The following is a 56,202-nucleotide window of genomic DNA, read 5'->3' as shown; positions in this document are numbered from 1 at the left end:
ACATTGCCGCACCTTACCTGAGGTAGAGGTGTTGCACTCAGTTTTTGCGGCCGCCATGCGAAAAATTGTGGCTCACCATCAACAACAACCGAAAAATCTTCTGGTTGCTCATTATGAAATTCGGGGAAAACAACAATTAAATAACCAAACTCCGGATGCTTATGAGTGACTTGCGCCTATGCGATACTCTGCGAGAGTTAAAACCTGAAAAATGTCACCTAGCTTTACCTTTTTAGCCCTTTAAAAAAAATCCTTCATGTGCAGATTTTTTCAGCAGCTCGGCGCCGCAAATCAAACTCCCCCCATACTTAATTCGGTTTTTACAGACTATATAAAAAAGTAATGCTAAATTTTCTCATACACCACCTTCAACTCTAAAATATGTTTCAATCTTGAGCATTTCGCCTTTTGCACCTTATTGCATTCAAGGCAATACGTTAAACTGTGTTAATTCAAGTCCGACCATTGTAAAAGATGGTTTTCTATTGATGCAATTAAGAAGCTTGAAAAGCTATCCCAAGTTTTAGTGATCGAACTCTGACCTTCAAAAAACTGAAATACTGGCGGATCGTCAGAGACCGGTAGAAAATAATTAATTTCATATCCTTGATGCATGCAGAACACCTTAGCATCCGTAGGCAGCAAATCAGAGAGCCCTAACTCATCAAGCAACTCACCCGCCTCAAACTTTAGACTAAGTAATCTCGGATAAAATATATCAACACCACAAAAAATCTTACCAGCCGAACGCCCCGCAATCGTCAAAAACTCACGATATGCCAAAGGAACTTTACAACCAAAATATTGTTCGATTGATGCAATCTCCACTTCGGAGCAACCAACAAGAGTAGAATTTAAAATTACTCCCCGCAGCACTAACTCATGAAAAATATCCCGAACGCTTTTCATCTTGGCTTTCCTGTTTCTACTTTAACAATCACACCGGGGAACCTTTGTTGAAACTGACTTATAACCCCGCTGCATGAAACGCAAACTGGGAGCTCTGAGTAAATATTCACGACCCCTTGTGACGAGGGGGTTAGCTTATCTGCCAAACTCGACAATATTTTATACTCTGAGTCCATTGTCCGTGGATTGTTACCAGTTTGTATTGTGTCGAAGACCTGTGTTTTAGGGACATCAACCGTTCCTGGGCGCTTCGCTAGGCCGCTTACCCCTACAAGCTCAGCGCTTTGTCCATCAATTGAATACTCAGCAACAGCAATATTCCTACCGCTACCAATATTTAGCTCCGAGCGAACTTGCAGTGCCCGTTCAGATAATCTTGCTAATTCATTGGCGGCGGCAGCCTCTTGTGCACCACCCTTTAGAACAGCGCCAGCTCCGCCAAAAATCCCAAGCGCGGTCCCACCTACCGCAGCATCCCCACCCGCCATCTCCGCGGCGATGATACCCGCTTCACTGCACAACGCGGGAGCAAGCCCACACCCCATAGCCAGTTCCGGGATAATCAGAGCAAGACCAGGGGCACCAGAAGCATACGCCAAACCCTCGACAAAATCGTGACCGGGCCCCCTGTACCCATCCCCCCGTGCTAGAGACCGTTGAGCATCGCTCCTTTCCTCGGGTGTCGCCCCCTGCTGAACCAAATAGGCATCCCAACTGGCTGATGCCGCCCCAAAGCTGTCACTGAGCGGGAAAGATACTTCGTTGTTCTCAACGGCGTTCTTCGCTGTGCTGCCCGCTACGATGGCGCTGCTCGAGTCACCACCAATCAGGCCACCCACCAAGCCACCGGCCAGTGTCGACAATGCCGAGATTTTCTGTTTTTCAACTTCACTCAGCTCGCTGGCCTTCTTGCCCGGATAAAGTTGAGTTGCGAGCAACTCCCCGATACTGGCGCCGGCGGCTCCAGCCAAAGCCGAACCGTCCTGGGACTTGGCCAGCACAGCACCAAGAACCGCGTGGGCCATGATTCTGGCTTCGAGGTTATCACCGGTGCTCTCCTTGATGACTCCGGCCAGGTAGGGAGCCGACGCCCCCGCCAAGGCTTGAGCAATATTGCCACCCGCCAGCCCCTGAATAGCAGCCGTAACAGCCTGCGCGGCGCGTTGATAATTGCCCCCCGTGCCGTAATCACGCATGACCACGTTCGTAATCTGGTTGTCAATTTGCGCCTTTGTAGGCTCGGTGTTGCCCTTCTCGGCCAATTGCTGGCGAGCTATTTCGATCTTTTGAGGGTCCTTCAGCGCCTTGGCTGTTTCGATCGCGCCCTGGGTACGAATAATGTCTACTGCCTGGTTACCGATCTCACCAATCACTTGAGCCTGGCGCAAACGCTTTTGCTCTTTCTCTTTATCGAATATGGGGCTCAGGGCATTGTTCGCGTGCTCTACATCATGGCTTAGCGTAGCGACGTCCTGCTGTTGCTTATCCTTGTCACGGATGTTGATCTCCCCTGCCGAGACCGCCGAGTAGGTCGTGCTGCTGTCATGGCCGCTGTGGTTCGCCCCCGCCAGCAGCATGCTGCCCATGTTGCCCATGAACATCGATCCGGTATCACCCCCGGTCCCCCCACTGACGCCTTGGTGCTGGCTGCTGAAGTCAGCCTTGTTACCTATATCGGCCCAGCCCAGTGTTCCAGTGCTCAGCTTGTTTTGATCGGCACTGGCAGTGCTGGCGATTACCGCACCATTGAGTTGCGTGTGATCCCCAACGGTGACCTGATAGCCATCCTTGCCGGCAAACAGCCCGGTTTGCTCTTGAACGCTGTCGAATTTCGACTTGATTTTGTCCTGGCTGATGCTGAGCGATGCACTACCGGTCATGCTGAGAAACGTAAAGCTGGCACCGCCGCTGACGTTGGTCTGCTTGGAATCAAAACGATCGGAGTCTTGCAGGCTGGTCAGGGTGAGGTTGCGGCCAATATCGGCAACTACCTTTTGTGCCGTAGCCTGCGCACCTTCCAGTGTGGTGTCCCGGCCACTTTTGAGGTTCAGTTGGTTCCCGGCATTGACAGTGGTTTCTGCCCAGGCAGTCCCATTGCCTTTTTCCTTGCCGACACCACTGTTTGCGCTCGCAAAGATACTTAGCCCTGCACCGCCGGAGCTGGCACCCAGACTGACACCCACCGCTCCGCCACCACTCTTGTTAGAGCCTTCCTGTTTCTGTGTATTGCTTCCCGCACTCAGTTGAATGTCCCGGGCGGCAGTCATGGACACATCATGACTGGCCTGCAGCTTGCTGCCGACGACCAAAATATCTCCAGCGGTGGAGCCCGGCTGCCCATTCCCCGTCGCAATGATGGTCAGGTCTTTACCAGCCGTCAGGCTACTTCCCTGACTGAAGCTCTGCTCCTGAAGCTGCTTGGAGCTGGACTTCTGCGTCCCCAGTGAAAGGGAAATGCCCACAAAGCTGCCGGTTTGTGCACCGGAGTCCAGTGCCTGAGCGCCCTGCCAGGCCTGATACCCGGACAAGCCCGCCTTAATGCCCTGCAATGCCGCCAGGCGGGAGTCGTCTTCCTGCTTGGCGGCCTGGACGGTTTGTACTGCGGTATTGACCGCCCCACCCACGACACCGGACAACGCTAGCGTCAAACCACTTTTGCTACTCGTCTGAGCGGATTGAGTTGAGTGGGTGTTGGCAGCATCCGTGATGTAAACGTTTTGTCCCGCGAGGTTGATATCCTTGTCGGCGACCACGTCGCTGGCCTTGACACTCAGGTCCTCGCCCGCCGTGATATTGACGCTACCCAACACGCTGCCAACGGTACTGGCCTTTTCTGTGTGGGTTTCAGTGTTTTGCGAATAGGTATTCTTAGAGGAGCCTAAGGTCACGCCTATTCCACCAGAACTCATCAAGCCGGACTTGTTAGTCGACTGACTATGCTGGGCACTAAAGCTTTCGGTGCCACTTTCAATGCGGATGTCGTTGCGGGCCCGCAAATCGGTTTGTTCTGTTGAAACCACATTGCTGGCGGAAACAACAAGATCATGCCCCGCCTGGACCAGCGTCGTGTCTGCGCTCAGTGTTGCGCCTGTCAGCGTCGTGGCGCTGGAAGAATCACTGCTTTTCTTGCTGGTGCTGGAAAGCCCGAAACCACCGGACTTCGACTTGGCCGAAGCGTCGAACTGGCTGTTTTGCGCAGCGCTCAAGTTGACATCGTTGCCAGCCTGAACAACCAGGGCCCCCTTTTCGCTGTTAACGGATGAGCCCGTGATATTCACGTCATTAACAGCGGCAATCGTGGTCTTGCCCTGCGCTTCGATAACCGAAGAAACCACCTGCTCACTGCCGCTTTCCGTCATCGTTGATGACTTCTTGCCCCAAGCGCCTTTCTTGGTCTTGGAGTAGTAGGAGTAGTCACTGTTTGCCGCTGTTTCCAGCGTCAGATCATGACCGGCGTAAATGTAAGCCTCATTGTTCGATTTCACCCGGCTGGCGATCACGTCCAGGTCGTTACCTGCCACCAAAGCCACGTTGCCACCCGCCGAAACGCTGGTCGCAACCTGCTGAGTATGGTCCTCCTGGCGCGTCACCTTCCGCGTCTGGTCATAGACGTGCTGTTCATTCGCCGCCGAGGCCAGCGTCAGATCGCCGGTAGCCGTCATGGCCACGTCACGCTTGGCGTCGATCTGGCTGGCGATGGCGCTCAGATCTCGCCCGGCACTGAGCGATACATCGCGCCCAGTCGTGAGCGTCGAACCGAGTTGGGTGACTTGCTCGGTGTCGTGGCGCTTGCCGATGCTGACGGCATCGCGCTGTTCGGCGGCAATCAGGTTGAGGTCACGACCCGCGACAATCTGGGTATCACGACCGCCCTGCAGTACGCCGCCCTGGCTGGTGAAGTCACGGCCGGCACGTACGCTCAGGTCATTGGCCGCCTCGATACGGGCCGCGCTGTCGGCGACATCGCGATGGAGGGTGACATCACCGTTGCCACTGTCGATCCGGGTGACGCTGCGCTCGTTGATCACATCGCCGGTAGTGGCGGTGAGGCTGACATCGCGACCGGTGATGACACCGCCGGCCTTGTTGACGATGTTGTGTCCTGCCAGCAGATCCAGGCGGTTGTCAGCCTGAATCAGCCCCCTGTTGACCAAGTCGTTGCCAGCGCTGGCCGACAGGTTGTTGCTGGCACGCAGCGTACCGGCGTTTTCCAGGTCGTGACCGGCGATCAGTTGGACGTCGGAGCCCTGGACCAGGGCGCCATCAGCCGTCAGGCGGTTGTTGGCATTGGCCAGGTACAGCACGGGGACCAGCACCTGCTCGCCGTTGACCTCGGTGTTTTCCAGCCAGACGATGTCATGGGTCAGCGCCGCAACCTGTTCGGAAGTCAGGCTGACGCCGACGGCCAGGTTGAGCTGCTGCTTGCTCTTGATGGCGTTGTCCATCAAGTACTTGTAGAGCGCTTCGTCAGACGTCTGCCCGTCGATAAAGCGTTGCCCGGTCCGCGCCGTCACCGCCTGCTGGATCAGTTTCTGTTCGTAGAATCCATCGCCCAGGCGCTTGGCGCTCGCGTCCGGGTCATAACCCAGGTTCGAGAGCAGGTAGTCCGACCCCATGAACTGCTTGAGGTCAGTCAGTACCGGGTTGGTTTCGATCAGGTACTTCTGTGGGCTGGATTTACCCGAGGTGTCGGGCAAGCCCAGCACCCGATGGACCGCCTGGCCGCCCGCCGAGAACGGGACACTGCCCGCATCCCCGGGCGCGGCAACATTGATCACACTGCCACTGACGTTGCTGGCGGTGGTGGGCCGGGCATTCGCTTCAAGTTGCAAATCGCCTGCGCTGCCGTGAGTCGTATCAGCGGCTTGCAGGATGCGCGCCTGCGCACCACCGGCGCTTTGCTGGCGCTGAGCAGGGTTGACCGCCGTGGCGCCCATGGCCTGGGGGCCCATTGCCTGTACCGAGGCACCACCCTGCCCGCTAAGGCGGAACAGACCATTCTGGCCGGACGGCAGACTGAAGCCCGGCAAGGTCACCGGATTGACCTGCTGCTGCGCCAGGTTCGGCGGCAGTTGGTTGTTGAGCAGCACCACCGAAGGCAACACCTTCGCGGTAGCCGTTTCCTGCGAGCGCTGTTGCGTGACCTCGGGATGGGTGTATTCGACGACCGAGCTGTTGATCAGGTTTTTCGTCGCATTGATCGCAACACTGCCACCGGCCTGGATCACGGCGGCGGCCAGCCCGGTCCCCCCGGACGCTGCCGTGGTCGTGTCACCGATCAGACCACCGCCCCATGCCGAGGTGTAGTTGGTGAAGGCCTCGACCGAGATCGGTGTCGGCGTCGATTGGGCGTTGTAGGGCACGACATAATTGCTGATAAACGCGTAGTCGGAGCCCTTCTTGACCCAACCTGAGTACCACGTCCGGGTCCGGGTGGTAATACCGGCCACGGCGCCTTCGTTCGTCAGGTTATCGGCGCCGATATTGATGTTCCCGGCGGCGGTGATAGCGCTGTAACGGTTGACGACATCCCCGCCGTCGATCGTCAGGTTGCGTCCGGACTGCAGGCTGGCTTGCCGGGAGTCCTCATCGATGGCGCTCTGGAAGACTTCGGTCGCGATGTAGTTGGTCTGGCGATGTTTAGAGCCGGTGTAGTAGTTGTTAACGCTAATGCTGCCGGAGACAAAACTGCTCTTGTAGGTCAGTTTGTCCTTGCGGTTGAGTAGGCTCTGCGCCCGCAAGGTCATGTCACCCTGGGACTCGAGGCTGCCGGAGATGTTTTCCAGCAGGTTGGCGCGCGTGCCGTCGGCGTAGCCAGACACCATCAACGCACCCAGGCTGTAGATATCGCCCTGGTTGTTGGTCAGGGTATCGACCTGCAAGCCCATGTCACCGCCACTGAACAACAGTGAGCCGTTGTCATTGAGCAGGTTGTGAGTCTTGATCGACAGGTTCTGGGAACTGGCCAGGGTGCCGTTGTTGGTCAAGCTGCCAGCCACGACGCCAAGGTCAGCATTGGAAGTCAGGCGTCCCGCATTGCTCAGCAGGCCCTCCACATTGATCGTGGTATCACCGCCTCCCGCAATACTGCCCGCACTGCCCAGGCTGACCGAGGCCGCATTCAGTCCCAAGGTGCCCTGGCTGCTGTAGCGGCCATTACCGCCGTAGCTACCCGTCAGGTTCAAACTGGCCGTGCCATCACTGGCGATCAGGCCATCGTTGTTCCAGTTGCCACCGTTGCCGGTCAAGTGGGTGACGGCCAGCAACTGGCCGCCAGCCATCTGGTTCAGGGTGCCAACGTTGACGGTCAGTCGGCCGGCCTCGATCACACTGCTGTTGGTCCAGCTGTCCGCCGTCAGGGTCAGGCCGCCGCGGGTCGTTACGCTGCCACCGGCGTTGAGCAGCTTGTCGGTAGCGATATCGAAGGTGCCGTTACCCACATGCAGCAGGCTGCCACCCTGGTTCTGGAAGCCGCCGACATTCAGGGTCAGGTCGCTGTTGGCGGTTTCCAGCTTGCCGTTGCGGTTGTCGAACAACCCATCGATCTGGAAGTCGGTCTTGCCGCTGCTGCCCAGGGCGCGCAATTGGCCGGTCTGGTTGTCCAGGCTGGCAGCGCGCACGCTCAGGGTGCTGTCACTTTCGATGACGCCGAGGCGGTTGTTCAGGGCGCCGTTGAGGCTCAGGTCAATGCGCTGGCCGGCGATCTGGCCATCGTTGTCGCCGCTGTTGTCGAAGTTGTTGCCGGTGACCTGCACCAGGCCCTTGGCATAGACACCACCGTTGCGGTTGTCGAAGTCAGCGGTGGTGATCAGCGCGTCGCCGGTTTGCGCCGCGATACGGCCGCCGTAGTTGTCGATCCCGCCCAACGCGCTAAGGCTCAGGCCCTGGCCTTGGATGATGCCGCCCTGACGGTTGTTGTTCAGGTCGTAGCCATTTTTCAGGACGCCGACGATCCGGGTTTCCAGCGCACCCTTGAAGCTGCTCAGGATACCGCCGCGGTTGTCGAGGCTGGCCGCACGGGCGGTGAGGTTGCCGTTCTGGGCCAGCAGTTTGCCGCTCTGGTTGTCGAGGTCGCCGGTCACCGTCAGGTTCAGTGTGCCCTGCCCTTGCAGCACACCCTTGCTGTTGGCAAGACTGCCAGCGTTGACGCTGAGGTCGCCGTTCTGGCTGTAGATCAGGCCGTCGGTGTTGTTCTGCACAGCGCCGCTACTGATGATCTGCAGGTCGCCATTGGCGGCTACGGTGCCGCCATTGCTGTTGTCGAGGCGACCCGTCAACAGGCTGAGCAGGCCCTGGCTGACCAGTTGGCCGCCCTGGTTGCTGATCTGGCTGCTGCGGCTGATCACCAGCGGCCCGGCGCTGGCCAGCTTGCCGTTGCGGTTGCTCAAGGCGCCGAGCAGGTCGAGGGTGACCCCGCCGTTGCCGATCAGGGTGCCGTTGCTGTTATCCAGATCGGTGCCCGTGACGCGGATGGCCTGTTCGGCGCTGATGCTGCCAGCGTTGTTCAGGGCCATGGCTTGCAGGGTCAGGGCCGTGCCGCTGTCGATGGAGCCAGACTGGGTGTTGTCTAGCAGACCGGCGACGGTCAGCTTCTGATCGGCGCCGCTGGAGAGGATGCCGCCACGGTTGTCGAGGCTGTCGGCATTGACCGTCAGGGCCTGTTGACTGACCACTGCCCCCTTGTTGCCATTGAGCAGTGCGCCACTCAGGTTCACATCCAGGTTGCCGCTGCGGCTGGACACAGTACCGCTGTTGCGGTTGTCCAGGCTCGTCCCCTTGACGCTCAGGCCCTGCCAGCCGGAGATCAGGCCGTTCTGGTTGGTGAGGGTGTTGCCGGTCACGCCCAACTGGTTGTTGCTGATCAGCTTGCCGTTGCTGTTATCCAGGTTGCGAGCGGTGACGTCGAAGCTCTGGTTGCTGGAGACTTCGCCGTTCTGGTTGTTCAAGTCACGCAGGCGGCTTAAGGTCAGCGGGCCCTTGGCATTGAGCAGGCCGTTGCGGTTGTCGAAGTCGCCACCGGCGAGGTCAAGACGAATGGCCTGGCCGCTGAGCAGGCGGCCGCCGTTCTGGGTCAGGCTGGAAACGGATAGGTCGATATCGCCCTGGGCCGAAACCTCACCGCCATTGCTGGAGTCCAGGCTCATCGCCCGGATGTCCAACGCCGCCGCAGCAATCAGGCCCTTAAGGTTGGTCAGGGCCTGGTTGACCCGCAGGGTCACGGCCTGGTTGCTCAGCAGCTTGCCATTGCTGTTGTCCAGGCTGTCAGCGGCCAAGGTGAAGGCCTGGGTGCTGGAGATTTCGCCGCCCTGGTTGTTCACGCCCTTGAGGTTGTTGAGCACCAGCAGCGGCGCATTGATCAGGCCGTTCTGGTTGTTCAGTTGGCCCTGGTTCATGTCCAGTGTCAGAGCGCCGTTGCTGAACAGCGTGCCGCCTTGCTGGTCGAGTCCGGTGACGCTGGCGGTCAGGGTCTTGTCGCTGCCGATACGGCCACCCTGGTTGGTGACCTGCCCCGCCGTCAGTGTCAGGCGGTCGGCACTGGTCAGGCTGCCCGTGCTGTTGTCGAAGGCGCCGGTGGTCACGCCCACCGAGCCCTTGCCACTGATGACGCCCTGGGCACTGTTATCGAGGCTGGCGCTGTTGACGGTGATGCCACTGTCACTGACCAGACGTCCGCCCTGGTTGATCAGCGCGCCAATGGCCTTGGCCTTCAAGGCACCGGCGCTGGACAGGCTGCCGGCCGTGTTGGTCAGTTTGGCGGCGCTGACGTCCAGTTGCCCTTCGCTGCTGACCAGGCCTTGGCTGTTGTCCACGTCACCGGTCAGCGTCAGGCGGCTGTCCTGACCACTGATCAACTGGCCGTTGCGGTTATCGAGTGTCTGGCCATCGAGCGTCAGGCCGGTCTTGCCTTTGAGCAGGCCTTGGTTGCTGTTGAGAAGCTGGGCGCTGTTCAGGGCCAAAGTGGTATCAGCCAAAACCTTGCCGCCATCGCGGTTATCCAGGCGACTGGCGGTCATGCTGATGTCGGCGTTGGCGGAGAGCTCGCCAGCCCGGTTGTCGATCTGATCGACGTTGAGTTTCAGCGCTTTTGTAGCCCCCACCAGACCGTTCTGGCGGTTGTCCAGGGAGCTGCCGGTCAGGCTCAGGTCTGCGGTGGCGATCAACTGGCCGTTCAGGTTGGTAATGGCACCCGTGACAGCAAGGTCAGCCGGCCCGCGACTGCTGATCTGCCCCTGGCTGTTATCCAGGCTGGCGCTGCGGCTGTCGAGGGACGCCGCGGAGATCAGGCCCTTGACGTTGTTGAGCGCCTGCTCGATGCGCAAGGTCAGCCCCTGGTTGCCCAGCAGTTTGCCATTGCTGTTGTCCAGGCTCTGGGCGGCCAGTATGAAGGCCTGGGCGCTGGAGATTTCACCGCCCTGGTTGTTTACGTCCTTGAGGTTCTTGAGTACCAGCACCGGGCCGTTGATCAGGCCTGCCTGGTTGTTCATCTGGCCGTGGTTCAGGTCCAGACTCAGACGGGTCTTGCTGAAGAGTTCGCCGTTCTGCTGGTCGAGGCCGGTGACGCTGGCGATCAGGTCCTTGCCGCTGGCGATACGCCCGGAGGCGTTGTTGACCTGGGCGGCAGTCAGGTCCAAACCGTCATCGCTGACCAGGCGCCCCTCTTGGCTGTTGTCGAAAGCCCCGGTGGTCACGCGGACAGCGCCCTGGCCGCTGATACGACCTTTCTGGCTGTTGTCGAGGCGCGAGCTGGTAAGGGTCAGGCCGTGATCGGTGAGGATCGCACCGCCCCGGTTGAACACGGCACCGAGGCTGTCGATAGACAGGTCGCCGGCGCTGCCGATCTTGCCGTTGGTGTTGTCCAGACTGGCAGCCTTGAGGCTCAAGGCACCTTCACTGCTGAGCAGGCCGGTGTTGTTGAGCAGGGCGCCATCCAGGCGGATATCCAGCCCTTTGAGCGACGAGAAGGTGCCGCCGGTGTTGTCCAGGGCGGTGCCGCTCAGGCTGGCACTGCCTTTAGCAAAGAGCCGCCCCTGGGTCTGGTTGATCAACTGCGCCACGGTCAGCGCCAGGTCGGTTTCCGCCAGCAGCTTGCCGCCTTCACTGTTATCCAGGCGCTGGGCATCCAGCTTGACCTTGGCGCTGGTGCTGGAGATTTCGCCAGCACGGTTGTCGATCTGCCCAACGTCGAGGGTCAGGCCTTGAATGCTGGCGACGGTCCCGCCATTGCGGTTGTCGAGGCTCTTGCCGGTCAGCACCAGCGCGCCTTGAGCGACCAGCGCCCCGCCCTGCTGATCCAGCGCGTCGATAGTGGCCGTCACATTACCCTGGCTGGCGATACGCCCCTGGGCGTTGGTCACTTCCCGGGCCTTGAGCGTGACCGGTCCTGTGGCGCTGAGCAGGCCACCGCGGTTGTCCAACCGAGTACCTTCGTAAGCGACAGCCGCCTTGCCGAGCAGGTTGCCCTTGTCGCGGTTGTCCAGTTGCTCGACCAGTAGCCTGGCATCCTGGTCGGCCTGGATCAGGCCGCCACGGTTATCGACCGAGGCACTGCGCAGGGTCAACTGGCCCTTGCCAGCCAGGCTGCCACCGCGGTTATCCAGGCTGGCGGCCTTGAGATCAATGCCACCGGTGGCGCGCAGTTTGCCCTGTTCGCGGTTGTCGATGGCATCACGGACCGCGACGCTAAGACCACCACCTGCCGCCAGCACAGTACCGGCCGCACGGTTGTCGAGGCTGGCGGCGGTGAGGGTCAGCGCACCGCCGGAGCCCAGAGTACCGCCCTGGTTGTTCAGGGAGCCGCCGAGGTTGATGTTCAACCCCAAATCACCGGTGATCTGTCCCTGCACGTTGTCGAGGCTGGCGGCTGCCAACGTCGTGGTCGCGGCACTGGAGATCGAACCGCCACGGTTGTTCAAAGCCTGTGCGGCCGTGATCTTCAGGTCACGGCTGGCGATGACGCTCTTGCCGACGTTGGCGACATTCTGCCCCGTGATCTCGACGTCGCCTTGGGTATTGCGGCTGTTATCGGCGTTGACCCCGGCCTCGATGATGCCGTTGTTGGTCAGTTGGCCGCCGCTATTGAGCGTGATGCGGTCCTTGGCCACCAGGTTGTTCTGGTTGGTCAGGTCGCCCTGGGTGTTTACATTCAGCGCAGTACCGGCATAGACCGGCCCCTTGGCTTCCAGGCTCTGCGCCTTGACGTTGACCGCACCGGTCGCGGCCGCATCGACCATGCTCAGATGGCCGTTGGCATCGAGCTGGATATCGCCACCACTGGCAACCATCTTGCCGTCGAGTTTTACCCCGACACCGGCCTCAGTACCGACCAGCTTGATCGCACCGGCGTACATGCCGCCCAGCGCCGAGGAGTCGATCGCCAATTGCGGCGCGCTGGCCGGGTCGGCTGCACGCGCGGTGGCCTTGAGGGTATTGGCATCGACGTCGTTGGCACCGGCGATGATCGCCAGGTTCTTCGCCTGGATCTCGGCATTGAGCTTGGCCGAACGGGTGATGATCTCGAACCGATCGATGTTGTTGGCATTCAGGCCAGCGCCTTCAATGGACACGGTGCCCTGATCGACCTGGTAGCGGCTCACCTGGCCGTTCTCCACAACCGGCTTACCGGTGGTCAGCGTCGCCTGCGGCGTGTTGATGAAACCGCAGCCATTACAGGTAATGCCGTAGGGGTTGGCAACGATCACATGGGCCGACTGCCCCGCCACTTCGGTGTAGCCACGCAACTGGCTGGGGCTGCCACCATTGACCTCGTTGAGGATGGTGGACGCGGCACGCCCATTGAAGTTGCTGTTGCCGACAATGATCCCGCCCAGTTGCGTCGACTGGGTACGGTTCGTAGCGTTGTTGAGGATGACGCCCTGGCTGCCGACGTTGTAGTCCTGGAACTGGTTATGCGACAGGCCGCTGCCATTGGGCGCAGCGATATTGACGATGGGCACACCGTTGCCCGCCTGACCGAGCGTTGTCCCTGGAGCACTGACGACGATACCGTCCGCCTGGGCCCACATAGGCTGCCAGAACATGACGTTCGCCAGCAGGAAGACGAGCCCGCGCTTGGGCAGCCCCAGGAAGTGGTCACGGTTTGTCAGACCAGCAGAAGGCTGGCGCGCAAGGAAGGCGAACTGGCGAACGTCCATATCAGGAAATCTCGAGTCGTCTAAAACAAATAATTAAAGGAAGAAGTCCAAACGGAAGTAGATCGGCGCTTCACGCTCGGTGATCGGTGCAGGGCGCTCCAGGGAATGGGCAACGATCACCGTCGCCGCCACGTGCTGGCCACGGGCGAACAGCTCCAATGAGTCGCTGCTCATGCGCCCATGCTGCTCGGCGTTGTAGCGACCATGACGAATCACGCCCTGGTCATAACCGATGCTGGTCCCATATTCGGCGAACGCCGGGCGCATCCAGTCCCATGTCACTGGCCGGCTCCAACGCAGATCGTTGCGCCAGTAACCGCCACTGTCGCCAGACAGGCTCTGATCCTTGTAACCGCGGATCGACGACTGCCCACCCAGGCTCATGCGCTGTGGGCTGAACAGCACGTTTTCGCTGCGTTGACCGGTCATCAGGCTACTGAAGCTCAAGAGCTCGCCCCACAGCTTGAACGGTTGCAGGTAGCTGAGCGTGGCGGTGTATTTGCGATAGCGGGCGTCCGGCTGGCCCGGCTTGGGGTCATGATTGCCCTGGGCATCGAAGGCACCGATACCGTCCTGCATGCCGAGGTCGACGTTGACGAACGCACTGCCGATCCGTCGACCATGGTTGATGCCGAACTGCGCCTCACTGATGCGGTTACTGCTAAGCGCCAACTTGCTGTCTTCGATGAAGTTGTTGGTGCGCAGGTACGACACACCGGTGTTGAGCGAGGTCTTGCTCATCGCATCGCGATAGACCACACGTTCCAGTTTCAACTGGTGGTTCTGGCTGTCGCCACTCTGCTTGAAGGCAAAGCCACTGGCCTTGGCCTGCGAACGGTTTTCGCTTTCGTTGTAGGTGTAGCTGAGGTTCCACCAGCCGAACGGAAGGTTGTAATACAGCATTGCGTTGCGCGAGTTCTTCGTCGTGTCGCTGACCACATCATGACCCGCTCGCAAGGAAAGCTGGTCAGCCAACCCCAGTGGGTTGTCCCAGTCGAGATTAGTGCCGACCTGCTGCAAACCGGTACTGCGCTGACCATCATTGTGATAGGCCAGCCCGACCCGCCAGGGCTTCTGCGGATTGTTCTTGACCAGCACCTCACTGCCACCCACTGCCCTGCCCGGCGCCAGCTCCATCTGAGCCTGGTTCGACGGCAACCGATTGAGCTGATCGACCATCTGCTCGATCTCCCGCAGGTTGAGCAGGTCGCCCGGCTTGCCAGGAAAGCTCATCGCCAACTCACGATCGGAAATACCGCTGCCGTCGGCGCCCTTCAGGCCTTCGAGCCTGCCCTCGGCCACCAGCACCTTCAGGTTGCCGCTCGACAGGTCCTGTTGTGGCAGGTAGGCACGGCTGGTGACCAGGCCCTTCTCTATATAGAAGTCCGTGATGACCTTGAGCAGCTCGTTGAGCTGCGGCACTCCCAGGCACTGACCGAGATAGGGCTTGAGCAGGCGCTCGCGCTCGCCGCTCGAAAGCGAGTTAGCGCCCTGCAGGTCGATGGTCTTGATCGTAAAGCAGCGCGTATCAACCGGTGCCTGGGGCGCCACCGGCGTGGCGGCATTGCCGGGCAACTCCTTGAGTTCTTCGAGACGACGGCGCTGTTCTTCGAGAAGGCGATCCTGGCGATCGCGGATCAGGTCGGTGATACCGGGGGTATTATCGAGGGGAGCGGCTTGGGCGGTATTCAGCGCAGAAATACACAGCAAAGCAAGGCACATCCTCGTCCCGAAGAGGAGTGGAGACATGTTCGATCCCTCGAAAAACTACTGGCAAAATAGTGGCGCGATGATAAATAGACGTATCTATGGCGTCAACAAATGTTGCAATTTGTTTCTGCGTCGATACAAAAGCGCGCACAGGCATTCCTGGACCGGTTGCGCAGGAGGCGTCTTTTAGTAAGCGGAGATCGACAGCGACGGGCCGAACGACGGGCCATTCTTATGTGTCACGGCAAGTAGGACGTCGGCTGGCTTTAGGAGAACTGCAGAAGTGTGCACGCGGCATACTTATTCAAACGTCTTAAACTTTGGTCAAGGTTCTAGGTAGCCACTTCTTATCTTGTCAATAAAATGGAGCGCAAGAAAAAGCCCTGACTAATCAGGGCTTTAATGTATAGCTTTACAACTTCACCGTTCCACTTTAGAACGGAATATCGTCATCAAAGCTATCAAAGTCAGCCGCCGGCTGTGGCGCAGGCTGCTGTGGCGCTGGGCGCGACTGTTGCTGTGGTGCCGGGCGCGATTGCTGTTGTGGACGTGGCGCCGAGTTGGACATGCCGCCGCCCTGTTGGTCGCCCTGTGGACGGCCGCCCAGCAGTTGCATGGTGCCTTGCATGTCTACCACGATTTCGGTGGTGTAGCGCTTGATGCCGTCTTTTTCCCACTCGCGGGTTTGCAGTTTGCCTTCGATGTAAACCTGCGAACCTTTGCGCAGGTATTCACCGGCGATCTCTGCAACCTTGCCGAACATCGACACACGGTGCCATTCGGTTTTTTCGACCTTCTGGCCGGTTTGCTTGTCGGTCCACTGTTCGCTGGTGGCCAGACTCAGGTTGGTCACGGCGTTACCGTTAGGCAAGTAGCGAACTTCGGGATCCTGGCCGCAAGTGCCGACCAATATGACTTTGTTAACCCCACGGGCCATAACGTTCTCCTAGGCTGGGCGCGCTGTCGGTACTGGGTTGACCAGTTGCTCAAGCGTCGCGCGGTCCAATAATTCAGTGTCCAATTTGATGTAAATGGCCGCTTCTTGCGCAACCACTACGGCATCTGTAACCCCAACGACGGCCTTCAGGCGCTCGACCAAGCCAGCTTCGCGGATCGCTTCGGGCGATAACGGCAAGCGCAGGCTCGTCACATAGGGAGGTTCGCGCATGGTAACAGCAAAGGCCAACCAAAGTGCAGCGAGCCCTGCGCATCCAAGGAAGACAACCGACAAACCGCCATGCTGGAACATCCAGCCGCCCATGATTCCGCCCAGTGCGGAACCCAGGAACTGGCTGGTGGAATACACGCCCATCGCCGTGCCTTTGCCGCCGGCCGGTGAAACCTTGCTGATCAGCGACGGCAGCGACGCTTCCAGCAGGTTGAACGCGGTGAAGAACACCACCGTACCGATCACCAGTGCCCGCAGGCTGTCGCCGAACTGCCAGAAGAATAGCTCAGTGAGCATCAATGTCCCGACGGCGCCCAGCAGAACTCGTTTCATTTTGCGTTTCTTCTCGCCGTAGATGATGAACGGGATCATGGCGAAGAACGAAATCAACAGCGCGGTAAGGTACACCCACCAGTGCTGCTCCTTGGGCAGGCCGGCTTTTTCCACCAGCGCCAGGGGCAAGGCGACGAAGCTGCACATGAGCATGGCGTGTAATACGAAGATACCCAAATCCAGACGCAGCAGGTCTGGATGCTTGAGGGTCGGTATCAAGGCTTGCCGCGCCACGCCGGATTCGCGGTGCTGCAAGGGGCCGGTAGAGCGCGGCACCATGAAGGCCACGATGACGATGCCGAACAGCGCCATACCGCCGGTGGCGAGGAACAGCCCGTGCAGGCCGAACGCCCGGGTCAGCAGCGGGCCGACCACCATGGCCACCGCAAACGACAGGCCGATGGTCATGCCGATCATGGCCATGGCCTTGGTGCGGTGTTGCTCGCGGGTAAGGTCCGAGAGCAGCGCCATCACGGCGGCAGAAATCGCCCCGGCGCCCTGTAGGACACGCCCGGCAATCACCCCCCAAATCGAGTCGGCCTGAGCCGCCAGCACGCTGCCGAGGGCGAAGACAATCAAGCCCAGGTAGATGACAGGACGGCGGCCGATACGGTCGGAAATGATCCCGAACGGGATCTGAAAAATCGCCTGGGTCAGGCCATAGGCGCCAATGGCCAGGCCAATCAGTGCGGGGGTCGCTCCTGCGAGATCCATTCCATAGGTCGCCAGTACCGGCAACACCATAAACATGCCAAGCATACGGAATGCGAACACCAGGGCCAGACCGCTTGCCGCGCGGGTCTCGCTGCCACTCATGCGTTCGCTGTGGGGATCGTGCATGGAAAAACCTCGTGTGAACCGGCGGCGATTCTACCAGTCCCATCGATAGAGAGGGTATATGCGGCGCTTTGCCGCGCAGCTTTCATGCAAGGCTGCAACGGGCAAATTGACAGTGTATATTCATCCAGTCTTTAGCCGTATACTCCGGCATCATTTATGCCCGCCGTGCGAGGCCATCTTGGACAAGATCCTGATTCGTGGGGCTCGAACCCACAACCTGAAGAATATCGACCTGACCCTGCCCCGGGACAAGCTGATCGTCATCACCGGCCTGTCCGGGTCCGGCAAGTCGTCCCTGGCGTTCGACACGCTGTATGCCGAGGGCCAGCGCCGTTATGTGGAGTCGCTGTCGGCCTATGCCCGGCAGTTCCTGTCGATGATGGAAAAACCCGATGTCGACACCATTGAAGGCTTGTCGCCGGCGATTTCCATCGAGCAGAAATCCACCTCCCACAACCCGCGTTCCACCGTGGGCACCATCACCGAGATCTACGACTACCTGCGCTTGCTGTACGCCCGCGTGGGCACGCCGCGCTGCCCGGACCACGACATCCCGCTGGAAGCCCAGACCGTCAGCCAGATGGTCGACCTGGTGCTGGCCCAGCCCGAAGGCGCCAAGCTGATGTTGCTGGCGCCGGTGATTCGCGAGCGCAAGGGCGAACACCTTTCCGTCTTTGAAGAACTTCGGGCGCAAGGTTTTGTGCGCGCGCGCATCAACGGCAAGCTGTATGAGCTGGACGAAGCGCCAAAGCTGGATAAACAAAAGAAGCATTCGATTGATGTGGTGGTCGACCGTTTCAAGGTGCGTACCGACCTGCAACAGCGCCTGGCGGAATCGTTCGAGACGGCGCTGAAGCTGGCAGACGGTATCGCCCTGGTCGCCCCGATGGACGATGAGCCCGGCGAAGAGATCATCTTTTCCGCACGCTTTGCCTGCCCGATCTGCGGGCACGCCATCAGTGAGCTGGAACCCAAGCTGTTCTCGTTCAACAACCCGGCCGGCGCCTGCCCGACGTGCGACGGTTTGGGGGTCAAGCAGTTCTTTGACATCAAGCGCCTGGTCAACGGCGACCTCACGCTGGCGGAGGGGGCGATACGCGGCTGGGACCGGCGCAACGTCTACTACTTCCAGATGCTGGGGTCGCTGGCCTCGCACTACAAGTTCAGCCTGGAAGTGCCGTTCAATCAGCTGCCGGCCGATCAGCAAAAAGTCATCCTGCACGGCAGCGGCTCGCAGAACGTCGACTTCAAATACCTGAACGACCGGGGCGATATCGTCAAGCGTTCGCACCCCTTCGAAGGCATTGTGCCCAACCTGGAACGTCGTTATCGCGAGACGGAGTCGGCCAGCGTTCGCGAGGAACTGGCCAAGTTCCTGAGCACCCAGCCCTGCCCGGATTGCCGCGGCACGCGCCTGCGACGTGAAGCGCGGCATGTGTGGGTGGGCGAGAAAACCTTGCCTGCGGTGACCAGCCTGCCGATCGGTGACGCCAGCGAATATTTCGCCGGTTTGAAGCTGACGGGACGACGTGGAGAAATCGCGGACAAGATCCTCAAGGAAATTCGCGAGCGCCTGCAGTTCCTGGTGAACGTGGGCCTGGATTATCTTTCGCTGGATCGCAGCGCCGACACCCTGTCGGGCGGCGAAGCCCAGCGGATTCGCCTGGCCAGCCAGATTGGCGCGGGGCTGGTGGGGGTGTTGTACATCCTGGATGAGCCGTCCATTGGCTTGCACCAGCGGGATAACGATCGCCTGCTGGAAACGTTGAAACACCTGCGCGACATCGGCAACACCGTGATTGTGGTGGAGCACGATGAGGACGCGATTCGCCTGGCGGACTATGTGGTCGACATCGGCCCGGGTGCGGGCGTGCATGGGGGCAGTATCGTGGCCGAAGGCACCCCGGCCGAAGTGATGGCGCACCCTGACTCGCTGACCGGCAAATATTTGTCTGGCCGGGTGAAGATCCAGGTTCCCGCCAAGCGCACACCACGTAACAAAAAGCTCGCGCTGCACCTCAAGGGCGCGCGAGGCAACAACCTGCGCAATGTCGACCTGGAGATTCCGATCGGTTTGCTGACCTGCGTGACCGGTGTGTCCGGCTCCGGCAAATCGACCTTGATCAACAACACGCTGTTCCCGCTCAGCGCTACCGCCCTGAACGGTGCGACCACCCTTGAGGCCGCTGCTCACGACAGCATCAAGGGCCTGGAACACCTGGATAAAGTGGTCGATATCGACCAAAGCCCGATTGGCCGCACACCGCGCTCCAACCCGGCGACCTATACCGGGCTGTTCACACCGATCCGCGAGCTGTTTGCCGGGGTGCCGGAATCCCGCTCGCGCGGTTATGGCCCGGGGCGGTTCTCGTTCAACGTCAAGGGCGGGCGCTGCGAGGCCTGCCAGGGCGACGGCCTGATCAAGGTAGAAATGCACTTTTTGCCGGACATCTACGTGCCGTGCGATGTGTGCAAGAGCAAGCGCTACAACCGCGAAACCCTCGAGATCAAATACAAGGGCAAGAGCATCCATGAAACCCTCGAGATGACCATCGAGGAGGCCCGGGAGTTCTTCGACGCCGTACCGGCCCTGGCGCGCAAGCTACAAACGCTCATGGACGTGGGCCTGTCCTATATCAAGCTGGGGCAGTCGGCGACGACGCTGTCGGGCGGTGAGGCGCAGCGGGTGAAACTGTCCCGTGAGCTGTCCAAGCGCGACACCGGCAAGACGCTGTACATCCTTGACGAACCCACCACCGGCCTGCACTTCGCGGACATTCAACAGCTGCTGGACGTTCTTCACCGGCTGCGCGACCACGGCAATACCGTGGTGGTGATCGAACACAACCTGGACGTGATCAAAACTGCCGACTGGCTGGTGGACCTGGGGCCGGAAGGCGGTTCCAAGGGCGGCCAGATCATTGCGGTCGGCACGCCGGAACAGGTGTCCGAAATGCCGCAATCCCATACGGGTTATTACCTGAAGCCGTTGCTGGAACGCGACAGGGCCTGATGGATCGGCCCTTGAGAAAGCCCCTGTCCTTATAGTGATGGCAGGGGCTTTTTTGTTCACAGGCCTGGCCTGTGCTGAGTATTCGCTGGTCTTCACGATCGGCTACGATAAAACCGTCGCCGCTGCTGATTTCGGAGCTTGAATGGACACGTTGAACCTATCGGAGATAGAAGCACAGCTTTCCAGGGAGCTGTCTTGCTGTGAAGTCTCCTGCACGATCAATAGCGATAGAACCTTGTCGATTCATGTGGCGGGGCCGGACTTTTCCCAGTTCACCCTCGCGAGTATCGATTGGCGCCTGTATCGCGGGGAGGACGGGGTGAACAGGCTGACCCGCGAGATCATGCAGGACGTGGAGGTCTTCAGGCAGATCTTTCGGCAACAAAGTGCTGCGTCAATGGCTTAGGCACTTGAGGCACATCACCGCTCAAACAAAAACGCCAGAGGCTATGCATCGGGCGTTTTCGGTTCACGTGTCTGAATGGTTTCAGGACTGATGATCTGGCGTATCAGAACTGCGATTGCAGGTAGTTCTCAAGGCCAATCAGTTTGATCAGGCCCAGCTGCTTTTCCAGCCAGTAGGTGTGATCTTCTTCAGTGTCGTTCAGCTGCACCCGCAAGATTTCACGGGTCACGTAGTCGTTGTGCTGCTCGCAGAGTTCAATGCCTTTGCACAGCGCGGCGCGGACTTTGTATTCTAGGCGAAGGTCCGCAGCCAGCATCTCCGGTACGGTGGCACCGGTGTCCAGGTCGTCTGGACGCATACGTGGCGTGCCTTCGAGCATGAGGATACGGCGCATCAACGCATCGGCGTGCTGGGCTTCTTCTTCCATTTCATGGTTGATGCGCTCGTAGAGCTCGGTAAAGCCCCAGTCTTCATACATGCGCGAATGGATGAAATATTGATCACGCGCTGCCAGCTCGCCCGTCAGCAACGTGTTGAGGTAATCGATTACGTCGGGGTGACCTTGCATCGCCCTACATCTCCCTGCTTGAAAGTCTGTAGTTTGAACCATGCTGCCCAACAGGTCACGGGATAAACGGCAGAAAAGTGAAGAATTCCAGAGAAAAGTGGTTCAAATAACGCAAAAACCGCCCAAATGAGGGCGGTTCTGCTTATCGTTTAGAGTCAGTTAATCGATACACCCAGTGCCTTTGCGATTGCTTCTCCATAAGCCCGATCGGCCTTGAGAAAGTGTTGCAATTGGCGCTGGACCACATCGCTGGAAACACCCGCCATCGCGCCGGCGATGTTGTTGGTCAGCAGGGCTTTCTGCTCATCATTCATCAGGCGGAACAGCGCACCGGCGTGGCTGTAGTAGTCGGTATCTTCGCGATGATCGTAGCGGTCTGCCGCACCGCTGAGGGCCAAGGGTGGTTCTGCGTACTGTGGCGCTTGCTTTGGTGCATCTGCAAAGCTGTTGGGCTCATAGTTGGGCGCCGCGCCACCATTGCTGCCAAAGGCCATGGAGCCGTCGCGCTGGTAGCTGTTCACCGGGCTGCGTGGCGCATTCACCGGCAACTGCTGGTGATTGGTGCCAACACGGTAGCGGTGGGCATCGGCATAAGCGAATACACGACCTTGCAGCATGCGGTCTGGCGACAGGCCAACGCCTGGGACCATGTTGCTTGGGCCGAATGCGGCCTGCTCGACCTCGGCGAAGTAGTTCAGGGGGTTGCGATTGAGCTCCAACTCACCGACTTCGATCAGCGGGAACTCTTTTTGCGACCAGGTTTTAGTGACGTCGAACGGGTTCTCGTAGTGAGCATTGGCCTGGGCTTCGCTCATGACCTGGATGCACACGCGCCATTTCGGGAATTCACCGCGCTCGATGGCACCAAACAGGTCGCGCTGGGCGTAGTCCGGGTCAGTACCGGCCAAACGCGCGGCATCCGCAGGCGTCAGGTTTTTGATGCCTTGCTTGGTCTTGTAGTGCCACTTCACCCAATGCCGCTCGCCTGCAGCGTTGATGAGGCTGTAGGTGTGGCTACCGAAGCCGTGCATGTGACGGTAGCCGTCCGGAATACCGCGGTCCGAGAACAGGATAGTCACCTGGTGCAGCGCCTCGGGCGAATGCGACCAGAAGTCCCACATCATCTGCGCGCTTTTGAGGTTGCTTTGCGGCAGGCGTTTTTGGGTGTGGATAAAATCCGGGAATTTCAGCGGGTCACGGATGAAGAACACGGGGGTGTTATTGCCCACGATGTCCCAGTTGCCTTCCTCGGTGTAAAACTTCAAGGCAAACCCACGTGGATCGCGCTCGGTGTCAGCCGAACCGCGCTCGCCGCCCACGGTGGAGAAACGCAGGAACGTCGGGGTTTGTTTGCCCACGGACGAAAACAATTTGGCGCTGGTGTACCGGGTAATATCTTGGGTCACCGTGAAGGTGCCGTAAGCGCCCGAGCCTTTAGCGTGCACACGACGCTCAGGGATGTTTTCACGGTTGAAGTGGGCAAGCTTCTCGATCAGGTGAAAATCGTCGAGCAGCAGCGGGCCACGCGAGCCAGCGGAACGGGAATTTTGATTATCAGCAACAGGAGCGCCGCTGGCGGTGGTAAGCGTTTTGTTCTGGCTCATGCTTTATCTTCCTCAGGTCAGTCTTGGAGCTGCCGGCTAATCGGCTTGCAAGGATTATTGACCAGGAAGATGACACCATCAAATTCATTAAATTGCGCCATTCGATAGAAATTAACTAACGAAAAGCTATGGCACATAGACAGGATGCGATGGTGAGGTAGGCTGTACTTTTTGAACACGCACAAAAAACCGGGCACTGGGCCCGGTTCTTCGTTACAGCTTGACGTCTTACTCGGCGGATACAGCTTCGCCAGCAGTAGCACGATCAACCAACTCGACGTACGCCATAGGCGCGTTGTCGCCAGCGCGGAAACCGCACTTGAGGATGCGCAGGTAGCCACCCTCACGGGTAGCGTAACGCTTGCCCAGGTCGTTGAAGAGCTTACCAACGATAGCTTTCGAACGAGTACGGTCGAAAGCCAGACGGCGGTTAGCCAGGCTGTCTGTCTTGGCCAGAGTGATCAGCGGCTCGGCAACGCGGCGCAGTTCTTTGGCTTTCGGCAGTGTAGTTTTGATCAGCTCGTGCTCGAACAGCGACACCGCCATGTTTTGAAACATGGCCTTGCGGTGCGAGCTGGTACGGCTCAGGTGACGACCACTTTTACGATGACGCATGGTTCATTCCTTACCAAACTCACGTTCGGTGATTACGACGATCAGGCAGTCGCCTTGTCGTCCTTCTTAAGACTTGCAGGCGGCCAGTTGTCGAGGCGCATGCCGAGGGACAGACCGCGGGAGGCCAGAACGTCCTTGATTTCCGTCAAGGATTTCTTGCCCAGGTTCGGAGTCTTCAACAGTTCTACTTCGGTACGCTGAATCAGGTCGCCGATGTAGTAAATGTTTTCCGCCTTAAGGCAGTTAGCCGAACGTACAGTCAGTTCCAGATCGTCAACCGGGCGAAGCAGGATCGGATCGATCTCGTCTTCCTGCTCGATTACCACTGGCTCACTGTCACCTTTGAGGTCGACGAACGCAGCCAACTGCTGTTGCAGGATGGTTGCAGCGCGGCGAATAGCCTCTTCAGGATCCAGAGTACCGTTGGTTTCCAGATCAATAACCAGCTTGTCCAGGTTAGTACGCTGCTCGACACGGGCGTTTTCCACCACGTATGCGATACGGCGAACCGGGCTGAACGAAGAGTCAAGCTGCAAGCGACCAATGCTGCGGCTTTCGTCTTCATCGCTTTGACGCGAGTCGGCCGGTTCATAACCACGACCACGAGCTACGGTGAGCTTCATGTTCAGGGCGCCGTTAGACGCCAGGTTAGCGATTACGTGATCGGGGTTAACGATCTCGACATCATGATCCAGCTGAATATCGGCAGCGGTAACCACCCCCGAACCCTTCTTCGACAAGGTCAGCGTAACTTCGTCACGGCCGTGCAGCTTGATAGCCAGACCTTTAAGGTTCAACAGGATTTCAATTACGTCTTCCTGTACACCTTCGATGGCGCTGTACTCGTGGAGCACACCGTCAATCTCGGCCTCGACTACTGCACAGCCGGGCATTGAGGACAACAGGATGCGGCGCAGCGCGTTGCCCAGGGTGTGGCCAAAACCACGCTCGAGAGGCTCGAGAGTGATCTTGGCGCGGGTTGGACTGACAACCTGCACGTCAATGTGACGGGGTGTCAGGAACTCATTTACCGAAATCTGCATGGATGCACCTATTTTCTAGCCCTTACTTACTTGGAGTAGAGCTCGACAATCAGGCTTTCGTTGATGTCGGCGGACAGATCACTGCGAGCTGGAACGTTCTTGAAAACGCCCGACTTCTTCTCAGCATCTACCTCTACCCATTCTACGCGGCCACGTTGGGCGCACAGCTCGAGAGCTTGGACAATGCGAAGTTGATTCTTTGCTTTCTCGCGAACAGCAACCACGTCACCAGCACGAACCTGGTAGGACGGTACGTTTACGGTCTGACCGTTAACGCTGATCGACTTGTGCGATACCAGCTGACGGGATTCGGCACGAGTCGAACCAAAGCCCATACGGTATACAACGTTGTCCAGACGGCATTCGAGCAGTTGCAGCAGGTTTTCACCGGTTGCACCTTTTTTGCTAGCAGCTGCTTTGTAGTAGCCGCTGAACTGACGCTCGAGAACGCCGTAGATACGACGGACCTTCTGCTTTTCACGCAGTTGGGTGCCGTAGTCGGACTGGCGACCGCGGCGCTGGCCGTGGATACCTGGTGCAGCTTCGATGTTGCACTTCGATTCAATCGCGCGCACGCCGCTCTTCAGGAAGAGATCGGTGCCTTCGCGACGAGCGAGTTTGCATTTTGGACCAATGTAACGAGCCATTCTTTACGATCTCCTGGATTACACGCGGCGCTTCTTCGGCGGACGGCACCCGTTGTGCGGGATTGGCGTCACGTCGGTGATGCTGGCGATCTTATAGCCACAGCCGTTCAATGCACGGACAGCAGACTCACGACCTGGACCTGGACCTTTGACGTTAACGTCAAGGTTTTTCAGGCCGTATTCCAGCGCAGCTTGACCAGCACGTTCAGCAGCTACTTGAGCAGCAAACGGGGTGGACTTGCGGGAACCGCGGAAACCCGAACCACCGGAGGTAGCCCAAGAAAGCGCGTTACCTTGACGGTCGGTGATGGTCACGATGGTGTTGTTAAAAGAAGCATGGATGTGGGCGATGCCATCAACCACTGTCTTTTTAACTTTTTTACGAGGACGAGCAGCAGGTTTTGCCATGATTAAATTCCTGTCGATTCGCTGGGGCGATTACTTGCGGATCGGCTTACGCGGACCTTTACGGGTACGCGCGTTAGTCTTGGTACGCTGACCGCGTACTGGCAGACCACGACGATGACGCAGACCGCGATAGCAACCGAGGTCCATCAAACGCTTGATTTTCATGTTGATTTCGCGACGCAGGTCACCTTCAGTGGTGAACTTCGCCACTTCGCCACGCAGCTGTTCAATCTGCTCGTCGCTCAGATCCTTGATCTTTGCGGCTGGGTTCACACCAGCATCTACACAGATTTTCTGTGCAGTAGTGCGACCAACACCATAGATGTAGGTCAGCGAGATAACAGTATGCTTGTTATCTGGAATGTTAACGCCTGCAATACGGGCCATTCAGTGGGACTCCAATTGACAGCTACCTACGCCCCGGAAGCCAAGAAATAGGGCGCGAGATAATATCGCTGTAATAACAAATAATCAACCCGGCAGCGCACTAGCTGCCGGGCTTCAAGCAGATCACACTCAGCCTTGGCGCTGTTTGTGACGCGGTTCCGCGCTGCAAATTACTCGAACAACACCTTCGCGGCGAATAATCTTGCAGTTACGGCACAGCTTTTTCACCGATGCACGAACTTTCATCACCAACTCCTCGAACCTTATGGGTACTCAGCGCAACATGCCGCTGCCGTAACCCTTCAGGTTGGCTTTCTTCATCAGGGATTCGTACTGGTGCGAAACGAGGTGCGATTGTACTTGGGACATAAAGTCCATCACAACCACGACCACGATCAGCAACGAGGTCCCGCCAAGGTAGAACGGAACGTTTGCTGCAACCACCAGGAACTGGGGCAACAGGCACACGGCCGTCATATATAGAGCACCGAACATGGTCAAGCGAGTCAGAACGCCATCAATGTAGCGCGCAGACTGCTCACCTGGACGGATGCCCGGAATAAAGGCACCGGACTTCTTCAGGTTTTCCGCTACGTCTTTCGGATTGAACATCAACGCCGTATAGAAGAAGCAGAAGAAAATAATCCCTGCACTAAACAGCAGAATATTCAACGGCTGACCAGGAGCGATCGACTGCGAGATGTCCTGCAACCAGCCCATACCTTCAGACTGACCGAACCAGGCACCCAACGAAGCCGGAAACAGCAAGATGCTGCTCGCGAAGATCGCCGGAATAACACCGGCCATATTCACTTTCAGCGGCAAGTGGCTGGTCTGCGCAGCAAAGACCTTACGGCCTTGCTGACGCTTGGCGTAGTGAACAGCGATACGACGCTGACCACGCTCAATGAACACCACGAAACCGATAATCGCTACTGCCAACAAACCGATAGCAACCAGGGCGAAAATGTTGATATCACCCTGACGTGCAGACTCGAAAGACTGCCCAATCGCTCTCGGAAGACCGGCGACGATACCTGCGAAAATCAACATCGAGATACCGTTGCCAACACCGCGCTCAGTAATCTGCTCACCCAGCCACATCATGAACATCGCGCCTGCCACAAAGGTGGAAACCGCAACGAAATGGAAGCCAAAGTCACCAGTGAACGCAACACCCTGCCCCGCCAGGCCAACGGACATGCCGATAGCTTGAACCAGGGCGAGGATGACAGTGCCGTAGCGGGTGTACTGGCTAATCTTGCGACGGCCAGCCTCACCTTCCTTCTTCAACTGTTCCAGCTGCGGGCTGACGGCTGTCATCAGCTGCATGATGATCGATGCCGAAATGTACGGCATGATCCCCAGCGCAAAGATGCTCATCCGCTCCAGCGCGCCGCCGGAAAACATGTTGAACAAGCTAAGAATGGTCCCCTCATTCTGTCGAAACAGGTCTGCGAGTCGGTCCGGGTTGATGCCTGGAACCGGGATGTGTGCGCCTATTCGGTAGACGATAATCGCCAGGAACAGAAAACGCAGACGAGCCCAGAGTTCAGACATACCGCCTTTGCCGAGCGCAGAGAGAGCACCTTGCTTAGCCATTTATTCCTCGAACTTGCCGCCAGCTGCTTCGATAGCCGAACGCGCACCTTTGGTGGCGCCGATTCCCTTGCCGATAGTGACAGCGCGAGTCACCTCACCGGACAGCATGATTTTCACACGCTGTACGTTGACGTTGATCACGTTGGCATCTTTCAGGGTCTGCACGGTAACGATGTCGCCTTCCACTTTAGCCAGCTCGGACAGACGCACTTCTGCGCGATCCATAGCTTTCAGGGAAACGAAACCGAACTTCGGCAGGCGACGATGCAGAGGCTGTTGACCGCCTTCAAAGCCTGGAGCAATGGTGCCACCGGAGCGGGAGGTCTGACCTTTGTGACCACGGCCACCAGTCTTACCCAAACCGCTACCGATACCACGGCCCGGGCGATGCTTTTCGCGACGGGAACCCGGCGCTGGACTCAGATCATTGAGTTTCATCGATTAACCCTCGACACGCAGCATGTAGTAAGCCTTGTTGATCATCCCGCGATTCTCGGGAGTATCCTGGACTTCTACAGTGTGACCGATGCGACGCAGACCCAGACCCTTAACGCACAGTTTGTGGTTAGGGATGCGGCCGGTCATGCTTTTGATCAGCGTAACTTTTACGGTAGCCATGATCACAGGATCTCCGCTGCAGTTTTGCCGCGCTTGGCAGCAATGGACTCAGGGGATTGCATAGCTTTCAGACCCTTGAAAGTGGCGTGAACCACGTTTACAGGGTTAGTCGAGCCGTAGCACTTGGCCAGAACGTTCTGAACGCCAGCAACTTCGAGGACAGCACGCATAGCGCCGCCAGCGATGATACCGGTACCTTCAGAAGCAGGCTGCATGTACACCTTCGAAGCGCCATGAGCGGACTTCATTGCGTACTGCAGAGTAGTACCGTTCAGGTCTACCTGGATCATGTTGCGACGAGCAGCTTCCATTGCCTTCTGGATTGCAGCAGGCACTTCACGCGACTTGCCGCGGCCGAAGCCAACGCGACCCTTGCCATCACCTACCACGGTCAACGCGGTGAAAGTGAAGATACGGCCGCCTTTAACGGTTTTGGCTACGCGGTTAACTTGAACCAGCTTCTCGATGTAGCCTTCGTCGCGCTTTTGGTCGTTATTTGACATAACTTAGAACTCCAGCCCAGCTTCACGAGCAGCATCAGCCAGCGCCTTGACGCGGCCGTGGTACTTGAAGCCAGAGCGGTCGAAAGCCACCTGCGAGACGCCAGCGGCTTTAGCACGCGTAGCGACCAGCTGGCCAACCTTAGTGGCCGCGTCGATGTTGCCGGTAGCACCATCACGCAGTTCTTTATCCAAAGTCGAGGCACTTGCCAGGACTTTGTTGCCGTCGGCCGAAATGACCTGGGCGTAGATGTGCTGCGACGAGCGGAACACGCAGAGACGCACGACTTCGAGTTCGTGCATTTTCAGGCGTGCTTTGCGAGCGCGACGCAGACGAGTAACTTTTTTGTCGGTCATTTGCTATGCCCTACTTCTTCTTGGCTTCTTTACGACGGACGACTTCGTCCGCGTAGCGCACACCTTTGCCTTTGTACGGCTCTGGTGGACGGAAGTCGCGGATCTCGGCGGCCACTTGACCTACCAGTTGCTTATCGATGCCCTTGATCAGGATATCGGTCTGGCTAGGAGTCTCAGCGGTGATGCCTTCCGGCAGTTCGTAATCCACTGGGTGCGAGAAGCCAAGGGCCAGGTTCAAAACCGTGCCTTTTGCTTGCGCTTTGTAACCAACACCGACCAGCTGGAGCTTGCGCTCAAAGCCTTGGCTTACGCCCTGGACCATGTTGTTTACCAACGCACGCGTGGTACCGGCCATTGCGCGAGTTTGTTGATCGCCATTGCGAGCAGCGAAACGCAGCTCACCCGCTTCTTCAACGATCTCAACGGACGAATGGATGTTCAGTTCAAGAGTACCCTTGGCACCCTTCACCGAAAGCTGTTGGCCTGCGAATTTGACTTCGACACCGGCTGGCAGCTTAACGGGGTTCTTAGCGACGCGAGACATGCTTATCCCCCCTTAGAACACAGTGCAAAGAACTTCGCCGCCGACACCGGCAGCGCGCGCAGCACGATCCGTCATCACACCTTTGTTGGTGGAGACGATAGACACGCCGAGACCGCCACGAACTTTCGGCAGTTCCTCAACGGACTTGTACTGACGCAGGCCTGGACGGCTAACGCGCTTCACTTCCTCGATGACCGGACGGCCTTCGAAGTACTTCAGCTCGATGGACAGCAGAGGTTTGATTTCGCTGCTGATCTGATAACCCGCAATGTAACCTTCGTCCTTCAGGACTTTGGCAACAGCTACCTTCAACGAGGAAGATGGCATGCTTACGACGGACTTTTCAGCCATCTGGGCATTACGGATACGAGTTAGCATGTCCGCTAACGGGTCCTGCATACTCATGGGCTAGACGCTCCTAATACAAAAAAATTAGCCTTGCGGCTACATATGTCGCCGAGAATCTCCGGGCATAAAAACACGGGCTCAGGCGAGCCGGGTATTCTAGACATACTCCGGAAATGAAACAAGCCCCAAAAGGGGCTTGTTCCAGATTCAAGGCCACCAGTGGTCAGTCTCTTGCGATCCCGACCACCAGGACTTTGACAGTACTTACCAGCTGGCTTTAACCAGACCCGGTACGTCACCACGCATTGCAGCTTCACGCAGTTTGTTACGGCCAAGGCCGAACTTGCGGTAAACGCCGTGTGGACGACCGGTCAGGCGGCAGCGGTTACGCATGCGCGAAGCGCTTGCGTCACGTGGCTGCTTCTGCAGGGCAACTGTTGCTTCCCAACGCGCTTCTGGACTTGCGTTCAGATCCACGATGATCGCTTTCAGTGCTGCACGCTTCTTGGCGTACTTGGCAACCGTGAGCTGACGCTTCAGCTCGCGGTTTTTCATGCTCTTCTTGGCCATTTTCCTACTCCAATCAGTTGCGGAACGGGAATTTGAAAGCACGCAGCAGAGCGCGGCCTTCATCATCGTTCTTGGCAGTGGTGGTCAGGGTGATGTCCAGACCGCGGAGAGCATCGATCTTGTCGTAGTCGATTTCCGGGAAAATGATCTGCTCTTTCACGCCCATGCTGTAGTTGCCACGACCATCGAAGGACTTGGCATTCAGGCCGCGGAAGTCGCGAACCCGAGGCAGGGAGATCGACAGCAGACGATCCAGGAATTCGTACATACGCTCACGGCGCAGGGTCACTTTGACGCCGATCGGCCAACCTTCACGGACTTTAAAGCCAGCGATGGATTTGCGAGCGTAGGTCACAACGACTTTCTGGCCGGTGATCTTTTCCAGGTCAGCAACAGCGTGCTCGATGACTTTTTTGTCACCGATCGCTTCGCCCAGACCCATGTTCAGGGTGATTTTGGTAACGCGCGGAACTTCCATCACGTTGCCAAGCTTCAGGTCTTCCTTCAGCTTGGGAGCGATTTCCTTCCGGTAAATCTCTTGTAGTCGTGCCATGGTCTTCTACCTAGCAGTGTTCAAGCATCAACCGCTTTTTGGGTCGACTTGAAGACACGAATTTTCTTGCCGTCTTCTACTTTGAAACCAACGCGGTCAGCCTTGTTGGTTTCGCCGTTGAAAATGGCAACGTTGGAAGCGTGCAGTGGCGCTTCTTTCTCGACGATACCGCCCTGTACGCCCGACATCGGGTTAGGCTTGGTATGACGCTTGACCAGGTTCAGACCACCAACGACCAGACGGTCATCAGCAAGAACCTTCAGCACCTTACCGCGCTTACCTTTGTCTTTGCCGGCGATCACGATGATCTCGTCGTCACGACGAATCTTTTGCATGTCGGATCTCCTTACAGCACTTCTGGGGCGAGCGAGACGATCTTCATGAACTTCTCGTTGCGAAGTTCACGGGTCACTGGCCCAAAGATACGGGTGCCGATCGGCTCTTGCTTGTTGTTCAACAGAACAGCAGCGTTGCCATCAAAGCGGATAATGGAGCCATCAGCACGGCGAACACCGTGACGAGTGCGGACTACAACAGCAGTCATCACTTGGCCTTTTTTCACCTTACCGCGAGGAATTGCTTCCTTCACGGTAACTTTGATGATGTCACCGATACCAGCGTAACGACGATGGGAGCCACCCAGCACCTTGATGCACATAACGCGGCGAGCGCCGCTGTTATCGGCCACATCGAGCATGGATTGAGTCTGAATCATATAATTTCTCCGACCCCTAGTCCTTAGACTTCCACAGCGCGTTCGAGAACATCAACCAGCGCCCAAGACTTGGTCTTGGCCAGCGGACGAGTTTCACGAATAGTGACTTTGTCGCCGATGTGGCACTGATTGGTTTCGTCGTGCGCGTGCAGCTTAGTCGAACGCTTAACATATTTACCGTAGATCGGGTGCTTAACGCGACGCTCGATCAGAACGGTGATGGTTTTGTCCATCTTGTCGCTGACAACACGGCCAGTCAGCGTACGGACAGTTTTTTCGGCTTCAGCCATGATCACTTACCTGCCTGCTGGTTGAGCACAGTCTTCACGCGAGCAATGTCACGCTTAACTTGCGAGAGCAGATGAGACTGCCCCAACTGGCCAGTTGCTTTCTGCATACGCAGATTGAACTGGTCGCGCAGCAGGCCGAGCAGTTGCTCGTTCAGCTGCTGTGCGGATTTTTCACGAAGTTCATTCGCTTTCATCACATCACCGTCCGTTTAACAAAGGAGGTGGCGAGCGGCAGCTTTGCAGCAGCCAGGGCGAAAGCCTCACGCGCCAGCTCTTCAGAAACACCCTCGATTTCATACAGGACTTTGCCTGGCTGAATCTGGGCAACCCAGTATTCGACGTTACCCTTACCTTTACCCATCCGAACTTCGAGTGGCTTCTTGGAAATAGGCTTGTCCGGGAATACACGGATCCAGATCTTGCCGCCACGTTTAACGTGACGGGTCAGAGCACGACGCGCTGACTCGATCTGACGAGCGGTGAGACGACCACGAGCTACAGACTTCAACGCGAACTCGCCGAAGCTGACTTTGCTACCGCGCTGAGCCAGACCACGGTTGTGGCCGGTCATCTGCTTGCGGAACTTCGTACGCTTAGGTTGCAACATTTGGCGTACCCCTTACTTAGCAGCTTTTTTACGAGGCGCTGGTGCTTGTGGTTTCAGTTCTTCTTGGCGACCACCAATTACTTCGCCTTTGAAAATCCAAACCTTCACACCGATCACACCGTAAGTGGTGTGAGCTTCGTAGTTGGCATAGTCGATGTCGGCACGCAGGGTGTGCAATGGCACACGACCTTCGCGATACCATTCAGTACGTGCGATTTCAGCACCGCCGAGACGACCGCTCACTTGGATTTTGATGCCTTTGGCACCAATGCGCATGGCGTTCTGTACTGCGCGCTTCATAGCGCGACGGAACATTACACGACGCTCCAGCTGCTGAGCTACGCTCTGCGCAACCAGCATACCGTCGAGCTCCGGCTTACGGATCTCTTCGATATTGATGTGCACAGGCACACCCATTTGCTTGGTCAGGTCCTGACGCAGTTTTTCAACATCTTCACCTTTCTTCCCGATAACGATACCTGGACGAGCGGTGTGGATGGTGATGCGTGCAGTTTGAGCCGGACGATGGATATCGATACGGCTTACGGACGCGCTTTTTAGTTTGTCTTGGAGATACTCACGCACCTTCAGATCTGCGAACAAGTAGTCCGCATAAGTCCGACCGTCTGCGTACCAGACGGAGGTGTGCTCCTTGACGATTCCCAGGCGAATGCCAATGGGATGTACTTTCTGACCCATCTCTTCGACTCCGTTACTTGTCAGCAACCTTGACAGTGATATGGCAAGACCGCTTGACGATGCGATCAGCACGGCCTTTGGCACGTGGCATGATGCGCTTCAGCGAACGCCCTTCGTTGACGAAAACGGTGCTGACCTTCAGGTCATCAACGTCGGCGCCTTCGTTATGCTCGGCGTTGGCTACGGCCGACTCCAGCACTTTTTTCATGATCTCGGCGGCTTTCTTACTGCTGAAAGCCAACAGGTTGAGCGCTTCGCCCACCTTCTTCCCGCGGATCTGGTCGGCGACCAAGCGGGCTTTCTGGGCGGAGATTCGAGCGCCCGACAACTTAGCGGCTACTTCCATTTCCTTACCCCTTAACGCTTGGCTTTCTTGTCAGCCACGTGCCCACGATAGTTGCGGGTACCGGCAAACTCGCCCAGTTTGTGGCCGACCATGTCTTCGTTAACGAGAACGGGGACGTGCTGACGACCGTTGTGTACTGCGATGGTCAGACCGACCATTTGTGGCAGGATCATCGAACGACGCGACCAGGTCTTAACTGGTTTGCGATCGTTCTTTTCCGCCGCCACTTCGATCTTCTTCAGTAGGTGAAGATCAATAAAAGGACCTTTTTTCAGAGAACGTGGCACTGTCGTATCCCTCTATTTACTTGCGACGACGGACGATCATTTTGTCGGTACGCTTATTACCACGAGTCTTCGCGCCCTTAGTCGGGAAGCCCCATGGCGATACCGGATGACGACCACCAGAGGTACGACCTTCACCACCACCGTGTGGGTGGTCAACCGGGTTCATGGCAACACCACGAACGGTTGGGCGAACGCCACGCCAGCGTTTGGCACCAGCTTTACCCAGCGAACGCAGGCTGTGCTCGGAGTTCGAGACTTCGCCCAGGGTCGCGCGGCATTCAGCCAGCACTTTACGCATCTCACCAGAACGCAGACGCAGGGTCACGTAGACACCTTCACGAGCGATCAGCTGAGCCGAAGCACCAGCGGAACGAGCGATTTGCGCGCCTTTACCTGGCTTCAATTCGATGCCGTGTACGGTGCTACCAACTGGAATGTTGCGCAGCTGCAGAGCGTTGCCCGGCTTGATCGGCGCCAAAGCACCTGCGATCAGCTGGTCGCCAGCGCTCACGCCTTTAGGGGCGATGATGTAGCGACGCTCGCCATCTGCGTACAGCAGCAGAGCGATGTGAGCAGTACGGTTTGGATCGTATTCGATACGCTCGACAGTGGCAGCGATGCCATCTTTGTCGTTACGACGGAAGTCGACCAGACGATAATGCTGCTTATGGCCACCACCAACGTGACGGGTGGTAATACGACCATTGTTGTTACGACCACCAGACTTCGATTTTTTCTCGAGCAGCGGTGCGTGAGGAGCGCCTTTATGCAGCTCCTGGTTGACCACCTTGACCACAAAACGGCGGCCAGGGGAAGTCGGTTTGCATTTAACGATTGCCATGATGCACCCCTTCCTTACTCAGCACTGCTGCTGAAATCGAGATCTTGGCCTGGCTGAAGGGAGATAACTGCCTTCTTCCAGTCATTACGCTTGCCCAGACCGCGAGCAGTACGCTTGCTCTTACCCAGAACATTCAGGGTAGTCACACGCTCTACTTTCACGCTGAACAGGCTTTCGACGGCCTTCTTGATTTCCAGCTTGGTTGCGTCAGTTGCAACCTTGAAAACGAACTGGCCTTTCTTGTCAGCCAGAACCGTAGCCTTTTCGGAAACGTGCGGGCCAAGCAGAACTTTAAATACGCGTTCCTGGTTCATCCCAGCAGCTCCTCGAATTTCTTCACGGCCGACACGGTGATCAACACCTTGTCGTATGCGATCAGACTAACTGGATCGGAACCTTGCACGTCACGTACATCAACGTGTGGCAGGTTACGAGCAGCCAGGTACAGGTTCTGATCAACAGCTTCAGACACGATCAGGACGTCAGTCAGGCCCATGCCGTTCAGCTTGTTCAGCAGATCTTTGGTTTTCGGCGCTTCAACAGCGAAGTCCTGAACCACGACCAGACGATCAGTACGCACGAGTTCAGCAAGGATGGAGCGCAGAGCTGCGCGGTACATCTTCTTGTTGAGCTTCTGAGTGTGATCCTGTGGACGAGCTGCGAAAGTGGTACCGCCGCCACGCCAGATTGGGCTACGGATAGTACCGGCACGAGCACGGCCAGTACCTTTCTGACGCCAAGGGCGCTTACCGCCACCACGTACGTCGGAACGGGTCTTTTGCTGCTTGCTACCTTGACGGCCGCCGGCCATGTAGGCCACGACTGCTTGGTGAACCAGCGTCTCGTTGAATTCGCCGCCAAATGTCAGTTCGGAAACTTCGATCGCTTGAGCGTCATTTACGTTTAATTGCATGTCAGCTTCCCCTTAACCGCGAGCCTTGGCCGCTGGACGTACAACCAGGTTGCCGCCAGTAGCGCCAGGAACAGCACCCTTGACCAACAACAGATTGCGTTCAGCGTCGACGCGCACTACTTCGAGGGACTGCACGGTCACGCGCTCAGCGCCCATATGACCGGACATTTTTTTGCCCTTGAATACACGACCAGGAGTCTGGCACTGGCCAATAGAGCCCGGGACGCGGTGGGAAACGGAGTTACCGTGAGTGTTGTCTTGGCCACGGAAATTCCAACGCTTGATCGTACCCTGGAAGCCTTTACCTTTGGACTGACCGGTTACATCAACCAGTTGACCAGCAGCGAAGATCTCAGCGTTGATCAGATCGCCAGCTTGGTACTCGCCTTCTTCAAGACGGAATTCCAGCACGGTACGACCAGCTGCAACGTTTGCTTTAGCGAAGTGACCCGCCTGAGCAGCTGTTACACGCGAAGCGCGACGCTCGCCGACAGTGACTTGCACTGCACGATAGCCATCGGTTTCTTCAGTTTTGAACTGGGTGACGCGATTCGGCTCGATCTCAATGACCGTGACCGGAATGGAGACACCTTCTTCGGTGAAAATACGGGTCATACCGCATTTACGACCGACTACACCAATAGTCATGTTGTAAACCTCATGAGTGTACGGGGCTTTCACCCGCTATGGCCGCCCATTTCAGAGCGTTACACGACTAAGACCGAGTCTTAGCCGAGGCTGATCTGCACTTCCACACCGGCCGCAAGATCAAGCTTCATAAGTGCATCAACGGTTTTATCCGTTGGCTGGACGATGTCCAGAACGCGCTTATGAGTACGGATCTCGTACTGGTCACGCGCGTCTTTGTTGACGTGCGGGGAGACCAGAACGGTGAACCGCTCTTTACGGGTAGGCAGTGGAATTGGACCACGCACTTGAGCACCAGTACGTTTCGCGGTTTCCACGATTTCCTGGGTGGATTGGTCGATCAGGCGATGGTCGAAAGCCTTCAACCTGATACGGATTTGCTGATTTTGCATTGGATTTCAGACTCCGGCTGCTATTCCCACCGGGCGCAATGCACCCGTTAAAAGGAGGCGCAATTCTATAGACGCCCCAGATAGGTGTCAACCCAATAAAAAAGCCCCCGCTAAGCGGGGGCCTTTTCAAAACATCAAAGCGAACTCAAAAGAGAGCTTACTCGATGATTTTAGCCACAACGCCTGCACCAACGGTACGGCCGCCTTCACGGATAGCGAAGCGCAGACCGTCTTCCATTGCGATGGTTTTGATCAGGGTAACAGTCATTTGAATGTTATCGCCTGGCATTACCATTTCAACGCCTTCTGGCAGTTCGCAGTTACCGGTCACGTCAGTAGTACGGAAGTAGAACTGTGGACGGTAGCCTTTGAAGAACGGAGTGTGACGACCGCCTTCTTCTTTGCTCAGAACGTAAACTTCTGCGGTGAACTTGGTGTGCGGCTTAACCGAACCCGGCTTAACCAGAACTTGGCCACGCTCAACGTCGTCACGCTTGGTACCACGCAGCAGAACGCCGCAGTTCTCGCCAGCACGACCTTCGTCGAGCAGTTTGCGGAACATTTCAACACCGGTGCAGGTGGTGGTGGTGGTGTCACGCAGACCAACGATTTCCAGAGCATCTTGAACGCGAACGATACCGCGCTCGATACGACCAGTCACAACAGTACCGCGACCGGAGATCGAGAATACGTCTTCGATTGGCATCAGGAATGGCTTGTCGGTCAGACGAACTGGCTCTGGGATGTAGCTGTCCAGAGTTTCAACCAGTTTACGAACGGCAGTGGTGCCCATTTCGTTGTCGTCTTTGCCTTCCAGCGCCATACGAGCGGAACCGATGATGATTGGAGTGTCATCACCTGGGAAGTCGTAAGTGCTCAGCAGATCGCGCACTTCCATCTCAACCAGTTCCAGCAGCTCAGCGTCGTCTACCAGGTCAGCCTTGTTCAGGAAAACCACGATGTACGGAACGCCTACCTGACGGGACAGCAGGATGTGCTCACGAGTTTGTGGCATCGGACCATCGGCGGCCGAGCAAACCAGGATCGCGCCGTCCATCTGGGCAGCACCAGTGATCATGTTCTTCACGTAGTCAGCGTGACCTGGGCAGTCAACGTGAGCGTAGTGACGAATAGTCGAGTTGTACTCAACGTGCGCGGTGTTGATGGTGATACCACGAGCTTTTTCTTCTGGTGCGCTGTCGATCTTGTCGAAGTCAACACGAGCCGAACCGAAAACTTCGGAGCAGACGCGAGTCAGAGCAGCGGTCAGAGTGGTTTTACCGTGGTCAACGTGGCCGATGGTGCCAACGTTTACGTGTGGTAGGGAACGATCAAATTTTTCTTTAGCCACGACAATTAACTCCTTGCCTAAAGGACTGAATCAGCCTTGTTTTTTGGATACAGTTTCAGCGATGTGCGCCGGAGCTGTGTTGTATTTTTTGAATTCCATAGAGTAGCTTGCGCGACCCTGGGACATGGAGCGAACGTCGGTCGCATAACCGAACATCTCACCCAACGGAACCTCGGCGCGGATTACTTTGCCGGAAACCGTGTCTTCCATACCCAAGATCATGCCGCGACGACGGTTAAGGTCGCCCATGACATCACCCATATAGTCTTCAGGTGTAACAACTTCTACCGCCATGATTGGCTCAAGCAACTCACCACCGCCCTTCTGGGCCAGTTGCTTGGTTGCCATGGAAGCAGCCACCTTAAACGCCATCTCGTTGGAGTCGACGTCGTGGTAAGAACCGTCAAAAACGGTTGCTTTCAGGCCGATCAGCGGATAGCCGGCAACAACACCGTTCTTCATCTGCTCTTCGATACCCTTCTGGATAGCAGGGATGTATTCCTTAGGAACAACACCACCTACTACTTCGTTCACGAATTGCAGACCTTCCTGACCTTCGTCAGCAGGAGCAAAACGGATCCAGCAGTGACCGAACTGACCACGACCGCCGGACTGACGAACGAACTTGCCTTCGATTTCGCAGTTCTTCGTGATGCGCTCACGATAGGAAACCTGAGGCTTACCGATGTTGGCTTCGACGTTGAACTCACGGCGCATCCGGTCAACCAGGATGTCCAGGTGCAACTCGCCCATGCCGGAGATGATCGTCTGACCAGTCTCTTCATCAGTTTTGACACGGAAAGATGGATCTTCCTGAGCAAGCTTGCCCAGAGCGATACCCATTTTTTCCTGGTCGTCCTTGGTCTTAGGCTCTACGGCAACCGAAATAACCGGCTCCGGGAAGTCCATGCGAACCAGGATGATTGGTTTGGCAGCGTCGCACAAAGTCTCACCGGTGGTGACGTCCTTCATGCCGATCAGGGCCGCGATGTCACCAGCGCGCACTTCCTTGATCTCTTCACGGGCGTTTGCGTGCATTTGCACCATACGACCCACACGCTCTTTCTTGCCCTTGACCGAGTTGATCACGCCGTCGCCGGATGCCAACACGCCCGAGTAAACACGGACGAAGGTCAGAGTACCCACGAATGGGTCGGTAGCGATCTTGAACGCCAGCGCCGAGAACGGCTCGCTATCGTCAGCATGACGCTCCATCTCTTCTTCCTCGTTATCAGGGTTGGAACCCTTGATAGCAGGAATGTCGGTTGGAGCAGGCAGGAAGTCGATAACGGCGTCGAGAACCAGGGGAACGCCCTTGTTCTTGAAGGAAGAACCGCAAACAGCCAGAACGATCTCGCCGGCGATAGTACGCTGACGCAGAGCGGCCTTGATTTCCACGTTGGTGAGTTCTTCACCTTCGAGGTACTTGTTCATCAGCTCTTCGCTGGCTTCGGCAGCAGCCTCAACCATGTTGTTGCGCCACTCGTCAGCCAGTTCCTGCAGCTCAGCAGGGATAGGCTTACGAACAGGAACCATACCTTTGTCGGAATCGTTCCAGTAGACCGCTTCCATGTTGATCAGATCGATCTGACCCTGGAAGTTGTCTTCGGAACCGATAGCCAACTGGATTGGCACCGGGGTGTGACCCAGACGCTGCTTGATCTGACCGATCACGCGCAGGAAGTTGGCACCAGCACGGTCCATCTTGTTTACGTAAACAAGACGTGGAACACCGTACTTGTTAGCTTGACGCCATACGGTTTCCGACTGAGGCTCAACGCCCGAAGTACCGCAGAACACAACGACAGCGCCGTCGAGTACACGCAGGGAACGCTCAACTTCAATGGTGAAGTCTACGTGGCCCGGGGTATCGATTACGTTGAAGCGGTGCTCGTCCTTGTACTGCTTCTCGGAACCTTTCCAGAAGGCGGTAATAGCAGCAGAAGTAATGGTAATACCACGCTCCTGCTCCTGAACCATCCAGTCTGTGGTCGCGGCGCCATCATGCACCTCGCCCATTTTGTGACTCTTGCCGGTGTAAAACAGCACGCGCTCGGTGGTGGTGGTTTTACCAGCATCCACGTGAGCAACGATACCGATGTTACGGTAGCGGCTAATCGGAGTAGTACGAGCCATAAAGCCCTCGCAAAATTAGTGAAGCTGGATTTAGAAGCGGTAGTGCGAGAAAGCTTTGTTAGCTTCAGCCATACGGTGCACGTCTTCACGCTTCTTAACAGCAGCACCTTTACCTTCAGCAGCGTCCAACAGCTCGCCGGCCAAACGCAGAGCCATAGACTTCTCGCCACGCTTACGGGCGAAGTCTACCAACCAGCGCATTGCCAGAGCGTTACGACGGGACGGACGAACTTCAACCGGAACCTGGTAAGTAGCACCGCCTACACGGCGCGACTTCACTTCGACCAGCGGAGCGATGGCGTCGAGAGCTTTCTCGAAGATTTCCAGGGGGTCGCTGTTCTTACGCTCTTTAACCTTTTCCAGCGCGCCATAAACGATACGCTCGGCAACGGCTTTTTTACCGCTTTCCATCACGTGGTTCATGAACTTGGCCAGGATCTGGCTTCCGTATTTTGGATCGTCAAGCACTTCGCGCTTGGCTGCTACGCGTCTTCTTGGCATGGATAAGCCCTCAAACGGTCTTCAGGTTCGCTCGGAATCGTGCCCCTTGCAGGGCGCCTCCGACCTTACTCTTATCGACTCAGAAAATAAGATGATTCAGTTTTACAAAAAGCCGCGACTACTTAGGCTTCTTGGTACCGTACTTCGAACGACCCTGGTTACGACCTTTAACACCGGAAGTATCCAAGGAGCCGCGAACGGTGTGGTAACGCACACCTGGCAAGTCTTTTACACGACCGCCACGGATCAGTACCACGCTGTGTTCTTGCAGGTTGTGGCCTTCACCGCCGATGTACGAGGAAACCTCGAAACCGTTGGTCAGGCGCACACGGCATACTTTACGCAGTGCCGAGTTAGGTTTTTTCGGCGTAGTGGTATACACACGGGTGCATACGCCACGACGTTGCGGGCAGTTCTGCAGCGCAGGCACGTCGGATTTCTCGACGATACGCTTACGCGGCTGACGTACCAGCTGGTTGATAGTTGCCATCTACTAGCTCCACTGTTGTCTTGCGACGCTATTGTCTTGCAAGAAAAGCAAAATGGCAGGAATGAATTCCCGCCAAATTTAGGGGTACAAGAGTCTAAAGAGGATCTTGCCCCTAGTCAAGGCAAGGCCCCGACCTCCCCTTTCACCGAATCCCGACATTACTGTCTTGATCCGACGAACGGGGCGGCCAGGGCCCAGGCTTGTTTATCGCAGAACTCAGTTACCGCTTGAGTTCAGCGCTTCGGTCAGTGCAGCTTCCACTTCACTGGCGCTTACGCGCAACGGCTTGTCAGCATCACGGCGGCGCTTGCGCTCGCTGTGGTAAGCCAAACCGGTACCGGCCGGGATCAGTCGACCCACGACCACGTTTTCTTTCAGGCCGCGCAGGTAATCGCGCTTGCCGGTTACCGCTGCTTCGGTCAGTACGCGAGTGGTCTCCTGGAAGGAGGCCGCCGAGATGAACGATTCAGTCGACAACGACGCCTTGGTGATACCCAACAGCACACGCGTGAACTTGGAGACAAATTTGTCTTCAGTTGCCAGACGCTCGTTTTCTACCAGTACGTGAGTCAGTTCCATCTGGTCGCCCTTGATGAAACTCGAATCGCCGGATTCAGCGATTTCAACTTTACGCAGCATCTGACGCAGGATCGTCTCGATGTGCTTGTCGTTGATCTTCACGCCTTGCAGACGGTAAACGTCCTGGATCTCGTTAACGATGTACTTGGCCAGCGCACTCACACCCAGCAGACGCAGGATGTCGTGTGGATCGCTCGGGCCGTCGGAGATAACTTCGCCGCGGTTTACCTGTTCGCCTTCGAACACGTTCAGGTGACGCCACTTCGGAATCAGCTCTTCGTACGGATCGCTACCGTCGTTCGGGGTAATGACCAGACGGCGCTTGCCCTTGGTCTCTTTACCGAACGCGATGGTGCCGCTGACTTCAGCCAGAATCGACGCTTCTTTCGGACGACGCGCTTCGAACAAGTCGGCAACACGCGGCAGACCACCGGTGATGTCTCGAGTTTTCGAGGTTTCTTGCGGGATACGCGCGATAACATCACCGATCGCGATCTTCGCACCGTCCGCTACACCGACCAGGGCGTTGGCTGGCAGGAAGTACTGAGCGATTACGTCAGTACCTGGCAGCAACAAGTCCTTGCCGTTGTCGTCGACCATCTTCACGGCAGGACGGATGTCCTTACCGGCAGCTGGACGATCTTTCGCGTCGAGTACTTCAATGTTGGTCATACCGGTCAATTCGTCGGTCTGACGCTTGATCGTGATGCCTTCTTCCATGCCCACGTAGGTCACGGTACCTTTCATTTCGGTAACGATCGGGTGAGTGTGCGGATCCCACTTGGCCACGATTGCGCCAGCGTCGACCTTGTCACCTTCTTTAACCGAAATCACAGCACCGTACGGCAGCTTGTAACGCTCACGCTCACGACCGAAGTCATCAGCGATGGCCAGCTCACCGGAACGGGACACAGCCACCAGGTGACCATCCACGCGCTCAACGTGTTTCAGGTTGTGCAGACGGACAGTACCGCCATTCTTCACCTGAACGCTGTCGGCTGCGGAGGTCCGGCTTGCCGCACCACCGATGTGGAACGTACGCATGGTCAGCTGGGTACCCGGCTCACCGATGGACTGGGCAGCGATAACGCCGACCGCTTCACCGATGTTCACCTGGTGACCACGAGCCAAGTCACGGCCGTAGCACTTGGCGCAAATGCCGTAGCGGGTTTCGCAGCTGATCGGCGAGCGAACGATCACTTCGTCAATGCTGTTGAGCTCGATGAACTCGACCCACTTCTCATCAACCAGCGTGCCGGCAGGAACGATAACTTCCTCGGTCCCTGGCTTGAATACGTCACGGGCGATGACTCGACCCAGAACACGCTCACCCAATGGCTCTACAACGTCGCCGCCTTCGATGTGCGGCGTCATCAGCAGGCCGTGCTCGGTGCCACAGTCGATCTCGGTCACAACCAAGTCTTGTGCAACGTCTACCAGACGGCGAGTCAGGTAACCGGAGTTCGCGGTTTTCAACGCGGTATCCGCCAGACCTTTACGAGCACCGTGAGTGGAGATGAAGTACTGAAGTACGCTCAAACCTTCACGGAAGTTCGCAGTAATCGGCGTTTCAATGATGGAGCCATCCGGCTTGGCCATCAGGCCACGCATACCGGCGAGCTGACGGATCTGCGCAGCAGAACCCCGTGCGCCCGAGTCGGCCATCATGTACATCGAGTTGAAGGACTCCTGGTCAACTTCGTCACCATGACGGTCGATGACTTTCTCTTTCGAGAGGTTGGCCATCATTGCCTTGGAGACTTCGTCGTTGGCCTTGGACCAAAGGTCGATCACCTTGTTGTACTTCTCGCCCTGGGTTACCAGGCCGGAGGCGTACTGACTTTCGATTTCTTTCACTTCGTCGGTGGCAGCACCGATGATGCGGGCTTTCTCGTCCGGGATAACGAAGTCGTTAACACCGATGGAAACGCCGGAAATGGTCGAATAAGCGAAACCGGTGTACATCAGCTGGTCAGCGAAGATCACCGTCTCCTTCAGACCAACCACGCGGTAGCACTGGTTGATCAGTTTGGAGATCGCCTTTTTCTTCATCGGCAGGTTGACGACGTCGTACGACAGACCTTTTGGCACAACCTGATACAACAGCGCACGGCCGACAGTGGTGTCGACGATACGGGTGTTGGTCACGCTGCCGCCGTCACGGTCGTTGACGGTTTCGTTGATCCGCACTTTAACCTTGGCGTGCAGTGCGGCTTCGCCGGCACGGAACACACGGTCAACTTCTTGCAGATCCGCAAATACGCGGCCTTCGCCTTTGGCGTTGATCGCTTCACGGGTCATGTAGTACAGACCCAATACAACGTCCTGCGACGGAACGATGATTGGCTCACCGTTGGCTGGCGACAGAATGTTGTTGGTCGACATCATCAACGCGCGCGCTTCCAGCTGGGCTTCCAGCGTCAGCGGCACGTGCACGGCCATTTGGTCGCCGTCGAAGTCGGCGTTGTACGCAGCACAGACCAACGGGTGCAGCTGGATAGCCTTACCTTCGATCAGTACCGGCTCAAACGCCTGGATACCCAGACGGTGAAGGGTCGGTGCACGGTTGAGCAACACTGGGTGTTCGCGAATCACTTCAGCGAGAACGTCCCAAACCTCTGGCAGTTCGCGCTCGACCATTTTCTTGGCCGCTTTGATGGTGGTCGCCAGACCGCGCATTTCGAGCTTGCCGAAAATGAACGGTTTGAACAGCTCCAGAGCCATCTTTTTCGGCAGGCCGCACTGATGCAGACGCAGGGTCGGGCCTACGGTAATTACCGAACGACCGGAGTAGTCAACACGCTTACCGAGCAAGTTCTGACGGAAACGACCTTGCTTACCCTTGATCATGTCAGCCAGGGATTTCAAAGGACGCTTGTTGGAGCCGGTGATAGCGCGGCCACGACGACCGTTGTCGAGCAAGGCATCGACAGCTTCTTGCAACATACGCTTTTCGTTGCGCACGATGATGTCCGGAGCGGACAAATCGAGCAGGCGCTTCAAGCGGTTGTTACGGTTGATCACGCGGCGGTACAAGTCGTTGAGGTCGGACGTCGCAAAACGACCACCGTCCAACGGTACCAGCGGACGCAGGTCTGGCGGCAGAACCGGCAGAACGGTCAGCACCATCCACTCTGGCAGGTTGCCGGAACCCTGGAAGGCTTCCATCAACTTCAGACGCTTGGACAGCTTCTTGATCTTGGTTTCGGAGTTGGTTTGCGGAATTTCTTCACGCAGGCGACCAATCTCGTGCTCCAGGTCGATAGCGTGCAGCAGTTCGCGGACAGCCTCGGCACCCATGCGGGCATCGAAATCGTCGCCGAACTCTTCCAGCGCTTCGAAGTACTGCTCGTCGTTGAGCAGTTGACCTTTTTCAAGGGTGGTCATGCCTGGATCGATAACGACATAGCTCTCGAAATAGAGAACGCGTTCGATATCACGCAGGGTCATGTCCATCAGCAGGCCGATACGGGACGGCAGCGATTTCAGGAACCAGATGTGGGCAACCGGAGAAGCCAGTTCGATGTGCGCCATGCGCTCACGACGAACCTTGGCCAGTGCAACTTCAACGCCGCACTTCTCGCAGATCACACCACGGTGCTTCAAGCGCTTGTACTTACCGCACAGGCACTCGTAATCCTTTACCGGGCCAAAGATCTTGGCGCAGAACAGGCCGTCACGCTCGGGTTTGAACGTACGGTAGTTGATGGTTTCCGGCTTTTTAACTTCACCGAACGACCACGAACGGATCATCTCAGGCGATGCCAACCCGATACGGATGGCGTCGAACTCTTCGACTTGACCCTGGTTTTTCAGCAAATTCAGTAGGTCTTTCAAGGCCTTTCCTCCTGGCGGAGCAGAGAGCGGGCTTTACAGCCGCGCTCTCGATTCGCGTCACGTGTTATTCGGTTTCCAGATCGATATCGATGCCGAGGGAACGAATTTCTTTGATCAACACGTTGAAGGACTCGGGCATGCCCGGCTCCATACGGTGATCGCCGTCCACGATGTTTTTGTACATCTTGGTCCGACCGTTCACATCGTCCGACTTCACTGTGAGCATTTCTTGCAGAGTGTAAGCAGCACCGTATGCTTCCAGTGCCCAGACCTCCATCTCCCCGAAACGCTGACCACCGAACTGCGCCTTACCACCCAGCGGCTGCTGGGTAACCAGGCTGTACGAACCGGTAGAACGCGCGTGCATCTTGTCGTCTACCAAGTGGTTCAGCTTCAGCATGTACATGTAGCCAACAGTCACCGGGCGCTCGAATTTGTTGCCGGTACGGCCGTCGAACAGTTGCATCTGGCCGCTTTCCGGCAGGTCTGCCAGTTTCAGCATGGCCTTGATTTCAACTTCCTTGGCACCGTCGAACACCGGAGTCGCCATAGGCACACCGCCGCGCAGGTTCTTCGCCAGATCCAGGATTTCCTGGTCGGAGAAGGTGTCCAGCTCTTCGTTGCGACCGCCGATCTCGTTGTAGATCTCGTGCAGGAACTTACGCAGGTCAGCGACCTTGCGCTGCTCTTCGATCATACGGTTGATCTTCTCGCCCAGACCTTTGGCCGCGAGGCCCAGGTGGGTTTCAAGGATCTGACCAACGTTCATACGCGAAGGTACGCCCAGCGGGTTGAGGACGACGTCGACCGGGGTGCCATTGGCATCGTGCGGCATGTCTTCAACCGGCATGATCACGGAGACCACACCTTTGTTACCGTGACGACCGGCCATCTTGTCGCCCGGCTGGATGCGACGACGGATTGCCAGGTAAACCTTGACGATTTTCAGCACGCCTGGAGCCAGGTCATCGCCCTGCTGCAGTTTGCGCTTCTTGTCTTCGAACTTGTCGTCCAGCAGGCGGCGGCGATCAACGATGTAGGCCTGAGCCTTCTCGAGTTGCTCGTTCAGAGCATCTTCAGCCATGCGCAGCTTGAACCACTGGCCGTGCTCAAGACCGTCGAGCACTTCGTCGGTGATGTCCTGACCTTTCTTCAGGCCAGCGCCGCCTTCGGCCTTGTGGCCTACCAGCGCGGAGCGCAGACGCTCGAAGGTAGCCCCTTCAACGATACGGAACTCTTCGTTCAGGTCCTTGCGGATCTCGTCCAGCTGGCTCTTCTCGATGGACAGAGCGCGGCTATCACGCTCAACGCCGTCACGAGTGAAGACCTGTACGTCAATGACAGTACCTTTGGTGCCGGTAGGCACGCGCAGGGAGGTGTCTTTAACGTCGCTGGCCTTCTCGCCGAAGATCGCGCGCAGCAGTTTTTCTTCCGGCGTCAGTTGAGTCTCGCCTTTCGGAGTGACCTTACCGACCAGGATGTCGCCCGGGCCCACTTCGGCGCCGACGTAAACGATACCGGCTTCGTCCAGTTTGTTCAGTGCAGCTTCACCCACGTTCGGGATGTCTGCTGTGATTTCCTCTGGGCCAAGCTTGGTGTCACGGGCCACACAGGTCAGTTCCTGAATGTGGATCGTGGTGAAGCGGTCTTCTTGAACAACACGCTCGGACAGGCAGATGGAGTCTTCGAAGTTGAAGCCGTTCCATGCCATGAACGCGATGCGCATGTTCTGACCCAAGGCCAGTTCACCCATGTCGGTGGACGGGCCGTCGGCCATGATGTCGCTACGCTGAACGCGATCACCCTTGCTCACCAGCGGACGCTGGTTGATGCAGGTGTTCTGGTTCGAGCGGGTGTATTTGGTCAGGTTGTAGATGTCGACACCGGCTTCGCCCGTTTCAACTTCGTCATCGGCAACACGAACCACGATACGGCTGGCATCAACGGAGTCGATCACGCCACCACGACGAGCCACGACGCAAACGCCGGAGTCACGGGCTACGTTACGCTCCATGCCGGTACCGACCAGCGGTTTGTCAGCACGCAGGGTAGGTACAGCTTGACGCTGCATGTTGGAACCCATCAACGCACGGTTGGCGTCGTCGTGCTCCAGGAACGGGATCAGCGACGCTGCAACAGAAACTACCTGCTTGGGCGACACATCCATCAAGGTGACGTCTTCCGGCGCCTTGACGGTGAACTCGTTCAGGTGACGAACAGCTACCAGCTCGTCGACCAGGACTTTCTTGTCGTTCATCGTGGCCGAAGCCTGAGCGATCACGTGATCGGCTTCTTCGATGGCGGACAGGAACACGATCTCGTCGGTGACCAGTGCGTCTTTCACCACACGGTACGGGCTTTCCAGGAAGCCGTACTGGTTGGTGCGCGCATAGGCGGCCAGGGAGTTGATCAGGCCGATGTTCGGACCTTCCGGCGTTTCGATCGGGCAAACACGACCGTAGTGCGTCGGGTGTACGTCACGAACTTCAAAGCCTGCACGCTCACGGGTCAGACCGCCCGGGCCCAGCGCGGAAACACGGCGCTTGTGGGTAATCTCGGAGAGCGGGTTGTTCTGGTCCATGAACTGCGAGAGCTGGCTGGAACCGAAGAACTCTTTCACCGCCGCAGCCACTGGCTTGGCGTTGATCAGGTCTTGCGGCATCAGGCCTTCGCTTTCTGCCATCGACAGACGCTCTTTGACCGCACGCTCAACACGCACCAGGCCAACGCGGAACTGGTTCTCGGCCATTTCGCCTACGCAGCGAACACGACGGTTACCCAGGTGGTCGATGTCATCGACGATGCCTTTACCGTTGCGGATGTCGACCAGGGTCTTCAGTACCGCGACGATGTCTTCCTTGCACAGCACGCCCGAACCTTCGATCTCGGTACGACCGATACGACGGTTGAACTTCATCCGGCCGACCGCAGACAGGTCATAGCGCTCAGGGCTGAAGAACAGGTTGTTGAACAGGGTTTCGGCAGCGTCTTTGGTTGGCGGCTCACCAGGACGCATCATGCGATAGATCTCGACCAGCGCTTCCAGTTGGTTGCTGGTGGAGTCGATCTTCAGCGTGTCGGAAATGAACGGACCGCAGTCGATATCGTTGGTGTACAGCGTCTCGACGCGAACAACCTGGGCCTTGGCGATCTTCGCCAGTACTTCGGTGTTCAGCTCGGTGTTGCATTCGGCCAGGATTTCGCCGGTCGCCGGGTGCACGATCGCCTTGGCGGTGGTACGACCCAGGACGTAGTCCAGCGGCACTTCCAGCTTCTTGATGCCAGCTTTTTCGATCTGGTTGATGTGGCGCGCGGTAATACGACGGCCTTGTTCAACGATGACCTTGCCGCTTTCGTCCTGGATGTCCAGAACGGCGATCTCACCACGCAGGCGCGAAGGCACCAATTCCAGGCTGAGGGTTTCGCCGCTCAGATGGAAGATGTTGGTGGTGTAGAACGCGTCCAGCACTTGCTCGGTGCTGTAACCCAGCGCGCGCAGCAGTACCGAAGCCGGCAGCTTGCGGCGGCGGTCGATACGCACGAACACGCAGTCTTTCGGGTCGAACTCGAAGTCCAACCACGAGCCGCGGTACGGAATGATCCGCGCGGAGTACAGGAGCTTGCCGGAGCTGTGCGTCTTGCCGCGGTCGTGGTCAAAGAACACGCCCGGGGAACGGTGCAGCTGGGAAACGATAACGCGCTCGGTACCGTTGATAACGAAGGTACCGTTTTCAGTCATCAGGGGGATTTCACCCATGTAGACTTCTTGCTCTTTGATGTCCTTGATCGCTTTGTTCGACGATTCTTTGTCGAAAATGATCAGACGGACTTTTACCCGCAGAGGTACGGCGTACGTAACACCGCGCAACACGCATTCTTTGACATCAAATGCCGGTTCACCCAGGCGATAACCGACGTACTCCAGCGCAGCATTGCCGGAGTAGCTGATGATCGGGAAAACGGATTTGAAGGCCGCATGCAGGCCCACGTCGCGGAACTGATCTTTGGTCGCTCCCGCCTGCAAGAATTCACGATACGAATCCAGCTGGATAGCCAGAAGGTACGGGACATCCATGACGTCCGGCAACTTGCTAAAGTCCTTGCGGATACGTTTTTTCTCAGTATATGAGTAAGCCATCAGCGTTCCCCAGCTTGGTCACCTGCTTGTTTGGCCCCTCCGACGGGAGCAGCCAGAAAATCTTGCAAACCCCATGGTTTGCACCACCACATTGGTGGCTACAGCACGTTTTTGGCGGCGACCTAGTCGACAGCCAAGAACGGAAAAAGGCCGGTGGCAAGAGCCACCAGCCATCAGCCTTCAGCTTAACGCTTGGGCTGGAGACACGAAGTCGATGCTTATTTCAGCTCGACTTTAGCGCCTGCTTCTTCCAGCTTCTTCTTAGCGTCTTCAGCAGCTTCTTTCGAAACGCCTTCAGCTACAACCTGAGGAGCGGTGTCTACTTTCTCTTTGGCTTCTTTCAGGCCCAGACCGGTCAGTTCACGAACTGCCTTGATCACGTTAACCTTCTTCTCGCCAGCTTCAACCAGAACAACGTTGAACTCGGTTTGCTCTTCAACAACAGCGGCAGCAGCAGCTGGACCAGCAGAAGCAACGGCAGCGGTAACACCGAAGGTTTCTTCCATTGCTTTGATCAGCTCAACAACTTCCAGAACGGTTTTCTGGCCGATTGCTTCGATGATTTGTTCGTTAGTCAGAGACATGACTCAATTCCTGAATTGGGGGACAGCCTAGTACGGCCATCGAAATAAACAAAAATACGCGCAAAGAGATACCGAGCCTTAGGCCGCAGTAGCTTCCTTCTGGTCGCGAATAGCTGCCAGAGTACGAGCCAGCTTGCTGGTAGCGCCTTGAATCACGCTCATCAGTTTCGCGATAGCTTCGTCACGGGTTGGCAGGCTTGCCAGCACGTCGATTTCATTTGCTGCGAGGTACTTGCCCTCGAACGCAGCTGCCTTGATCTCGAACTTGTCCTGACCCTTGGCGAACTCTTTGAAAATACGAGCAGCAGCGCCCGGATGTTCATTGGAGAACGCAATCAGGGTAGGGCCGGTGAACGCGTCGTTGAGAACACTGTAAGCAGTGTCAGCAACAGCGCGCTTGAGCAGGGTGTTACGTACAACACGTACGTAAACGCCAGCTTCACGAGCCTCTTTACGGAGTCCGGTCATTGCGCCTACTGTTACGCCACGGGCATCAACCACGACAGCGGACAGAGCGACTTTGGCAGCCTCGTTGACTTCAGCGACGATGGCCTTCTTGTCTTCGAGATTAATTGCCACGGGTTTAACTCCTGCTTGTTACCGTTTCATCTGGCCTGAGCCGGATGTCGTTTTGGTGTCTGATTCGGTAAGGAACCGGGAGCACCATCTGCGTAGGCTTATGGTTTAAGGCTTTCGCCGCCTACGGTCTTGGATAGCCCCCGCCAGGCAGGGACCCCAATTTTTTCAATTGACGCAAACAACTGCGTCAATTCGTGTCTTATACGTTCAGCGAACCTTGGTCGATGACCAGACCTGGGCCCATAGTGGTGCTCAGGGTGACGCGCTTGACGTAGATACCTTTCGAGGAAGCTGGCTTGATACGCTTCAGGTCAGCGATCAGGGCTTCAACGTTTTCCTTCAGCTTGACAGCGTCGAAACCGACTTTGCCAACGGAGGTGTGAATGATGCCGTTTTTGTCGGTGCGATAACGAACCTGACCAGCCTTGGCGTTTTTGACCGCACCTGCTACGTCTGGAGTCACAGTACCGACTTTAGGGTTAGGCATCAGGCCGCGTGGACCCAGGATCTGACCCAACTGACCCACAACGCGCATTGCATCCGGAGAAGCAATAACCACGTCATAGTTCAGGTCGCCGCCTTTCATTTCGGCAGCCAGGTCATCCATACCAACGCGATCAGCACCAGCGGCCAGAGCAGCTTCAGCTGCCGGGCCTTGGGTGAAGACAGCAACACGTACAGTCTTGCCAGTGCCGTGTGGCAGCACAGTAGCGCTGCGAACAACCTGGTCGGATTTACGTGGGTCAACGCCCAGGTTCACAGCAACGTCTACAGACTCACTGAACTTGACAGTCGACAGCTCGGTCAGCAGAGCAGCTGCGTCTTCAAAGTTGTAAGCCTTGCCTGCTTCGATTTTGCCGGCGATAGCCTTTTGGCGCTTGGTCAGCTTAGCCATTACACACCCTCCACGTTAAGGCCCATGCTACGAGCAGAACCGGCGATGGTACGCACGGCAGCATCCATATCAGCTGCAGTCAGATCCGCGTTTTTGGTTTTCGCGATTTCTTCCAGCTGAGCACGAGTCACGGTGCCAACCTTAACGGTGTTTGGACGAGCGGAACCGCTGGTCAGACCTGCAGCTTTCTTCAACAGAACCGAAGCCGGGGTCGACTTGGTTTCGAAAGTGAAGCTACGGTCGCTGTATACAGTGATGATCACTGGAGTCGGCAGACCTGGCTCAAGACCCTGAGTACGGGCGTTGAAAGCCTTGCAGAATTCCATGATGTTCACGCCGTGCTGACCCAGAGCCGGGCCGACAGGTGGACTTGGGTTGGCCTGAGCGGCCTTAACTTGCAGCTTGATGTAAGCGGTAATCTTCTTGGCCATGAGGCACTCCAATTACGGGTTCAAGCGCCTCGAAAGGCTCCCCGGTTACTTGCGCGTTTATCCCAGTGACGACAAAACCCCACAGCCTAAGGCTGCGGGGTTGGGATGCTTGCTCAGCTAGACCTTCTCGACCTGGCTGAACTCTAGCTCTACCGGAGTAGAGCGACCGAAAATGAGCACCGCGACCTGAATCCGGCTCTTTTCGTAGTTAACCTCTTCGACGGTGCCGTTAAAGTCAGCAAACGGACCATCTGTAACACGTACAACCTCACCCGGCTCAAAAAGCGTCTTGGGTTTCGGCTTGTCGCTGCCATCAGCGACACGACGCAGAATAGCTTCTGCTTCTTTGTCGGTGATAGGAGCAGGCTTATCAGCGGTACCGCCAATAAAGCCCATGACACGAGGCGTATCCTTGACCAAGTGCCAAGTACCCTCGTTCATATCCATCTGTACAAGCACGTAGCCTGGAAAGAACTTACGCTCACTTTTGCGCTTCTGGCCATTGCGCATCTCAACCACTTCTTCAGTGGGGACCAGAATTTCGCCGAAGCCATCTTCCATGCCTGCAAGCTTCACACGCTCCACCAGGGAACGCATCACATGCTTCTCGTAACCCGAGTAAGCATGAACAACATACCAACGCTTAGCCACGGGACACCCTTAGCCGACGATCAAGGAAACAAGCCAACCGAGCAGGGAATCGAGCCCCCACAACAGCAGCGCCATAACCAGAACCACAGCTACAACAATCAGAGTGGTCTGGGTGGTTTCTTGGCGAGTTGGCCAAACGACTTTACGTATCTCGGCGCGGGCTTCCTTGACCAGTACCGCAAAAGACTTACCCTTGGCAGTCTGCAAGCCTACAAAGGCAGCAAGCGCAGCGAGAACAAGCAAAGCGAGCACACGATACAGAATCGGCGAACCAGAGTAATACTGATTACCAACGACGCCCACGACCACCAAAGCAACTACAACGAGCCACTTGACCAGATCGAAACGAGAGCTTTGAGCTTCAGCCTTAGGAGTCATCTATGAAGATCCTGTGAAAAGAAAGCCAGACACACCACGTGAATCTGGCAGGTCAGGAGGGAATCGAACCCCCAACCTACGGTTTTGGAGACCGTCGCTCTGCCAATTGAGCTACTGACCTAAAACAAAATCAGGCCGACCATTATGCCGATCTGAAAAAGACTTTACAACAACCAACCTCACTAAGACCTGAACCTAGCGGCAGTACGCCAGCAAACAATCATTCAAGCCGAGGCAGCTGTTAAAACAAAGGCAGATATTCTCATATCTGCCTTCATATTATGGAGCTCTTGAGCGGATTTGAACCGCTGACCTCACCCTTACCAAGGGTGTGCTCTACCAACTGAGCTACAAGAGCGTAACACTTTGCACAACCTGCAAACTTGGAGCGGGTAGCGGGAATCGAACCCGCATCATCAGCTTGGAAGGCTGAGGTTCTACCACTAAACTATACCCGCGGAGCCTGCAGCTCACGCTTAAAATGGTGGAGGGAGAAGGATTCGAACCTTCGAAGTCGTAGACGTCAGATTTACAGTCTGATCCCTTTGGCCGCTCGGGAACCCCTCCTGAGCAAGCCGGCATTCTACATCACGCCGGCCTTCTGTCAAGCATTTTCTCATTAAAATCCTGAGCTTAGCTGCATTGACGCTTGCTTCGCACTGACTGCCTTAGAGGTCTTCACTGCGGAGCGGGCGCCATTCTATGCAAACTATTCGACAGTTGCAATGCCTTCGCACTGCATTATTTTATGTTTTAACTCATTGAATTCATTGGCAAGCTTTTCAAAGGGCAGATCATCAGCCAGACGCCTGCTTTCAGGCGCCACTCGCAACCAATACCCTGGCAGATCGGCCGCCGTGAACGATTGCAAGCGCACCTTTATATCCAGGCTGGTCAGGCGCTGCTCCAAGGCTTTCGCCTCCTTAAGCTCCGTGAGACCGCCGATATACAGGCAAGCGCTTTGCTCCTCGGGCGTCTTGGCGCCGTCTCGACGCACAGCGACACCTGCTGACTCACTTAACAAGCGAATATCCTGCTGGGAGCCACGATAGAGGGACAATGGCGTGACATCTTTAGCCCGAAGGGGCGCTTCTTGTTGATGCCAGATGTAATAAAAGCCGTTAAGGACCAGCAAGAGCAAAAACAGCCAACGCATAAAAACCTCAGGACAAGGGGCACGCCATCGCCAAACCCACAAAAACAAGATCGGGCACCCGCCGCGCGAGGGGCACAGCATCAGAAATCAGGTCGGCATCCCCACCCGTCAGAAACACGGTGAAGTCATTACCCCAATAGCCACGAGCTATCTCTAGCTGGGTAAGAACAAAACCCCGAAGCATCAGTGTACAACCCCGCTCAACCGCCTCAACGGTTGTACGACCTGGTGATAATTGCTCTACCGCTCGCTCAGCCGCTGTGTCGTCATAACGAATTTTGCGCGTGTGGGTTCTCAACTGACTGCGCATAAGCGGCATACCAGGACAAATGAACCCCCCGAGATGCTCGCCCGTCGCCGAAATAAAATCTGCGGTGGCAGCCGTACCGAAATCAAGTACCAGGCACGCCCCTGAAGCCAGCTGAAATCCACCAAGCATTGCCAACCAGCGATCCAACCCCAGGCGCTCAAAGTCGTTATAGCCGTTGCTCACCCCTGCCATCTGTCGCGCTGGCGCCGCACACGTCACGCTAAGCTTAAAAGCACTTGTTAGCGCCGCTACCAGCCCATCTGTCTCTTCCTGCGCACGGACACTTACCAGCCGACACTGCGTTAATGCCAAATTTGCACGTGCCGAGAGACTGTCGATCAACGCCGCGTCCGAACCGACAACCCCTTCTGCAAAAACAGGTCCGTGCCCCGACTCAAGCACTCGCCACTTGATAAAGCTATTTCCACAGTCGAGCTCAAGAATCATCACGCAACCTCAGGCTTAACTCACCACCGCTGTATATTTTTTCGACGCCCTCTACGCTCAAGCGCAAAGCTCCCTGGCCATCAATGCCTAGTACAACACCATCGACCTGATTGACCCCGGCGATCAGCGACACAGGGCGCCCCTGCCACAAATGATTCTGCTCCCACTCACTCTGTATCGCAGAAAAGCCCGAAGATCGGTGACGTTCAATGTAGGCCAGCAACTGGGCCCCAAGCCGCGCCACAAGATAGTTACGGTCAACAGAAGAGCCTGTCTCTACCTGGACCGACGTCCATAGCTGGTCGACATCTGCCGCCTTCTGCATGTTTACGTTAATCCCCACACCCAGGACCACGTGACAAACATCCGCCGGATCACCAATCAACTCAAGGAGAATGCCCGCGATTTTTTTGCGCCCAACCAGGACATCGTTGGGCCATTTGAGACCAGCATTCGCTACGCCGACCTCTCTCAGCGCCTGCATAACCGCCAAGCCCACAACGAGACTCAGCCCCTCCAACTGCCGCAGACCGCCGTCAATCCGCAACACCAGGCTGTAGTAGATATTTTGTGCGAACGGGCTGACCCACTTACGCCCCCTCCTTCCCCTTCCCGCGGTTTGCTGCTCAGAGAGCACCAGGAAAGGCGCCCGTTGGCCAGCCTCAATCCTACGCATGGCTTCAGCATTGGTTGAGTCGACGGAGTCGGAGATATAAATAGGCAGGGCAGAAGACGGCGCATGAACGGCAATATCGTCAGCGCTCAGCAACACCAAAGGAGAGGCTAATTGATACCCCTTCCCGCGGACTTTATGGACAGGCAAATTCAATTCTGCCTCGAGGTGTTGGAGCTGTTTCCATACAGCGCTGCGACTGACGCCCAAGGCAACCCCCAGGGCCTCCCCGGAGTGAAATCGACCGTCTTTCAAGAGTTTTAACAACGTCAGCATGCATGTCCCGCCTCAATGAGGCACGCATGATAGCCATGCATTAGGGTATTGCATAGAAGCGAAGGGTAGGCACAGATACCTGTCGGCACTTTTCAAGTACATAAACAAAACCCCAACTGCTTTCGCAATTGGGGTTTCGGAATTTAATCTTGACGAT

52 protein-coding genes and 4 tRNA genes are annotated in these 56,202 nt (G+C 56.9%); 2 read left to right on the top strand and 54 right to left on the bottom strand.

Going from position 1 to position 56,202, the window contains the following annotated elements; genetic code table 11:
* Positions 1–447: 447 nt before the first annotated feature.
* From ACW9H9_RS19760 to ACW9H9_RS19740, 5 genes are all read right to left on the bottom strand, one after another.
* Positions 448–909, bottom strand: a complete 462-nt coding sequence (locus ACW9H9_RS19760) for an SMI1/KNR4 family protein (RefSeq protein ID WP_457344816.1) — start codon at positions 907–909, stop codon at positions 448–450.
* Positions 906–13,061 (bottom strand): hemagglutinin repeat-containing protein, encoded by a 12,156-nt coding sequence (locus ACW9H9_RS19755; protein WP_457344817.1) that lies wholly within the window; start codon positions 13,059–13,061, stop codon positions 906–908. Before ACW9H9_RS19755 ends, ACW9H9_RS19760 begins: the two co-directional genes overlap by 4 nt.
* Positions 13,062–13,094: 33 nt before the next feature.
* On the bottom strand, positions 13,095–14,810 hold the full coding sequence (locus ACW9H9_RS19750) for a ShlB/FhaC/HecB family hemolysin secretion/activation protein (protein ID WP_457344818.1): 1,716 nt from the start codon (positions 14,808–14,810) through the stop codon (positions 13,095–13,097).
* A 394-nt stretch (positions 14,811–15,204) separates the two neighbouring features.
* Entirely contained in the window at positions 15,205–15,708 is a 504-nt protein-coding gene (locus ACW9H9_RS19745) for a single-stranded DNA-binding protein (RefSeq protein WP_457344819.1), read from the bottom strand.
* A 9-nt stretch (positions 15,709–15,717) separates the two neighbouring features.
* Positions 15,718–17,112, bottom strand: coding sequence for an MFS transporter (locus ACW9H9_RS19740; protein ID WP_457344820.1), 1,395 nt, complete (start codon positions 17,110–17,112; stop codon positions 15,718–15,720).
* 178 nt (positions 17,113–17,290) lie between these two features.
* Between ACW9H9_RS19740 and uvrA the strand changes: the two genes are divergently transcribed.
* Both uvrA and ACW9H9_RS19730 read left to right on the top strand, forming a co-directional pair.
* Complete coding sequence (gene uvrA, locus ACW9H9_RS19735; protein WP_457344821.1) at positions 17,291–20,125, top strand: excinuclease ABC subunit UvrA; 2,835 nt, start codon at positions 17,291–17,293, stop codon at positions 20,123–20,125.
* A 142-nt stretch (positions 20,126–20,267) separates the two neighbouring features.
* Positions 20,268–20,531, top strand: coding sequence for a hypothetical protein (locus ACW9H9_RS19730; RefSeq protein ID WP_457344822.1), 264 nt, complete (start codon positions 20,268–20,270; stop codon positions 20,529–20,531).
* A gap of 103 nt (positions 20,532–20,634) precedes the next feature.
* Here the strand turns inward: ACW9H9_RS19730 and bfr are convergent, their stop codons facing one another.
* The 49 genes from bfr to birA form a co-directional block, all read right to left on the bottom strand.
* Positions 20,635–21,099, bottom strand: a complete 465-nt coding sequence (bfr, locus tag ACW9H9_RS19725) for a bacterioferritin (protein ID WP_457344823.1) — start codon at positions 21,097–21,099, stop codon at positions 20,635–20,637.
* A gap of 155 nt (positions 21,100–21,254) precedes the next feature.
* Complete coding sequence (locus tag ACW9H9_RS19720; protein WP_457344824.1) at positions 21,255–22,703, bottom strand: catalase; 1,449 nt, start codon at positions 22,701–22,703, stop codon at positions 21,255–21,257.
* Between the two features lie 228 nt (positions 22,704–22,931).
* The gene (gene rplQ / locus ACW9H9_RS19715; RefSeq protein WP_003176402.1) at positions 22,932–23,318 is read right to left on the bottom strand and encodes a 50S ribosomal protein L17; all 387 of its coding nucleotides are present in this window, start codon (positions 23,316–23,318) and stop codon (positions 22,932–22,934) included.
* 41 nt (positions 23,319–23,359) lie between these two features.
* A complete protein-coding gene (locus ACW9H9_RS19710) occupies positions 23,360–24,361 on the bottom strand; it encodes a DNA-directed RNA polymerase subunit alpha (RefSeq protein ID WP_003176403.1) in 1,002 nt (333 codons plus the stop codon).
* Between the two features lie 26 nt (positions 24,362–24,387).
* A complete protein-coding gene (gene rpsD / locus ACW9H9_RS19705) occupies positions 24,388–25,008 on the bottom strand; it encodes a 30S ribosomal protein S4 (RefSeq protein ID WP_011336168.1) in 621 nt (206 codons plus the stop codon).
* Positions 25,009–25,026: 18 nt separating this feature from the next.
* Entirely contained in the window at positions 25,027–25,416 is a 390-nt protein-coding gene (gene rpsK, locus ACW9H9_RS19700) for a 30S ribosomal protein S11 (RefSeq protein WP_002555466.1), read from the bottom strand.
* Positions 25,417–25,446: 30 nt separating this feature from the next.
* Complete coding sequence (rpsM, locus tag ACW9H9_RS19695; RefSeq protein WP_457344825.1) at positions 25,447–25,803, bottom strand: 30S ribosomal protein S13; 357 nt, start codon at positions 25,801–25,803, stop codon at positions 25,447–25,449.
* Positions 25,804–25,932: 129 nt separating this feature from the next.
* Positions 25,933–26,049 carry a 50S ribosomal protein L36 gene (gene rpmJ / locus ACW9H9_RS19690; RefSeq protein WP_002555468.1) on the bottom strand — a complete coding sequence of 39 codons (117 nt, stop codon included), beginning with the start codon at positions 26,047–26,049 and terminating at the stop codon, positions 25,933–25,935.
* Positions 26,050–26,076: 27 nt separating this feature from the next.
* Positions 26,077–27,405, bottom strand: coding sequence for a preprotein translocase subunit SecY (gene secY, locus ACW9H9_RS19685; protein ID WP_003210064.1), 1,329 nt, complete (start codon positions 27,403–27,405; stop codon positions 26,077–26,079).
* Positions 27,406–27,843, bottom strand: coding sequence for a 50S ribosomal protein L15 (gene rplO, locus ACW9H9_RS19680; protein ID WP_003176407.1), 438 nt, complete (start codon positions 27,841–27,843; stop codon positions 27,406–27,408).
* 3 nt (positions 27,844–27,846) lie between these two features.
* The gene (rpmD, locus tag ACW9H9_RS19675; protein WP_003176408.1) at positions 27,847–28,023 is read right to left on the bottom strand and encodes a 50S ribosomal protein L30; all 177 of its coding nucleotides are present in this window, start codon (positions 28,021–28,023) and stop codon (positions 27,847–27,849) included.
* Between the two features lie 2 nt (positions 28,024–28,025).
* Positions 28,026–28,526, bottom strand: coding sequence for a 30S ribosomal protein S5 (gene rpsE, locus ACW9H9_RS19670; RefSeq protein ID WP_010443918.1), 501 nt, complete (start codon positions 28,524–28,526; stop codon positions 28,026–28,028).
* Positions 28,527–28,529: 3 nt separating this feature from the next.
* Positions 28,530–28,880: a 50S ribosomal protein L18 gene (rplR, locus tag ACW9H9_RS19665; RefSeq protein WP_003186037.1), complete on the bottom strand. Its 351-nt coding sequence runs from the start codon at positions 28,878–28,880 to the stop codon at positions 28,530–28,532.
* 10 nt (positions 28,881–28,890) lie between these two features.
* Complete coding sequence (rplF, locus tag ACW9H9_RS19660) at positions 28,891–29,424, bottom strand: 50S ribosomal protein L6 (RefSeq protein WP_003176412.1); 534 nt, start codon at positions 29,422–29,424, stop codon at positions 28,891–28,893.
* 12 nt (positions 29,425–29,436) lie between these two features.
* Positions 29,437–29,829, bottom strand: a complete 393-nt coding sequence (rpsH, locus tag ACW9H9_RS19655; RefSeq protein WP_457344826.1) for a 30S ribosomal protein S8 — start codon at positions 29,827–29,829, stop codon at positions 29,437–29,439.
* 207 nt (positions 29,830–30,036) lie between these two features.
* A complete protein-coding gene (gene rpsN, locus ACW9H9_RS19650) occupies positions 30,037–30,342 on the bottom strand; it encodes a 30S ribosomal protein S14 (protein WP_027617689.1) in 306 nt (101 codons plus the stop codon).
* 13 nt (positions 30,343–30,355) lie between these two features.
* A complete protein-coding gene (gene rplE / locus ACW9H9_RS19645; RefSeq protein ID WP_457344827.1) occupies positions 30,356–30,895 on the bottom strand; it encodes a 50S ribosomal protein L5 in 540 nt (179 codons plus the stop codon).
* Positions 30,896–30,915: 20 nt separating this feature from the next.
* Complete coding sequence (gene rplX / locus ACW9H9_RS19640) at positions 30,916–31,230, bottom strand: 50S ribosomal protein L24 (protein ID WP_007896770.1); 315 nt, start codon at positions 31,228–31,230, stop codon at positions 30,916–30,918.
* A gap of 11 nt (positions 31,231–31,241) precedes the next feature.
* On the bottom strand, positions 31,242–31,610 hold the full coding sequence (gene rplN, locus ACW9H9_RS19635; RefSeq protein WP_011063774.1) for a 50S ribosomal protein L14: 369 nt from the start codon (positions 31,608–31,610) through the stop codon (positions 31,242–31,244).
* Positions 31,611–31,633: 23 nt separating this feature from the next.
* Positions 31,634–31,900, bottom strand: a complete 267-nt coding sequence (gene rpsQ / locus ACW9H9_RS19630; RefSeq protein ID WP_003176419.1) for a 30S ribosomal protein S17 — start codon at positions 31,898–31,900, stop codon at positions 31,634–31,636.
* Positions 31,901–31,902: 2 nt separating this feature from the next.
* Positions 31,903–32,094: a 50S ribosomal protein L29 gene (rpmC, locus tag ACW9H9_RS19625; RefSeq protein ID WP_002555481.1), complete on the bottom strand. Its 192-nt coding sequence runs from the start codon at positions 32,092–32,094 to the stop codon at positions 31,903–31,905.
* On the bottom strand, positions 32,094–32,507 hold the full coding sequence (gene rplP / locus ACW9H9_RS19620; RefSeq protein WP_003176421.1) for a 50S ribosomal protein L16: 414 nt from the start codon (positions 32,505–32,507) through the stop codon (positions 32,094–32,096). The genes rpmC and rplP overlap by 1 nt, the downstream gene beginning before the upstream one ends.
* A gap of 12 nt (positions 32,508–32,519) precedes the next feature.
* Positions 32,520–33,206, bottom strand: a complete 687-nt coding sequence (gene rpsC, locus ACW9H9_RS19615) for a 30S ribosomal protein S3 (protein ID WP_003176422.1) — start codon at positions 33,204–33,206, stop codon at positions 32,520–32,522.
* Positions 33,207–33,219: 13 nt separating this feature from the next.
* Complete coding sequence (rplV, locus tag ACW9H9_RS19610; RefSeq protein WP_003103908.1) at positions 33,220–33,552, bottom strand: 50S ribosomal protein L22; 333 nt, start codon at positions 33,550–33,552, stop codon at positions 33,220–33,222.
* Between the two features lie 11 nt (positions 33,553–33,563).
* Complete coding sequence (gene rpsS / locus ACW9H9_RS19605) at positions 33,564–33,839, bottom strand: 30S ribosomal protein S19 (RefSeq protein ID WP_085585806.1); 276 nt, start codon at positions 33,837–33,839, stop codon at positions 33,564–33,566.
* A gap of 16 nt (positions 33,840–33,855) precedes the next feature.
* Positions 33,856–34,680: a 50S ribosomal protein L2 gene (gene rplB, locus ACW9H9_RS19600; protein WP_007924198.1), complete on the bottom strand. Its 825-nt coding sequence runs from the start codon at positions 34,678–34,680 to the stop codon at positions 33,856–33,858.
* A gap of 14 nt (positions 34,681–34,694) precedes the next feature.
* Positions 34,695–34,994, bottom strand: a complete 300-nt coding sequence (gene rplW, locus ACW9H9_RS19595; protein WP_002555488.1) for a 50S ribosomal protein L23 — start codon at positions 34,992–34,994, stop codon at positions 34,695–34,697.
* Positions 34,991–35,593: a 50S ribosomal protein L4 gene (gene rplD / locus ACW9H9_RS19590; RefSeq protein ID WP_003210082.1), complete on the bottom strand. Its 603-nt coding sequence runs from the start codon at positions 35,591–35,593 to the stop codon at positions 34,991–34,993. Before rplD ends, rplW begins: the two co-directional genes overlap by 4 nt.
* A 12-nt stretch (positions 35,594–35,605) precedes the next feature.
* Complete coding sequence (gene rplC, locus ACW9H9_RS19585) at positions 35,606–36,241, bottom strand: 50S ribosomal protein L3 (RefSeq protein WP_019409902.1); 636 nt, start codon at positions 36,239–36,241, stop codon at positions 35,606–35,608.
* A gap of 80 nt (positions 36,242–36,321) precedes the next feature.
* Entirely contained in the window at positions 36,322–36,633 is a 312-nt protein-coding gene (gene rpsJ, locus ACW9H9_RS19580) for a 30S ribosomal protein S10 (protein WP_003186070.1), read from the bottom strand.
* A gap of 157 nt (positions 36,634–36,790) precedes the next feature.
* The gene (gene tuf / locus ACW9H9_RS19575; protein WP_457344828.1) at positions 36,791–37,984 is read right to left on the bottom strand and encodes an elongation factor Tu; all 1,194 of its coding nucleotides are present in this window, start codon (positions 37,982–37,984) and stop codon (positions 36,791–36,793) included.
* 30 nt (positions 37,985–38,014) lie between these two features.
* Positions 38,015–40,120, bottom strand: a complete 2,106-nt coding sequence (gene fusA, locus ACW9H9_RS19570; protein ID WP_192299101.1) for an elongation factor G — start codon at positions 40,118–40,120, stop codon at positions 38,015–38,017.
* A 30-nt stretch (positions 40,121–40,150) separates the two neighbouring features.
* Entirely contained in the window at positions 40,151–40,621 is a 471-nt protein-coding gene (gene rpsG / locus ACW9H9_RS19565) for a 30S ribosomal protein S7 (RefSeq protein WP_002555493.1), read from the bottom strand.
* A 118-nt stretch (positions 40,622–40,739) separates the two neighbouring features.
* Entirely contained in the window at positions 40,740–41,111 is a 372-nt protein-coding gene (gene rpsL / locus ACW9H9_RS19560; protein WP_002555494.1) for a 30S ribosomal protein S12, read from the bottom strand.
* Between the two features lie 216 nt (positions 41,112–41,327).
* Positions 41,328–45,527 carry a DNA-directed RNA polymerase subunit beta' gene (rpoC, locus tag ACW9H9_RS19555; protein WP_457344829.1) on the bottom strand — a complete coding sequence of 1,400 codons (4,200 nt, stop codon included), beginning with the start codon at positions 45,525–45,527 and terminating at the stop codon, positions 41,328–41,330.
* A gap of 64 nt (positions 45,528–45,591) precedes the next feature.
* On the bottom strand, positions 45,592–49,665 hold the full coding sequence (gene rpoB / locus ACW9H9_RS19550) for a DNA-directed RNA polymerase subunit beta (protein ID WP_457344830.1): 4,074 nt from the start codon (positions 49,663–49,665) through the stop codon (positions 45,592–45,594).
* Positions 49,666–49,883: 218 nt separating this feature from the next.
* The gene (gene rplL, locus ACW9H9_RS19545; protein WP_457344831.1) at positions 49,884–50,249 is read right to left on the bottom strand and encodes a 50S ribosomal protein L7/L12; all 366 of its coding nucleotides are present in this window, start codon (positions 50,247–50,249) and stop codon (positions 49,884–49,886) included.
* A gap of 78 nt (positions 50,250–50,327) precedes the next feature.
* Positions 50,328–50,828, bottom strand: a complete 501-nt coding sequence (gene rplJ / locus ACW9H9_RS19540; RefSeq protein WP_457344832.1) for a 50S ribosomal protein L10 — start codon at positions 50,826–50,828, stop codon at positions 50,328–50,330.
* 199 nt (positions 50,829–51,027) lie between these two features.
* A complete protein-coding gene (gene rplA, locus ACW9H9_RS19535; RefSeq protein WP_457344833.1) occupies positions 51,028–51,723 on the bottom strand; it encodes a 50S ribosomal protein L1 in 696 nt (231 codons plus the stop codon).
* The gene (gene rplK / locus ACW9H9_RS19530) at positions 51,723–52,154 is read right to left on the bottom strand and encodes a 50S ribosomal protein L11 (RefSeq protein ID WP_003176435.1); all 432 of its coding nucleotides are present in this window, start codon (positions 52,152–52,154) and stop codon (positions 51,723–51,725) included. Before rplK ends, rplA begins: the two co-directional genes overlap by 1 nt.
* A 117-nt stretch (positions 52,155–52,271) precedes the next feature.
* Entirely contained in the window at positions 52,272–52,805 is a 534-nt protein-coding gene (gene nusG / locus ACW9H9_RS19525) for a transcription termination/antitermination protein NusG (protein ID WP_003186097.1), read from the bottom strand.
* Between the two features lie 9 nt (positions 52,806–52,814).
* Positions 52,815–53,183, bottom strand: coding sequence for a preprotein translocase subunit SecE (gene secE / locus ACW9H9_RS19520; protein ID WP_457344834.1), 369 nt, complete (start codon positions 53,181–53,183; stop codon positions 52,815–52,817).
* A gap of 45 nt (positions 53,184–53,228) precedes the next feature.
* Positions 53,229–53,304 (bottom strand) — tRNA-Trp (locus ACW9H9_RS19515).
* A 161-nt stretch (positions 53,305–53,465) separates the two neighbouring features.
* Positions 53,466–53,541 (bottom strand) — tRNA-Thr (locus ACW9H9_RS19510).
* A gap of 26 nt (positions 53,542–53,567) precedes the next feature.
* Positions 53,568–53,641 (bottom strand) — tRNA-Gly (locus ACW9H9_RS19505).
* A 24-nt stretch (positions 53,642–53,665) separates the two neighbouring features.
* A tRNA-Tyr gene (locus ACW9H9_RS19500) sits at positions 53,666–53,750 on the bottom strand.
* Positions 53,751–53,892: 142 nt separating this feature from the next.
* On the bottom strand, positions 53,893–54,339 hold the full coding sequence (locus ACW9H9_RS19495) for a hypothetical protein (RefSeq protein WP_457344835.1): 447 nt from the start codon (positions 54,337–54,339) through the stop codon (positions 53,893–53,895).
* Positions 54,340–54,346: 7 nt separating this feature from the next.
* Positions 54,347–55,096: a pantothenate kinase gene (locus ACW9H9_RS19490; protein ID WP_457344836.1), complete on the bottom strand. Its 750-nt coding sequence runs from the start codon at positions 55,094–55,096 to the stop codon at positions 54,347–54,349.
* Entirely contained in the window at positions 55,086–56,045 is a 960-nt protein-coding gene (gene birA / locus ACW9H9_RS19485; protein WP_457344837.1) for a bifunctional biotin--[acetyl-CoA-carboxylase] ligase/biotin operon repressor BirA, read from the bottom strand. The genes ACW9H9_RS19490 and birA overlap by 11 nt, the downstream gene beginning before the upstream one ends.
* Positions 56,046–56,202 lie beyond the last annotated feature (157 nt).

This window comes from Pseudomonas sp. SDO5215_S409, assembly GCF_054071325.1.
This window is presented reverse-complemented; position numbering and strand designations above follow the sequence as displayed.

Coding starts and splice junctions, on each gene's coding strand:
- ACW9H9_RS19720 (WP_457344824.1), bottom strand. CDS start 22,703: ATGAGCCAGAACAAAACGCTTACCACCGCCAGCGGCGCTCCTGTTGCT.
- ACW9H9_RS19740 (WP_457344820.1), bottom strand. CDS start 17,112: ATGCACGATCCCCACAGCGAACGCATGAGTGGCAGCGAGACCCGCGCG.
- rpoB (WP_457344830.1), bottom strand. CDS start 49,665: ATGGCTTACTCATATACTGAGAAAAAACGTATCCGCAAGGACTTTAGC.
- rpsK (WP_002555466.1), bottom strand. CDS start 25,416: ATGGCAAAACCTGCTGCTCGTCCTCGTAAAAAAGTTAAAAAGACAGTG.
- ACW9H9_RS19495 (WP_457344835.1), bottom strand. CDS start 54,339: ATGCGTTGGCTGTTTTTGCTCTTGCTGGTCCTTAACGGCTTTTATTAC.
- ACW9H9_RS19750 (WP_457344818.1), bottom strand. CDS start 14,810: ATGTCTCCACTCCTCTTCGGGACGAGGATGTGCCTTGCTTTGCTGTGT.
- ACW9H9_RS19760 (WP_457344816.1), bottom strand. CDS start 909: ATGAAAAGCGTTCGGGATATTTTTCATGAGTTAGTGCTGCGGGGAGTA.
- rpsM (WP_457344825.1), bottom strand. CDS start 25,803: ATGGCCCGTATTGCAGGCGTTAACATTCCAGATAACAAGCATACTGTT.
- rpsH (WP_457344826.1), bottom strand. CDS start 29,829: ATGAGTATGCAGGACCCGTTAGCGGACATGCTAACTCGTATCCGTAAT.
- rplR (WP_003186037.1), bottom strand. CDS start 28,880: ATGACCGACAAAAAAGTTACTCGTCTGCGTCGCGCTCGCAAAGCACGC.
- rplX (WP_007896770.1), bottom strand. CDS start 31,230: ATGCAAAAGATTCGTCGTGACGACGAGATCATCGTGATCGCCGGCAAA.
- rpmJ (WP_002555468.1), bottom strand. CDS start 26,049: ATGAAAGTTCGTGCATCGGTGAAAAAGCTGTGCCGTAACTGCAAGATT.
- birA (WP_457344837.1), bottom strand. CDS start 56,045: ATGCTGACGTTGTTAAAACTCTTGAAAGACGGTCGATTTCACTCCGGG.
- rplB (WP_007924198.1), bottom strand. CDS start 34,680: ATGGCAATCGTTAAATGCAAACCGACTTCCCCTGGCCGCCGTTTTGTG.
- rplK (WP_003176435.1), bottom strand. CDS start 52,154: ATGGCCAAGAAGATTACCGCTTACATCAAGCTGCAAGTTAAGGCCGCT.
- rplA (WP_457344833.1), bottom strand. CDS start 51,723: ATGGCTAAGCTGACCAAGCGCCAAAAGGCTATCGCCGGCAAAATCGAA.
- rpmD (WP_003176408.1), bottom strand. CDS start 28,023: ATGGCTACCGTAAAAGTTACGCTGATCAAAAGCATGACCGGCCGCATC.
- rplO (WP_003176407.1), bottom strand. CDS start 27,843: ATGAAACTCAATGATCTGAGTCCAGCGCCGGGTTCCCGTCGCGAAAAG.
- rpsC (WP_003176422.1), bottom strand. CDS start 33,206: ATGGGTCAGAAAGTACATCCCATTGGCATTCGCCTGGGAATCGTCAAG.
- rpsN (WP_027617689.1), bottom strand. CDS start 30,342: ATGGCCAAGAAGAGCATGAAAAACCGCGAGCTGAAGCGTCAGCTCACG.
- rpsJ (WP_003186070.1), bottom strand. CDS start 36,633: ATGCAAAATCAGCAAATCCGTATCAGGTTGAAGGCTTTCGACCATCGC.
- fusA (WP_192299101.1), bottom strand. CDS start 40,120: ATGGCTCGTACTACTCCGATTAGCCGCTACCGTAACATCGGTATCGTT.
- rplV (WP_003103908.1), bottom strand. CDS start 33,552: ATGGAAGTAGCCGCTAAGTTGTCGGGCGCTCGAATCTCCGCCCAGAAA.
- rpsQ (WP_003176419.1), bottom strand. CDS start 31,900: ATGGCTGAAGCCGAAAAAACTGTCCGTACGCTGACTGGCCGTGTTGTC.
- bfr (WP_457344823.1), bottom strand. CDS start 21,099: ATGCAAGGTCACCCCGACGTAATCGATTACCTCAACACGTTGCTGACG.
- ACW9H9_RS19745 (WP_457344819.1), bottom strand. CDS start 15,708: ATGGCCCGTGGGGTTAACAAAGTCATATTGGTCGGCACTTGCGGCCAG.
- rplP (WP_003176421.1), bottom strand. CDS start 32,507: ATGTTGCAACCTAAGCGTACGAAGTTCCGCAAGCAGATGACCGGCCAC.
- ACW9H9_RS19730 (WP_457344822.1), top strand. CDS start 20,268: ATGGACACGTTGAACCTATCGGAGATAGAAGCACAGCTTTCCAGGGAG.
- ACW9H9_RS19710 (WP_003176403.1), bottom strand. CDS start 24,361: ATGCAGATTTCGGTAAATGAGTTCCTGACACCCCGTCACATTGACGTG.
- rplN (WP_011063774.1), bottom strand. CDS start 31,610: ATGATTCAGACTCAATCCATGCTCGATGTGGCCGATAACAGCGGCGCT.
- rpsG (WP_002555493.1), bottom strand. CDS start 40,621: ATGCCAAGAAGACGCGTAGCAGCCAAGCGCGAAGTGCTTGACGATCCA.
- rplL (WP_457344831.1), bottom strand. CDS start 50,249: ATGTCTCTGACTAACGAACAAATCATCGAAGCAATCGGCCAGAAAACC.
- secE (WP_457344834.1), bottom strand. CDS start 53,183: ATGACTCCTAAGGCTGAAGCTCAAAGCTCTCGTTTCGATCTGGTCAAG.
- rplF (WP_003176412.1), bottom strand. CDS start 29,424: ATGTCTCGCGTCGCTAAGAACCCCGTTAAGCTGCCAGCCGGTGTCGAA.
- rplE (WP_457344827.1), bottom strand. CDS start 30,895: ATGGCACGACTACAAGAGATTTACCGGAAGGAAATCGCTCCCAAGCTG.
- ACW9H9_RS19490 (WP_457344836.1), bottom strand. CDS start 55,096: ATGATTCTTGAGCTCGACTGTGGAAATAGCTTTATCAAGTGGCGAGTG.
- rpsE (WP_010443918.1), bottom strand. CDS start 28,526: ATGTCAAATAACGACCAAAAGCGCGACGAAGGCTACATCGAGAAGCTG.
- rplQ (WP_003176402.1), bottom strand. CDS start 23,318: ATGCGTCATCGTAAAAGTGGTCGTCACCTGAGCCGTACCAGCTCGCAC.
- rplD (WP_003210082.1), bottom strand. CDS start 35,593: ATGCAATTAAACGTAAATGACGCTCAAGCGATCGAAGTTTCCGAACTG.
- rplW (WP_002555488.1), bottom strand. CDS start 34,994: ATGAACCAGGAACGCGTATTTAAAGTTCTGCTTGGCCCGCACGTTTCC.
- rplC (WP_019409902.1), bottom strand. CDS start 36,241: ATGACTATTGGTGTAGTCGGTCGTAAATGCGGTATGACCCGTATTTTC.
- secY (WP_003210064.1), bottom strand. CDS start 27,405: ATGGCTAAGCAAGGTGCTCTCTCTGCGCTCGGCAAAGGCGGTATGTCT.
- rpsL (WP_002555494.1), bottom strand. CDS start 41,111: ATGGCAACTATCAACCAGCTGGTACGTCAGCCGCGTAAGCGTATCGTC.
- rpsD (WP_011336168.1), bottom strand. CDS start 25,008: ATGGCTCGTTACATTGGTCCAAAATGCAAACTCGCTCGTCGCGAAGGC.
- rpmC (WP_002555481.1), bottom strand. CDS start 32,094: ATGAAAGCGAATGAACTTCGTGAAAAATCCGCACAGCAGCTGAACGAG.
- ACW9H9_RS19755 (WP_457344817.1), bottom strand. CDS start 13,061: ATGGACGTTCGCCAGTTCGCCTTCCTTGCGCGCCAGCCTTCTGCTGGT.